Genomic DNA, 44,221 nt, shown 5'->3' with positions numbered 1-44,221 from the left:
AACGTCTCCAGCTCGTCGTCCTGCAGGTGCGGCTGGGGCTGGTGGAGGCGCTTGACCGCCACCGCACGGCCCAGCAGCTCGTCCTCGGCCCGCCAGACCGTGCCCATGCCGCCACGGCCTATCCGCTCGGCCAGCCGGTATCTCCCGGCCACCAGGCGTCCGAGCTCGGACATCGCGCGCCCCTTCCTGCAACCTACGAGAAGGAACGATATCCGGCCGGGCCACGGGAACCGCCAAAGCCGTGGCCCACGCCTCGCGCGGCGTACCGGCGGCGGCTACAGCGGGACGATGTCCGGGGCGCCCAGCCGGGCGGCGTCCGCGGTCTGGTCGTCGGGCTGGCGCTGAGACTCCCGCTCGGCCTCGACCCGCTTCTCGTAGTGCTCGACCTCCTTCTCCACCTGCTCCTTGTCCCAGCCCAGGACGGGGGCCATCAGCTCGGCGGCCTCACGGGCGCTGAGCGTGCCGCGGTCGAAGGTCTCGATGGAGATGCGGGTGCGCCGGGTGAGCACGTCGTCCAGGTGCCGCGCCCCCTCGTGCGAGGCGGCGTAGACGACCTCGGCACGCAGGTAGTCGTCGGCCGCGCCCAGCGGGCGGCCCAGCGACGGGTCGTCCTCGATCAGCTGCAGCAGTTCCTCGCAGAGCGAGCCGTAGCGGTTGAGCAGGTGCTCGATCCGCGCCACGTGCAGGCCGGTGCGCGCCGCGATCCGGGCCCGCGCGTTCCACAGGGCGTGGTAGCCCTCCGCGCCGGCCAGCGGGACCTCCTCGGTGACGCACTCGGCGACCCGGTGCGCCAGACCGTGCACGGCCGCGTCCACCGCGTCCTTGGCCATCACCCGGTACGTCGTGTACTTGCCGCCCGCGACCACCACCAGGCCCGGCACCGGGTGCGCCACGGTGTGCTCGCGCGACAGCTGGCTGGTGGCCTCCGACTCCCCGGCCAGCAGCGGCCGCAGGCCCGCGTACACGCCCTCCACGTCGTCCCGCGTCAGCGGCACGGCGAGCACGGAGTTGACGTGTTCCAGCAGGTAGTCGATGTCCGCGCTGGACGCGGCCGGGTGCGACTTGTCCAGGCTCCAGTCGGTGTCCGTGGTCCCGACGATCCAGTGCCGGCCCCACGGGATCACGAAGAGCACGCTCTTCTCGGTCCGCAGGATCAGCCCCGTCGAGGAGTGGATCCGGTCCTTCGGCACGACCAGGTGTATCCCCTTGGACGCCCGCACGTGGAACTGGCCGCGCTCCCCGATCAGCGCCTGCGTGTCGTCCGTCCACACCCCGGTGGCGTTCACGATCTGCCGGGCGCGCACCTCGTAGACGCCCCCGGCCTCCACGTCCTCGACCCGGGCGCCCACCACGCGCTCGCCCTCGCGCAGGAAGCCGATCACCCGGGCCCGGTTCGCGGCCAGCGCGCCGTACGCGGAGGCCGTCCTGACCAGCGTCATCGTGTACCGGGCGTCGTCCATCTGCGCGTCGTAGTACTGCAGCGCCCCGACCAGGGCCTCCTTCCGCAGGCACGGCGCCACCCGCAGCGCGTTCTTCCGGCTCAGGTGGCGGTGGTGCGGCAGACCGCGGCCGTGCCCGGAGGAGAACGCCATCGTGTCGTACAGCGTCACACCGGCGCCCGCGTAGAAGCGCTCCCACACCCGGTGCTGCAGCGGGTACAGGAACGGCACCGGCTTCACCAGGTGCGGCGCCAGGCGCTGGAGCAGCAGACCGCGCTCCTTGAGGGCCTCCCGGACGAGGGCGAAGTCCAGCATCTCCAGGTAGCGCAGCCCGCCGTGGATCAGCTTGCTCGACCGGCTCGACGTCCCGGACGCCCAGTCGCGGGCCTCCACGATGCCGGTCGCCAGCCCGCGCGTCGCGGCGTCCAGCGCCGTCCCGGCGCCCACGACGCCCGCGCCCACCACGAGTACGTCGAGTTCCTGCTCCGCCATCCGGGCGAGCGCGGAGGAACGCTCCGCCGGTCCCAGTGTCGCCGTCAGCATCCTGGCCTCCCGTCGTGACGCGGGGTCGCGCCTCAGCGCATTCCCCGTCCCCACGATCGTTACCCGTGTCGTGGCCCCCGGCTACTTCGGGCTCCGCCGGTCCCCGGTTCGTCCGTGCGGGTTGTTTGCGCCTGCGGCGGGCATCCCCCACCCTCCCGCCCGATTGCCCGGCACGGTCGGTGCGGGCCCGCGCCATGTTGGGGTGTGGTCGGTGCCGCGCCGGCGCACTCCCCCAGCCTTCGGCCGGGGGGGACCTCCATGGGCGCACCCCGCCACACCCCCTCCCGTCGGAGCGACTGACGGCTGGAGGGGGGCAGAAGGGCACCTGTGGCAACGCCGGACCGCAACGGCCATGGCGTTGCGGGTCGGCCGCTCGCCGGAGGCCGGGGGCACCTCCCAGCGGTGGCTGGGGGAGGGCCGGCGCAACCCCACGACGGTGCCGCACCTGCCCGGAGCGCACGGTGCCGCAGGCGTGGCCAAAGCCCCGGCGCGAGGAGAGGTGACCGGGCGAGGCCGGACCGCGTGGCGTGCAGTCATATCAGCTACCTGTCTGGTTAGCCTGATTTCGCGCCATTTGGGTACCAGGACGTACCAGGACGCACCCCGCCGCCGGAGAGGACCCCCATGCCCGCAGACCTCGCAGTCATCGGACTCGGCCACGCCGGGCTGCCCCTCGCGCAGGCGGCCAGCGCCGCTGGGCTGGGGGTGATCGGGTACGACCCGGACGAGCACGTCGTGGAGGCGATCAACGCAGGCAACCGGGTGCCCTGCGGGGCGCTGGCCGCCGCCGACGTGCGGCGGATGCTCGCGGGCGGCTTCCGCGCGACCGCGGACACGGCCGCCCTGGGCCGGGTGCGGGCGGCCGTGCTGTGCGCGCCGACCCCGCTCGGGGAAGGCGGGGAGCCGGACCTGACGGCGCTGGCGGAGGCCGCCCGCGCGCTGGCCGGACAGCTGCGGCCGCACAGCACGGTCGTCCTGGAGTCGCCGGTGTACCCGGGGACGACGGAGGACTTCCTGCGTCCGCTGCTGGAGGAGGGTTCCGGCCTGCGGGCCGGCCACGGCTTCCACCTGGCGTACGCCCCCGCGCGGCACCCCGGCACACCGAAGGTGATCGGCGGGCTCACCCCCGCCTGCACGGAGGCCGCGGCCGTCTTCTACGGCCGGTTCACCGAGCGGATCGTCCGGGCCCGGGGGGTGCGCGAGGCGGAGACCGTGCAGCTGCTGGAGACCAACCACCGGCACGTCAACATCGCCCTGGCGAACGAGATGGCCGTGTTCTGCCACGACATCGGCGTGGACGTCTGGGACGTCATCCGCTGCGCCGAGACCCGCCCCCACGGCTTCCAGGCCTTCCGCCCCGGCCCCGGGGTCGGCGGCCACACCATGCCGCTGGACCCCGGTCACCGGCCGTACCAGGGCCGGGTGGGCGGCCATCCGCTGCGCCTGGTCGAGTACGCGCAGGAGGTCAACGCCCGCATGCCGCGCTACGTGGTGCAGCGCGCCGCCGCCCTGCTGAACGAGCACGGAAAGTCGCTGCGCGGGGCGCGCGTGCTGCTGCTGGGCGTGACGTACAAGCCGGACCTGCCGGACCAGGAGCGCTCGCCGGCCGGCGAGATCGGCGCCCGGCTCGTCGAGCTGGGGGCGCAGCTGAGCTACCACGACCCGTACGCCCCGCAGTGGCGGGTGCTGGACCGCCCGGTCCCCCGCGCCGACTCCCTGTGGGAGGCCGCGGCGCACGCCGACCTGACGGTCCTGCTCCAGCACCACCGCACCTACGACATGCAGGGCCTGGCGGTGAAGGCCCAGCTGATGCTGGACACCCGCGGGGCCACCCCGGCCGGAGCCGCCGCCCGGCTGTGAGCCGCCCGGGGTGGGATCGGGCCGACGCGATCAGCTCGCCAGGACCTTCTTGAAGGTCGGCTCCAGATAGGGGGCCAGGGAGCGGGCGTAGCTGCCCGTCATGTGGCTGTAGTCGAAGTAGACGACCCTTCCGCCGATCACGGCGGGACAGTACCCGTCCGCACAGAGGGCGGGTGTGGAGTCGATGACCTCGGCTCCGTGTTCCTCGGCCACTTCGCGTTCCATGGCACGGATCTCCGGGTGGTCGAGGATCTTCTCGGCCTTCGGGCTGCAGGACGAGATCTTGTCCGAGCTTCCTGCCAGACAGTCAGGGACGCTGAAGCCCGGATACGGGGTGTCCGTCAGGAAGATGAGGTGCGCACCCGTGGCCTTGAGCGCGTCGAACGTCTCCTCGGCGCCGTCGCGTGTGGCGGTCGGCTGGGCGCGGTCCGTGACGACGATGACGTCCGGCTTGATCTTGGCGATGTAGTCCATGGCGGACTTCCGCCAGCTGGTGCATTCGCTGTAGTCGCGTCCGAGATCCTCGCGGGTGATCTTGTAGGCCTCCGGGCTGCAGCCGCCCTTCGCGATGGTCACCATCTTCGCGTGGAGGTTCTTTCCGACCTCCTCGAAGGCGTTGCCCCATTGCCAGGAGTGGGAGTCTCCGAAGACGACGACCGTGGCCTTCCCGTCCGGGTCGCCGATGACGCAGTCGTCACGCATGACGAACGTCGCGACGTCGATGTTGTCGATGCACCCGTGCCCGGTCTGATCCTTCGGTGACTTCAGCAGGTACTCCTCGCTGAGCTCGGGCGTGGCACGCTCGGCCACCGCAGCCTTCACCGAGTCGGTGCCGCTGAAGCCCACGGCCGCCGCGCTGTTCCCGGACAGGGTGATGGACAGATTGAGCGGCACCACACGCACGGCGAGAGTCATGACGACGGCGGCGGTGGCGGTCAGGGACACCCCCATGAGGATGCCGCGCCACGGTATCTGGACCATCCGGACGTTCGCCTTGAAGGGCCGTTCGACGAGGTAGTGCATGCAGACGGCGAGGAGGAAGGAGAGCACCGCCACCCGCCAGCGGTCGGAATAGCCGAACTCCCGGTTGATGATCTCCGGGAACAAGATGAGCAGCGGCCAGTGCAGCAGGTACCAGCTGTAGCTGGCATTGCCGATGAAGTCGAAGACCGGGTTGTCGAGGAGCTTTTCGGCACCGAGGCGGGGCGCGGCGCAACCGCCGGCGATCACCAGTGCGGCGCCCACCACCGGCCCGGCCACCGCGTAGCCGGGCAGCGGGGTGTGCTCGTTGATGAGCAGCGCGGTGCCCACCGCGCCGAGGATGCCGACCCAGGTGAGGAAGCCCGCGAACCACAGGTTCATACGGGAGAGGAGCCTGGCGTTGAGAGCGACGAAGACGCCGAGGGCCAGCTCCCAGACCCGGGTCTGGGTGCCGAAGTAGGCGAGCGGCTGGTCGGACTTGGTCTGGGTGACCGACAGGTAGAGCGAGCCGGCGATGGCCGCGGCGAGGAAGAGTCCTATCAGAAAGCGGCTGCGGGTGAGCACCCGGCTGAGCCAGGCGACGATGACGAGCGCGATCGGCGCGACGACGTAGAACTGCTCCTCGATGCCGAGCGACCAGAAGTGCTGGTAGGGGGACTGGCTTCCGTCGTTGGCGAAGTAGTCGGTGCCGTTCTCGGCGAGCCGCCAGTTGATGAAGCTCAGGGAGGCCGCGAAGCCGTCCTTCATGTAGTCGCGGAAGGAGAACGGACCGGCGAAGAACCAGGCGAAGACCGCGGTGACCACGATGGTGAGCGAGGCGCCGGGCGCGAGCCGGCGGAAGCGCCGGGCCCAGAACTTGCCCAGCGAGACCTTGCCGGTCCGGCTGATCTCACCGAGGAGCTGACTGCCGATGAGGAAGCCGCTCAGCACGAAGCTGATGTCGACGCCGCCGTGGATGTCGACGATGCCGCAGTGCATCGCGACCACCATCATGATGGCGACGGCACGCAGACCCTGGAGGTCCGGGCGGTACTTGCGCAGGCGGTCCGTCTTCTCCGGCTGGGGCTCCGGCCGGTGCCGGTGCGAAGGCTGCGGACTGACGGCCGTTGAGGCGTGGGTGGTCACGATTCTCCAGAAAATGCCCGGTTGGGCCCGCGGGGGCCGACCGGCTGCTTCAGTGGACCGTCGGGCAGGCGACAGCCGTTCCGCTGACGCGCACCCCTTGGGCGGGAATGCGGATGCCGCACGACAGCCGCAGCTGGGCGGGCAGCTCGTTCTGCGCGCCGATGTGGGCGTGGCAGCCCACGACGACCTCGTGAAGGAACGATTCGCTGCCGATCGAGGAGTCGTGGTCGACCACGGACTCGCGGATGCGGGCGCCTTCGGCCACGGTGACGTTCGCACCGAGGATGGAGCGATCGACGACCACGTGCGGACCGATCAGGGCATGCGGGCCGATCGTCGAGCCGCCCGTGACGAGGGCGGTCGGGTCGACGGAGGCCGTGGGATGGATCAGGTTGTCGGCGGGCGTCTCCACGAGGGGGGAGGTCGCCTTGCCGGTGACCAGGTCGGCCGAGCCGTGGACGAAGGCCAGCGGCGTACCGAGGTCGCGCCAGTAGTCATCCGTGGTGTGGCCGAACACGCGCCGTCCCTGCTCGACGAGCTGCGGGAAGGTCTCCTGCTCGACCGAGACCTCGCGGCCGGCGGGGATGGTGTCCAGCACGGACCGGCCGAAGACATAGCAGCCGGCGTTGATCTGGTCGGTGACGCACTCCTCGGCCGTCTTGGGCTTCTCGAGGAAGGACAGCACCCGGCCGTCCTCGTCGGTGGGGACGAGGCCGAAGGCGCGCGGGTCGGCGACCCGGGTGAGGTACAGGGTGACGTCCGCGTCCTTTTCCTCGTGCCGCGCCAGGATGGCGCGCAGGTCCACGCCGGACAGGATGTCGCCGTTGAGGATGAGGACCGGTGCGTCGGCGGGGCCGCCGCGCAGCAGGCGCGCGGCGTTGCGGATGGCCCCGCCGGTGCCGAGCGGGACGTCCTCGACGGCGTAGGAGATCCGCAGATCCCGGGAGAAGTCCTTGAACTCCTCCTCGAAGAGGCTGGCGAGGTACGAGGTGGCGAACACCACGTGCTCGACCCCCGCGTCCATCAGCTTGGCGATCTGGTGCCGGATGAAGGACGAGCCCGCCACATTGAGCAGCGGCTTCGGGGTGTGGTTCGTCAGCGGGCGCAGGCGGGTTCCCTTGCCGCCCACCAGGATGATGGCTTCTTGCATGATTGCCTCCGCTCGGTCAGCTGGTGGGGGTGGTACCGGGTCCCGCGTAGTCAGAGGTGAAGCAGGACTTGATGGCCTTCTCCGAGAGGGGGCGCCCGGCGAAGTCGAGCCGGGAGGCGACCTTGTCGTCGGGCTTGGTGTTCGGGTCGTCGTCGAACCAGAGCGACCACCAGTAGATGCCTTGCATCTTGCGCTCCTGCACGACCTGGCAGACGGCGTCGTACCAATGCGCCTGCACCTGCGGGTTGACGGCCCGCTTGACGTAGAAGTCACCGGGGGCGTGGTAGGCGCCGTCCATGGCGCCGATGCCGGTCTCGGAGACGAGGATGTTCGGCAGCGGACCGGTGGCCTTCTTGTCCAGCCAGTCGTTCCAGCCCTCGACCAGGTCCTGGACCGGAGCGGTGTCCGGAACCTTGATGGGGAAGTAGGCGTCGACGCCGAGGTGGTTGACCGGCATGTTGATCCGGCCGGAGACGTAGTTGTCCCAGTTGGCGTCGTAGGCGACCTCACCGGAGAAGTCCTTCTCGGCGTAGGTGACCAGGCTGTCCCAGCCGGTGTCGCCTTCGAGGGAGTTCAGCTCGGTACCGATCACGAAGGTGTCCGCCTTCGTGTCGTCGGCGACCTTGAGGTACGGGGTGAGGAACTGCTTGTACGAGGCGAACCAGGCGGACCGCGAGTCGGGCTCGATGTTTCCGCGCCAGCCGTTCGACTGCTCCAGGGTGCCTTCGTCCAGGATCGGGCGGATCGTGGTGCGGAACCCGGCGTCCTTGAAGACCTTCAGCACGCGCTCGAGACGTTCCGGGGACGGGGTCTTGGCACCGGCCGAGAGCTTGTTGGACGTGGAGTTCTCGATGAAGAACGGGAACGAGACCGACACCGAGTTCGCGCCCAGGCCGATGAGGTACTTCGCCTGCTTGCCGGCCTGCGCCTCGATGAACGTGTCGGATCGTTTCCGCTTCTCCTCCTCCCAGTAGAGCTGTACGCCCCACTGGGCCATGCCCTTCTTCCAGGGCTTGGCGACCTGGAGGGCTTCGGCGGGGGAAGACGGGGAATCGGACGGCGAGGACGCCGACGGTGTGTCGGTGACGTCGCCCTTCGGGGTGGCGGAGTCCCCGGCGTCGCCAACGACGATCTTGGGTATCGCCGAGCCCGACACCCAGCGGACCGGGTGGTCGCCGAGGACGAAGGGGGTGCCCAGCACGATGCTGAGGACGCTCACCGGAAAGACGGCGAGCAGGGGAAGGCGCGAGCGCATGTCAGTTGTCTTCCGGGCGGTCAGGCGGGCTTGGCGATGACGACGAACTTGTTCTCTTCGCGCCGGACGAACCTCAGGAAGCCCTTGAAGCCGCCGAGTCCCTCCATCACGGAGAAGACGGGGATGAGAGCGACCACGACGATCGGCTCCCACCACTTGCGCCGGCCGCTGGCCGACGCGACCGCGTTCAGCCGCAGACCCTCCCAGTAGGTCCAGACGACGTAGGCGAAGTTGAGGGCCCAGAGAATGACCACGGACTGGGTCACGGGCGAGGTGTTCATGTCGTTGATGAGCCAGCCGAACAGCAGCACGGCGCCGATGTGCTGGAGCGGACCGAGGATCCAGGTCGCCACACAGATGGCGAGAAACCACCGGTAGCGGAGCGGGATCGTCCGGTTGAAGCACAGGGCGACCAGACCCCAGGCCCACCGGTCGCGCTGCTTCACGAAATCCTTGGCGGTGGCGGGAGAAGCGCCGTAGCAACGGCCGTTGAACCAGTCGCTGCGTCCCGGATAACGACGGCAGAACGAGAGGGCGAGTTGTGCGTCCTCGACAATTGCCTTCGGCCCGAAGTCCCAGCCGATCGTCGCCTCGATCGAAGCCCGGAGAACGAGGAGTTCGCCGTGCACGCCGGCCACCGGGGTTCCCATTCCGGTGAGCGCCCGGAATCGCGCGATGTCGTCCGCGGGGCGCACGGCGTCGGCGAGCCAGGTGAACATGTTGACCGCGCTTTCGCGCGGGTAGGTGAGAATCCCCTGGGCCATGTGCTTGGCCTCTTCGGGCGAGGCGCGCCGCTGGCGGTTGATGAACTGCGCGAGCGCCGCCGCGGTGTCGGGGCCGACCCCGGTGTCATCGTCCATGTGCAGCACCCACACGTCGTCGAGCGCCTCGCCCTCGGCGATGCGCAGCTCGTGCGCGTAGTGGTTGGCGCGTGCCTTGAAGCGGGTGCCGTTGGCCGTGGCGTACGCCTTGGGCACCGTGACGACACGGATCAGCGGGTGGACGGTGGCCAGCCGGTCGATGTCCGCCGCGGCCTCGCAGCCTTCCTCGGTGAGGACGTCCACGCGCATGTACGGGAACCATTCCGGCAGGTGCTCGACGTACGAGAGCACGGAGCGCTCAAGCGCCGGATAGGTGTCGTGGCGTCCGATGGTCGGCACCAGCACGATGAGGAAGTCCTGCTCGACAGGGGCCGGCGGCACCATGTTGACGCTGCGCTTGATCCTGCGGCGGATCAGCCACGCGCCCTGGATACCCACCAGCACACCCACGACGGGCAGCGACCAGACGATGCTCAGCGCCCAGCTGAGCGGGGTCCGGCTGGGCGAGTACGACCACAGACCGAAAGCCAGCAGCAGCGTGAAGGGAATCAGGAACGGCAGCATCCCCGGCTTCCAAGCGGCGGTGCGTTGTGCCAACTTGGCGTTGTGCCGCGAGTGCGGCACAACCCCATCGACCTGTGTGACGGCCATGGCGACTGTTGAACTCCCCTGCAGATGACAATGCGTTGAGCCAGCGAGAATCCCTGTCATGGCACGGCTGGGCCTACCACGACAACGTCCTGTCCCGGGCCCCTACCCCTCAACGACTTTCGGACGTTTTGGCCAGTGGCGCTCAGATGCCCCCCAGGCGCCTAAACCACTGACCGAACAGGAGCACGATCCTCGCACGCTTGCGCCATACAAGGGAATCCCATGGAGAACTTGTGTTCAAAAGTTAACCGTACGGTACACGTGTTACTCCAGAGGCGAGGCGCTGACCTGGACCTTTAGATCTCCGGTGATCAACTTCGCCGGGCCGTGAGAACCTTCACACCGCGTCCGTACAACCCTTTTACGGTTGCGGCTGCGCGGCTCGTCGCGCAGGAGCGCGAGTGCGTTCGATCAGCGATCAGGCGGCTTGTGCAGTGATCCCCAGTCGAAACGTCCGCCTTGTGTCGAAGTGCCGCCGGTAAGGACGGCTGGCGCATAGTAGGTCCGCCGCACATCCGATGGCGAGTTGTGGTCCGTCAGTCCGCTTCCCCATACGTTCCAGATCACCCATGGCGCCGCCGTGAGCGTGGCGGGCTGCGCGGCGGAGAGCGGGACGTGGAAGGACTCCGCCATCATGCGCGGCTTGTCGTAGTGCGCCAACCCCCGGTACCAGATCTGAGTCCACGGCTCCCCCCGGAACGGCCGCTCCGGCGTGTCGCTGTAGTCGTCGACACCCACCACGTCGACGTATTCACCGCCCGGGTAGTACGCCCAGGGATCGGTGCCGTGCTTCCCCTCCCACGGGCTGGGCGACCAGACGAAGATCAGGTTGTGCAGGCGTCTGGTGCCGACGAGGTAGCCGTACATCGTCTGCCACAGTTTCCGGTACAACTCCGGGCGCTGGCCGGCCCACCAGAACCCGCCGGAGCAGCCGCTCGCGTTCATCTCGTGGTACGGCCGCAGCAGCACCGGCACATCACGAGCGGCGAGGTAGGCCAGGTGGTCGGCGAGGAAGGAGAGGTCGACCAGCAGATCGTGCTGCTCGGCCGTGCCGGGCGTCACCACCCGGGCGAACCACTTCGGGTCGTGGGCCGCGGGTGAGTTACGGCACAGCGTGTCGGCATAGCCCTTCACCGGGCTGCCCGGATAGGGCTCGTGGAAGGACATGCCGACGATGCCGGCCGGGCGACCGCCGTTGCCCGGCAGCGTCACCGTGCGGCCGCCGGAGCAGTCCCAGTGCGAACCGGCGTTCATCCCCTCCCACACGCCGACGGCCAAGTCCGTGGCGTCGTTGGTGTAGCCCCAGTACGGGCGGCAACTCGGCCACGCGGCGGAGTAGGGGCGCGGCTCACCGACACCCCAGGACGACTGTCCGTATCCGGGACCCAGGTCCACCTCCAGGAAACCCGGGAGGCGCCCGGTGATGTCGGCGGGCTTGCGGTAGTAGTAGCCGGGCTGCTTGCGCCCCGGGTAGTCGCCGTAGGTGCCGTTGTAGCGTTCGTTCTGCAGCTCGTCGTGCTGGCCGATGACGGTGCGGGTGGGCCGGCCGGCGCGGGCGTCGTTCTCCAGCCCGGCGAGCATCGCGTACACCGCACGAGCCGACGAAGACGCCTCGGGGTCCCGGGTTCGCACATCCGTCCCGATGCGCTGCGCGGCCACTGTGCCCATCTGCGCCGAGTCCGGCACGATCAGCGGCAGCAGTACCGCCAGTACCACGCCGAACAGGGCATATCGGATCCACCCTTTACGCATCAGGAGAAGTCCCCCAGGCAGTGCGAGGCCGGCACCGAGGCGCCGGCCCGCTCGTTTTCCGGCCCGCCGCCGCCACTGTTCACGCTGCGGGCAGGTGCCGCGCCGCCAGCGGTGGTGCGTCGGCGACACCGCCACTTCGACGCGCTGGAACTTCTTGAGCTCGAGCACCCGGTCGAGTCGAACACGCAGCCGAGCATCGGAAGCATATATGAGACTCCCACCGACGCCAGATGCCCGAGGGGCACCGACTGTCCGTTATCTGCATCTTGCCTATCAGCAGAAAGAGAAACTTTTGGTTACGGAATGATTGCCTCCGGGGATGGCTCGAACTGATCGGCCCAGGCTGCACGTTCCCGGCGAGGGCGGCCGGACCGGAGAACGGCGTGACGTGTCCGACGTCACGTGAGCCGGTCCGCGGCGTCCGCGGCGTCCGCGCATGACGAAGGGCCGGACCACCAACGGCCGGCGTCGCCGTGTCCCTGGCCGACAGGACGAAGTACGCCTCGCTGCCGTGGCCCCCCTCGCGATCGGCATCGAGGTGTTCGCCGGACACGGAAGTTCCCCTGGGAGCGGTCCCGCTGGCGGCGTGGCATCGCGTTGACCGTCGTCTGGCTGGTGGCGCTCCTGATACCCGCCGCCGGCGCGAAGGCCCGCATCGCCGGCCTGCGCCGCAGGGTCCACGTCGGGGGCCGACGTACTCGTCACCACCCTCGTGATCGGCCCGCTCGGCCACGTCGGGGCGGGTCAGGCCTCGCACATGTACGACGAACGGCCCGGCTCCTCCGATCTCCGGCCCGCCCGCAAGAAGGCCGGGTACCGCGTGCACAAGGTCATCAGGAGCACCCGGACCGGCGACGGTGCTCCTCCCGCGGCTCGCCGTTCCGGGTGAGGAACCGGACCAGGAACGCTCGCGAAGTGGCTTTACGGGACACCACGGTGCTGCTCTAGCATCCGTGATGTGACTGACCCCGTGGAAAACCCGGAAGACGCGGCTGCCGCTCCTGGGCGGAGCCCCTGGAACACCCCGTCCGCTCCCGAGCCGTCCGCTCCCGAGCCGTCCGCGGCACCGGGCGGTTACGGGTACCCGCAGCACCACATACCCGAGCAGCAGCCCGGGTACCGGCAACCCGGCTTCGGGCCGGCCACCGGCTACCAGCAGCCCTCCTACTCGCCCCAGCCCGACTGGCAGGCCCTGGCCGACGCCAACGAGACCAGGCAGCGTCGCCGCCACAGACTCAGGACGGGTCTGATCGTCCTGGTGGCGTGCGTGCTCGGGGTGGGAGCGGGCGTCGTCGCACTCCACTACACGAAGGACACGGACGACGCGGCCGCCCCGTCGCCCTCCCCCAGCGCGTCGGTCTCCTCCACCGCCACGGCCGATTCGCCGACGGTCCCCGGGGAGGACAACGCCCTCGCGGACAAGTCCGGGCAGAACAACCTCATCCTCGGGCCGGACGCCGGGGTGAGCAAGGTGACCAACGGCTTCGTGGTCAGGCTCAGGAGCAACGGCAATTCCTACGCCCAGTCAGCTTCGCAACTGATCGACGTCACCAAGAGCTTCAGCATCTCGGCATGGGTCTACAACGAGGCCCCGGGCGGTTCCCGCTCCGCGATCAGCCAGGGTGACGGGGTCTCGCCCTCGTTCAGCCTGGGCCGGGAGGCCTCGGGCGCCGACCGCACGTGGGTCTTCAAGGTGCAGACCGCCGACGGCGGGGCGGACAGCACGATCCTGCAGGCCGAGGCGGCCGCGAACGTCAACACGGTCGGCCAGTGGGCTCTGCTCACCGGCACGTACGACGCCGGGAAGAAGACGATCGCGCTCTACGTGGACGGGAATCCGGCCGATTCCACGAAGGTCCCCGGGATCTGGGCCGGAAAGGGTCCGCTGCAACTCGGCCGCGTCCGTACGCACGGGGTGTGGGGAGGTTACTGGGCCGGCGTCCTCGGTCACGTCATGGTCTGGGACAAGGCACTGACACCGGACCAGGTGGCGGGCCTCAAGAAGGGTGGGGCGGGCGGGGACGCCAAGCCCATCGCCTCCTGGCTTGTCGGCTGACGAGCGCTTTTGCCCGTTCGCCATCACGAGTTGGTCACACCATCGACAGTGGTTCGCGGTATTCGACTAGAGTCGCATCCGTTCCGCACTTCATTGACTGCCGGGTGAGCGGCGAGCTTCGTTGGCCGGAGTTCCCCGTCATCGCCACCAAGCGTCGGCGATCCTTCCCATGCACCGAGATGCCTTGCGGAGAAACTCATACGGGCTTGCCGCCCCGACGAGCGCCCGGGGGGGATGACACATGAGAAGCCTGTCCGGAGCCATCCCTGCGTACGGTGAGGTGTCCCCCCTGCCCGGTGTCACGGCCCCGGCGGCCGAGGGCCGGGAGACCGCAGAGCGGGGCGGAACGCCATGACCGAGCCGACCGACGAGCCCGACGACCACGCTCCGGAACCGGACCCCGAAGCGGATCAGCCGTCACCCCGCCAGGCACCTGTGGACCAGCAGGACCCTGAGACACGCCGTCCCCCGGCCTCGCCGCGACGCAGGATCGCCGGTGCGGCGGTGGCCGTGGTGGTCGCCGTCGCTCTGGGAGCCGGGCTCTGGTCGGTGCCGTCGGTGCGCACGGTGCTGCTGCAGTCCTTCACCCGGCAGCCGGCCCCGTTCACCGAGATCTACTTCACGGCTGCGCCCCGCTTCGACGGCAGCACGCTGATCGTCCCCGTCGCCGTGAACGCCCACGGCACGGGCCCGGCACCGCTGCGGCTGAAGCTGACGCTGGAATCGGCCAAGGGCAAGGTCGTGGCCACCAGGACGGTCGGGCTGAAACCCAAGGACGGCAAAGCCGTGCCCGTCGTCACGCGCTTCACCAAGACCACGGGCACGACGCTCGTACGGGTGGCCCTCGTCGGCCACGAGCAGACATTGCACTACAACTTCGTGACGCCGAAGGCCGTGACCGGGCCGCTCGGTACGCCGCCCCCTGACGTACGAGACTGAAGCCTGATGCGACGCACCATTCTGCAGATCACCCCGTACTACCCGCCCCATCTGGGCGGGCTCGAACGCGTGGTGGAGCACCTCGCCATCCAGCTCGGGCAGCGCCACGACGTGCGGGTCATCACCACCGCCCTCGGTGCCGACGGCGGACCGCGCCGCTACGGCGCCGGCCGGGTCACCATACGGCGGCACCGCGCGGTCGAGGTCGCGCACACCGCGGTCGCACCGGGCCTGCCCGTCTCGCTGGCGGTGCGCGCGCCGCGCGACGCCGTGCTGCACGTGCACTGTGCGCACGCGTTGATGCCCGAGCTCGTCGCCGTCATCGCCCGCGTGCGCGGACAGCGCTTCATCCTCCACTTCCACCTCGACGTCGAAGCCTCCGGGCGCTTGGGCGGGCTGCTGCCCGCCTACAAGAAGCACGTCTTCGGACGGTCGATGCGTGCCGCCGCCGGGGTGATCGTGCTGACCGAGGAGCAGGGCGCCTTCGTCCGCGAGACGTACGGCGTCCGGGCGGACAGGGTGTTCGTCGTCCCCAACGGAGTGGGGGCCGGCTACTTCATGCCGGTGCGGGAGACGGCGCAACGTCCCTTGCGGTTGCTGTTCGTCGGCCGACTGAGCTCGCAGAAGAACGTGGCGCGGCTGCTGGAGGCGACGGCCCTGCTGCGGGAGCCGGTGCAGCTGCGGATCGTCGGCGACGGCGAGCTGCGGGAGAAGCTGGAGGCGCACGCGGCCGAACTGGGGCTGCGGAACGTCGAGTTCTCGGGCGGGCTCCTCGGCGAGCACCTGGTGCGGGCGTACGCGGACGCCGACGTCTTCGTGCTGCCCTCGGACCGGGAGGGCATGCCGCTGGTCGCGCTGGAGGCGATGGCCGCCGCCCTGCCGGTCGTCGCGACCGACGTCCCCGGCACCGCCGAACTGCTCAAGGGCGTCGGGCTGCTGGCCGCTCCCGAACCGGCGGCGCTCGCCGCCGCCATCGACTCGGTGGCCGCCGACCCTGGTCTGCGCCTGCGGCTCGCCCGCAGGAGTGCCGCGACGGCCCCCGACTACTCCTGGGAGGCCGTGGCAGCCCGGGTCGAGCAGGTCTACGCCCACGTCTACCCAGAGGCCGGCGTATGACGGCCCGTGGCACGGGAAGCAGCGGTCGGCGCACGGCCTCCCGCCCGTCGTGGGCCGTCGAGGCGGACGACGCGGATCTGGAACCGGAGCCGGAGCAGGAGCCGGAGCCGGAGCCGGCCGAGAGCGACGTCTCGTCGGCCGGGTCCGGGCACGAACGGAAGCGGCAGGGCCGGGGCCCGCGCCGCGACGCGGCGTCGGCGGGCGATGCCCAGGCCGCCGGCCTGCGGCTCGCGGACCTCGTACGGGGGCGCCTCGGGGTGCTGCTCGCCATCGCGGTGGCCTGTGTCGTGGAGATGCTGCCCGGCGTGCCCGGGGTGCTGCTGACGGTGGCCGGCCTGTGGCTGCTGTTCGGGGCGCCCGTCGCGGTGTGGCGCGGCGTCGCCTCCCGGGTGGTGTCCACCAGGGACGGCAGCTTCCTGCTCGCCGTCGGCATGGCGGTCGTCACGGATCTCGTGATCGCCCTCGCCGTGAACACGGTGCTGCCACTGGCCGGGGTGGAACGCCCGCTGACCAGGGTGTCCCTGGCCGGGGCCACGGCGCTCACGCTCATCGTGATCGGCGCGTTCGTGCCGGAGGAGGAACGGGCCGACAAGAGCAGGTCCTGGCTCCGCGACGGACTGCCCCCGGGCGCGATCCCCGTGGGTGCGTTCGCCGGCGTCGCCCTGGTGCTGTCGGTCGCAGGGCCCATCAGGCTGAACAACGGCTACGGCGGGGCGGTCAGCACGGCTGCGATGCCGGCCGTCATCGCGCTGCTGGTCCTGCTGATGGTCCGCCGCCGGCGCTACCCGGTCACCGTCCTCGAGACCGGCCTGTTCCTCGGCGCGACCGCGCTGCTCATGCTGAACTCGTTGCGCGGCTGGTCCATCACCGGACACGACATCCAGCGCGAGTACGAGTACTACCGGCTGACGCTCGGCGGATCGCTCTGGGACGTCTCCAAGTACCCCGACGCCTACAACGCCTGCCTGAGCATCACGCTGCTGCCCGTGAGCGTGTTCCGGCTCACCGCGATCCCCGACGTCTACATCTTCAAGATCGTGCTGCCGCTGCTGTTCGCGCTCACTCCGGTGCTCGTCCACCGCTCGGTCCGCAACGTCGCACCGCATCTGGTGTCGCTGTTGTCGGCCGTCTTCTTCATGCTCTTCCCCACCTTCCTGTCCGACATGACCTTCCTGGGCCGCCAGGAGGTCGCGTTCGTCCTGCTCGGTTGCGGCATGGTCGTGCTCACCGACTCCGGGCGGCCCCTGCGCGTGCGGCAGATCGCCTTCGTGGTGCTGTTGGCCGGCATCACGCTCTCGCACTACTCGACGATCTACGTCGTGATCGTCGTCCTCGGGGTCGCCCTCGTCGCCGACGTGATCTGGCGCACGGTGGACCGCTACAGGTCCAGGCGCGCGCGCCAGCGCACATACCGCCCTACCGAGGCCGCGCCCTTCCTGACCTGGTGGATCGTGGCGGGGGCAGCGGTCATGGCACTGGCCTGGGCGGGCCCGGTCACGCACACGAGCGGGCAGCTGCGGAGCACGCTGAGCGCGGTCGTGCAGGAGATCAAGAACCCGGGGCACGCGCGCGTCGGTTCGTCCGACACCTCGTACAGCCTCTTCGGAGGCGGGCCCTCGCTGACGGCCGAGCAGCGACTGGGCGACTACCGCGAGGAGACCGTGCGGGAGACGACCGCCGACCGGGCGAAGGGGACGTACCTGCCCCTCGAGACGGTGGACGCCTACGCGACCCCTGTCGTGCCCAAGCAGAACATGGCCCCCACCGCCGCGGGGCGGGTGCTGGAAGGCATCGGCCTGAAGGCGACCACGGTCAACTCCCTGCTGCGCCAGTTCACCGCCGGCATGATGCAGCTCCTGCTGATCATCGGCCTCATCGTCATCGACGTCGGGCGACGCGGGGCCTTCCGCCCACGGCGCGAGCAGACCACGCTGGCCATCGGCGCCATCGCCCTCCTCGGGGTCCTCACGGTCGTGCCCCAGCTCTCCGTCGACTACGGCGTGCTCCGCGCCTTCCAGCAGGGCCTGTTCTTCTTCGCGCCCTTCATCGCGGCGGGCATGCTCTCCGCCCTGCGCTGGACCGGGCGCCGTCGGACCGTGACGGTGTACGCGCTGGTGGTGGCCCTCTTCCTGGACCTCACCGGCGTGGTGCCCAAGCTGCTGGGCGGCTATCCGCCGCAGTTGCAGCTCAGCAACGCCGGCCAGTACTACGACGTGTACTACCCGAGCGCCGAGGAGCGCATGGCCGCCTACTGGCTGTCGCAGCGCTTCGCGGCCGAGGGCAAACCGTCCCTGGTGCAGACGGACCGCTTCACCTTCAACCGGCAGCAGACCATCCTGACCGGACCCGTCGTGGGCGACGTCTTCCCGACCAAGCTGCGCACCGACTCCTACGTCCTGCTGGGCACTTCGACCGTGCGCACCGGACGCATGACGTTCTCCTACCGGGGCGACCTGGTCACCTTCCGCTACCCCACGGGCCTCCTCGACACGACCAAGAACGAGATCTACAGCAGCGAGGGAGCGAGGATCTACCGATGAGGGTCCTCCTGGTCAGCCACTACTACCCGCCGCACGTCGGCGGCATCGAGAACGTCGTCCGGATGGAGGCCGTGCACCTCGCCGCGCGCGGTGCCGACGTCACGGTGCTCACCAGCGGCACGCGCAGCGCGATCAGCCAGGAGGACGGCGTACGCGTCGTCCGTGTCGCGGCGTGGAACGGCGCGGAGCGGGCCGGCGTGCCCTTCCCCGTCCTGTCGCCCAGGCTGCTGACGGCCGCACTCCGCTGGGCCCGCCGGGCCGATGTGGTCCATGTGCACGACTGCCTGTACCTGACCTCGTGGACGGCCGGACTCGCCTCCGTGCTCACTCGCACCCCGCACCTGGTCACCCAGCACGTCGCCCTGGTCGAGCACCCGTCCGCGCTGGTGCGCGGGGTGCAGCGGGCCGTGTACGCCGTCGCCGGACGCGGCCTGCTGCGGCGGGCCCGTACGGTGATCACCCTCAACGCCTCGGTCGCGGACTTCGTACTCCGCCACGGCGCCCGTCCCGCCCGGGCCCGCCACCTCGCGAACGGCGTGGACACCACCCTCTTCCGGCCGGCCGCCTCGGTCGAGGAGCGGGCGCTGGCCCGCAAGCGCTTCGGGCTGCCCGAAGACCGGCCGCTGGTGCTCTTCGTGGGGCGCCTGGTGCCGAAGAAGGGCTACGACCTGCTGCTGTCCGGCCACGACCCCTCCGCCGGCTACGACCTGGTGTTCGCCGGGGACGGCGACTCCGCCGCCCTGGCGGGCCGGCCGGGCGTGCACCACCTGGGCGGGCTGCCCCCGCAGGAACTGGCCGAGGCGTACCGGGCCTGCGACGTCTTCGCGCTGCCGTCGACCGCGGAGGGCTTCCCCCTCACCGTCCAGGAGGCCATGGCCTCCGGCCTGCCCGTCGTCACCACCGACGACCCCGGCTACGCGCCCTACGGTCTGGACCGGTCGCGCGTCACACTGCTGGACCGGGACGCCGAGGAGATCCGTTCCGCGTTGTCCGCGCTCGCCGGGGACGAGCGGCGGCGCGAGCGCATGGGCCGGTACTCGCGCGAGCTCGCGACGACGGCCTTCGCCTGGGAGGAGCACGTGAGCGCGCTGTCCGAGTGCTACCGCGAGGCGGCGGGAGCGACCACCCATGGCTAGGAACGGCAAGCGCGCCCTGTCGCAGGACCAGGTGTACCGCAGCTCCTTCTTCCTGATGGCGTCCACGGTGACCACGGCCGGACTGGGCTTCGTCTTCTGGGTCGTGGTGGCCCGCTTCTACACCCCCGAACAGGTCGGACTCGCCACATCGCTCATATCGGCGACCTCGCTGATCTCCTATCTGAGCCTGTTCGGACTGAACAGCACGCTGATCCGCTTCCCGGCTCCGGCCGCCTCCCGCAACGGACAGCTCACCCAGTCCCTCGTGCTGGTCGGCGCGGTCTCGTCCGTGATCGCCGCCGTCTACCTGCTCGGCCTGCCGGTCTACGCGCAGAAGCTGGTCTTCGTCCGCGACCACGCGTCGGCGGCCGCCGCGTTCGTGATCTTCTGCATCTGCGCGGCGGTCAGCCAGCTGACCTTCTCGGTCTTCGTCAGCGCCCGCATGGCCCATCAGAACGCGCTGGTCTACGGCCTGCTCCAGGGGCTGGTCAAGCTGGCCCTGCCGGTCGCCTTCGTCGCCTACGGCTCGGTCGGCATCCTCGGTGCCAACGGCGGCGGCTACGTGGCGACGGCGCTGGTCTCGCTGATCCTGATGCGCCGCCGGCTCGGCTTCCGGTTCCACCTGCGCGCCCGCGGCACCCGGATGCTGGAGCAGTTCCGCTTCTCCCTCGCGAGCTACGTCTCCAGCCTGCTCAACCTCGCGCCGCTGCTGGTCCTCCCGTTGATCGTCCTGGAGCAGTTGGGCGCGGCGGCGGCGGGCTACTACTTCATCGCCTTCCAGATCGCCACCCTGCTCAACTCCGTGTCGTTCTCCGTCGGTGAGGCGGTGTTCGCCGAGGTCTCGTACGATCCCTCGCGCTTCTCCGTACTGCTCCGCCGGTCCGCCGGCATCATCGCCGCGGTGCAGGTGCCCTCGGTCCTCGTCGTCGCCTTGGGCAGCGGACTCCTCCTGCGGATGTTCGGAGGTCCCTACGCGGACCGCGCGCAGACGCTGCTCGCCGTACTGGCCTGCGGAGCCCTCGCCGTCGCACTGAACACGTGGGCCAGCTTCGCCCTCAAGCTCGCCCGGAAGATGACGCAACTGGTCCTCAGCAACGTCGTCTACGCCGTGGTCACCATCGGTCTGGCCGCGCTGTGGGCGCCGCGGGGACTGGTGTGGCTCGGCTGGGCCTGGGGCGTGGGCAACCTCGCCAGCGGTCTCTACGCCGCCGTCGCCCTGTTCGGCAAGCGCGCGGCCGTGCCGCAGCTGCGGGCTTCGGAACCGGGCATCCCCCTGGAAGAACCCGCCATGAGCCCAGTCGAGGGGTACCACCGGTGAGAATCGTCGTCATCAACGCGTACGTGCGGGAGAACGCGGGGGACGCCGCGCTGCTGTCGGTCTGCCTCCGCCATGTCAAGGAGGCCTTCCCGGGCGCCACGCTCGCCATCGCGGGCATGGAGGACGCCGATGCCCACCCCTCGTTCGAGGGGGTGGACAACCTCGGCTCGATCCGCCGCCACGTCGCCGACGGCGGGGTGTCCCGGTCCCGGCGCCTGCTGCGCAAGCTGCTGGTGGCTCTTGTGGGCACGGCGGCCCTGCTGCTGCCACGGGCCGTCGCCAACGTGCTGCTGAGGCTGCTCCCCGCGGAAGCGCGCCGGGAAGCCGACGCCGTGTCCGAGGCGGACATGGTGGTGTCCATGGGCGGCGGGTACCTCCTCGCACGGCCCGGGCTGGACGGATACCAGAACGTGTTCTTCGTCCTGCTACCCGCGCTGCTGGCGCAGAAGGCGGGGGTGCCCGTGGTCTTCGCGCCCCAGTCCTTCGGCCCGTTCCCCGGCAAGCCGCAGCGCCTGCTGGTCGGCCGCGTACTGCGCCGCGCGGCGCTGGTGCTCGCCCGCGAGGACGTGAGCGTCGGTCTGCTCGAGGAGTGCGGCGTGTCCGCGCGGCAGGTGCAGCGTGCCATCGACTCCGGCTTCGCCTTCGCGCCCGAGGTCACCTCCAACTGGCGCGGCAGGCTCCAGGTCGGGGCCCAGGAGCCGCTGGTGGGTCTCACCGCGCGTCGTTGGCTCGCTCCGGCCGCCCAGGAGCGCTACGAGCGGGCGCTCGCCCGGACGATCGACGCGCTCCAGTCGGACGGGGCCCGCGTGGTACTCATCCCCCAGGTGACCACGGACTACCTCGGCGACGACGACCGCATCGTCGAACGTCGTGTGGCGGACTACTGCGCGACCGCGCCGCTGCGGATCGAGGAGCGCGTCGACTACCGCGACCTCAAGGGTCTGTACGGCGAGTGCTCCCTGCTCATCGGGACCCGCTTCCACTCGGTGATCTTCTCGCTCACCAGTGGTGTCCCGTGCGTCGCGATCGAGTACGAGCACAAGACACGGGGCATCATGGCCGACCTCGGCCTCGGTGAGTGGGTCGTGCCGATCGCCGAGGTCACCTACCCGGCCCTGTGGGCCCTGGTGGACAAGCTCCGCGCGAACCCCGAGGCGTACCGTGCGGTGCTCCAGCAGCGGCTGCCCGCGTACATCGCCCGGGCGGAGGAGTTCCCCGCCCTGCTCCGCGCCGCCGCGGACACGGGCACCCGTCAGGCAACCGAGCGGGCGGCGAAGGTCGCGTGACGGTACGCACGGACCGGCTCGGGGAGCACGGTCGCCGGACCCGCACGGTGGCGGTGGTCGCACCGTATTACCCGCCCAAGGTCGGCGGCGTGGAGAACTACGCGGCCCGGATCGCCCGCGCGGTCGCCGAGGCCCCCGGGCTGCGTCCGGTCGTCATCACGACACGGCTCTCCGGACTCCGCACCACCGTCGACGTCGAGGAGGGCGTGCAGGTCATCCGGCTCGGCGCCTGGCTGAAGCTGTCCAACACCCCGCTCAGCCCCCTGTGGCCGCTGCAACTGCGCCGCTGGCTGCGCCGGACCGGGGCCGAGGTGGTCAACGCCCACGCCCCGGTCCCCGGATTGGCCGACCTGGCGGTGGCGGTCTCCGGGAAGCGGCCGGCCGTCCTCACCTACCACGCGGGCTCGATGCACAAGGGCGAGCCCGGCAGTGGTGCGGCGGACCGGCTCATCGGCCTGTACGAACGCCGCGTGCTGCCGCGGGTGTTCCGGCGGGCGCGGACGCTGGTGGCGGTGTCGCCGGTCTCGCTGGCCGCCGGGCACCCGCACGCGGTCGAGATCACCCCCGGCGTCGACGTCGAGCGGTTCACCCCCGGGCGGCCCGCCGCGGAACGTCCCCGCACGGTCGTGTACGTCGGCCGCATGGACCGCTCGTCGGCCTGGAAGGGCGTCGACGTCCTGGTGAGGGCGTTCGCCGGGCTGGCGGCCGAGGTGCCCGATGCGCGGCTGCGCCTGGTCGGCGGCGGCGACGCGGTGCCGGACCATCTGCGGCTCGCGGCGGAACTCGGCATCGCGGAACGGGTGGAGGCGGCCGGCGAACTGACCGGGGACGCCCTGGTCGACGCGGTGCGGACGGCCGCCCTCGCGGTACTGCCCTCGCGCACCGAGGCGGAGTCCTTCGGCATGGTGCTGGTCGAGGCGATGGCCTGTGGCACCCCGGTGGTGGGCGCCGCCGTGGGGGGCATCCCGCACGTCGTGACGGACGGCGAGACCGGGCTCCTGGTCCCGTCCGGCGATCCCGGCGCGCTGGCCGCCGCGTGCCGCAGGGTGCTGACCGACGCCGCGCTCGCCGACCGGCTGGGCGCGCGGGGCCGGCAGGAGGCGGAACGACGTTTCGCCTGGGACGGCCTGATGGAGCGCTACATCAGGCTGTTCCAGGCGCTGTAGCGACGGCCGGCCCGCGGGGCCGCTACTTCTTCTTGCGCTCGTAGGCGGCTATCGCGGCCTTGAGCGCCTCGAAGGCCGGCTTCTTCGTGCCGTCGTAGCTGCGCATCCCGTAGTACAGCGACCGTGACTTCTTCTCCTCGGGACGTGCCTGGTCCTGGTCGGTGTACCAGAACATCGCCTCGACGTACGGGTTCGCCACCACGGCCGGGATCGTGTCGGTGGCGATCTCGGCCTGGCGGACCTGCGTGACGTGCGTGGTCCCCGGCGGGACCACCTTGCCGTCCGACACCTCACCGGGCCCGCTGGTCGGTGCTCCCGTCTCGGTGAGCCAGATGGGCATGTCGGGGGTGCCGTACTTGTCCAGGATCCCCACCAGGTTCTCCCGGAAGTTGCTGATCCGCTCGAAGGCGGTGCCGGTGCCGGGTGTCGCGCTGGGCAGGGTGGGATAGTTGAACGGGTGGTAGCCGACCGCGTCCACGTACTTGTTGCCGCCGAGCTTGCAGACGGCGGTCAGGAAGTCCGTCTGGGAGAGCCTGTGGCGCGCGGGCTCGGTCTTGGCCACTGCGAGGCCGCCCATGATGACGTACGCCTTGGGGTCCGCGGCCCGCAGTGCCTGGCTCGTCGCCCGGAGGAGGGTGGTGTAGCCCTTCGGGTCGGCGGCGGGCTTCCAGAAGCCGATGTTCTCCTCGTTCCACACCTCCCAGGTGTGGATCCCCATCGCGGAGTACCGCTCGGCGGCCAGCTTGGCGAAGCTGGCGAAGATCTCGGGGTCGGCCGGTGCGCAGCTCTGGCCGGATGTACAGCCCGCCACACGCGCCCACTTCGGGGTGTAGGCGAGCACAGGGAGCACCTTCAGACCGCGGGCCTCGGCGGCCTTGGCGACCCGGTCGAAGCGGTGCCACGAGTAGGTGTAGGGCGAGTCCGGCTGGATGTTGTTCCACGACAGGTCCATCCGGACCCAGGTGACGCCGACTGCGACCGCGTCGTCCAGACCCCGTGCGAGGTCCGCGTCCGACTTCCACGTCAGGGTGTCGCCGTACGAGATGCCCATCTTCACCTCGCGCACGCCGCCGGCCTCCGCCTCGGAAGGCGACGACGACGGCTTGCCGGTGACGGGCGGCGAGGCCGCTGGGCTCTTCGACGGCATGGACGCGGCGACGATGGTCGCGACCGCGGACACCACGAACGCCACGAGGGCGACGAGCAGGCGCTGCCGTCGACTGGGATCCTTCACCATGCGCACAGCGTAGGCCAATCATTCATCAGGTCCTCCCGCCCCAGGACGTACCCGTCAGGCGGTGTAGTGCTCGCTCGGCACTCGTTCCCACTCCGCGTCGCCCACCTGGGGCGACTGCGCCTGCCGCTGCGCGGACATCAACGGCGCCGGTTCGGGCCGCGTGGAGCGGTCGTACCACTGGGCCCTGGTGTCGGTGCGCAGGGCGTTGTCCCGCAGCCGGTGGCGGAACAACTGCGCCAGGTTGGCCACGCCGTCGGACAGCGCGTTGAGCTTCACCTGGCCACCGCGGGGCCGGTACTCGATGGGCACCTCCATGCAGCGGAAGCCCTCCCGCACGGCGGCGTTCTTGATCTCCTGCGAGAAGCCCATACCGTCGGAAGTGACCTTGAGGGTCTCCCAGATGTAGCGGCGGAACACCCACATGCCGCTCTGGGAGTCACGGATCCCGCTCTTGAAGAGCACGCGGCTGAGGAGGCTGAGGGCGTGGTTCGCGACGGTGTGGGAGGGCTTCATCGCCGCACGGTTCTCCGGGCCGAGCCGGTTGGTGTTGAGGAACTCGACCTGGTGCTCGTCGACGATCCTCAGCAGCCGGGGCAGGTCGTCGAAGGGGTAGGTGCAGTCGGCGTCACCGGTGGCGATCACGTTGCCGTACGCCGCGGCGATCCCTGCCTTGTAGGCGTTGCCGTAGCCGCGCAACGGCTGGTGGACGACCCGGGCTCCGTAGGACGCGGCTATCTCGGCGGTGCCGTCCGTGGAGCCGTTGTCCGCTATGACCACCTCGACGCCCCAGCCCTCCGCGGCGAGTTCTTCGAGCGGGATCGTCCCGAAGACGTGCGGCAGGTTCTCGGCCTCGTTCAAGGCGGGAATGACGATGGACAGAGTGGACACGGCAGGCTCCCCCAGCTGGCAGTGTGCGCAGAGGCCAAGTCAAGACCCGGCTTCCGTGCTCTCCCACCCCCCAGCCGGACCGTCCGATGGCATCGAACACTGTAGACGACGGTTAGCACAGCAGAACCACGGATACACGATCGTAACCGAAAATCACATGCTCATCCACGGCGCTTAACCTTCCGGTTGTCCCCCCTCCCCCGTAAGTCCCTTGCCGACAGTGACATGTGACGGTCCGTCGGCGATCGATCCGGAACCGGCTCGGCCGAACACCCCCTGCTCCGCGCGGCATCCGCCGGCCATCCACGGAACGCACCGGGGCCCGTACCGCCGGGCGGCGGTACGGGCCCCTGGAGCCTGGAACGGCGGTCAGCGGTGGTGCGTCGGCGACACGGTGACCTCGACCCGCTGGAACTCCTTCAGTTCGGAGTAGCCGGTCGTGGCCATCGCGCGGCGCAGCGCGCCGAAGAAGTTCATGGAGCCGTCGGGCGCGTGCGAGGGGCCGAGCAGGATCTGCTCGGTCGTGCCGGCGGTGCCCAGGTTCATGCGCTTGCCGCGCGGCAGTTCCTCGTGCGTGGCCTCCATGCCCCAGTGGAAGCCGCGGCCGGGTGCGTCGGTGGCGCGGGCCAGCGGGGAGCCCATCATCACCGAGTCGGCGCCGCAGGCGATCGCCTTGGGCAGGTCGCCGCTGGAGCCGAAGCCCCCGTCGGCGATGACGTGCACGTAGCGGCCGCCGGACTCGTCCATGTAGTCGCGACGGGCCGCGGCCACGTCGGCGACCGCGGTCGCCATCGGCACCTGGATGCCGAGGACGTTGCGGGTGGTGTGGGCGGCGCCGCCGCCGAAGCCGACGAGGACGCCCGCGGCACCGGTGCGCATCAGGTGCAGCGCCGCGGTGTAGGTGGCGCAGCCGCCGACGATGACCGGGACGTCGAGCTCGTAGATGAACTGCTTCAGGTTGAGCGGCTCGTGGGAGCCCGACACGTGCTCGGCGGAGACCGTCGTGCCGCGGATGACGAAGATGTCCACGCCGGCGTCGACCACGGCCTTGGAGAACTGCGCGGTGCGCTGCGGCGAGAGCGCGGCCGCCGTGACCACACCGGCGTCGCGCACCTCCTTGATGCGCTGGCCGATCAGCTCCTCCTTGATCGGCGCCGCGTAGATCTCCTGCAGGCGCCGGGTGACGGAGGCGTCGTCCAGCTCGGCGATCTCGGCGAGCAGCGGCTCGGGGTCCTCGTAGCGGGTCCACAGACCCTCGAGGTTGAGCACGCCCAGGCCGCCGAGGTTGCCGATGCGGATCGCGGTCTCCGGGGAGACCACGGAGTCCATCGGGGCCGCCAGGAAGGGCAGCTCGAAGCGGTAGGCGTCGATCTGCCACGCGATCGAGACCTCCTTGGGGTCCCGCGTACGGCGGCTCGGGACGACGGCGATGTCGTCGAATGCGTATGCCCTGCGGCCGCGCTTGCCCCGCCCGATCTCGATCTCAGTCACTGTCGCTATGCCTTTCCTTCGTGGCCTGCCCGTCCAGTATCCCAGGCAGGGCAGCCGGAAGCCCGCGGCCGTGCGGCGCCGCGGGCTCCGGGTGATCCGCTCGTACCGGTCAGCGGGTGTGGTAGTTCGGCGCCTCGGTGGTCATCTGGATGTCGTGCGGGTGGCTCTCCTTGAGCCCGGCCGCGGTGATCCGCACGAAGCGGCCCTTCTCCTTGAGCTCGGGGATGGTGTGGGAGCCGACGTAGCCCATGGAGGAGCGCAGGCCGCCGATGAGCTGGTGGGCCACGGCGGAGAGCGGGCCGCGGTAGGGCACCTGGCCCTCGATGCCCTCGGGGACGAGCTTGTCCTCGGAGAGGATGTTGTCCTGGAAGTAGCGGTCCTTGGAGTACGACTTGGCCTGCCCGCGCGACTGCATCGCCCCGAGCGAGCCCATGCCGCGGTAGGACTTGAACTGCTTGCCGTTGATGAAGAGCAGCTCGCCCGGCGACTCCTCGCAGCCCGCGAGGAGGCTGCCCAGCATGACGGTGTCCGCGCCGGCCGCGATGGCCTTGGCGATGTCGCCGGAGTACTGCAGGCCACCGTCGCCGATCAGCGGGACACCGGCCGGGCCGGCCGCGAGGGAGGCCTCGTAGATCGCCGTCACCTGGGGCGCGCCGACACCGGCGACCACCCGGGTGGTGCAGATCGAGCCGGGGCCGACACCGACCTTGATGCCGTCGGCGCCCGCGTCGATCAGCGCCTGGGCGCCGTCGCGGGTGGCGACGTTGCCGGCCACCACGTCGATCTTGATGTTGGCCTTGACCTTGGCGACCATGTCGAGGATGCCGCGGCTGTGGCCGTGCGCGCTGTCGATGACCAGGAAGTCGGCACCGGCCTCGACCAGCCGCTGGGCGCGGAGGAAGGCCTCGTCGCCGACGCCCACCGCGGCGCCGACCAGCAGGCGGCCCTCGGCGTCCTTGGCGGCGTTGGGGTACTTCTCGGCCTTCACGAAGTCCTTGACCGTGATCAGGCCCTTGAGTCGGCCCTCGTCGTCGACGAGCGGCAGCTTCTCGATCTTGTGCTTGCGCAGCAGGTCCATCGCCTCGACCCCGGAGATGCCGACCTTGCCGGTGACCAGCGGCATCGGCGTCATGACCTCGCGGACCTGCCGGGAGCGGTCGCTCTCGAAGGCCATGTCGCGGTTGGTCACGATGCCCAGCAGCTTGCCGGAGGCGTCGGTGACGGGGACGCCGCTGATGCGGAACTTGCCGCACAGCGCGTCGGCCTCGGCGAGGGTGGCGTCGGGGTGGACGGTGATCGGGTCGGTCACCATGCCGGACTCGGACCGCTTCACCAGGTCGACCTGGTTGACCTGGTCCTCGATGGACAGGTTGCGGTGGAGCACGCCCACGCCGCCCTGGCGGGCCATCGCGATGGCCATCCGCGCCTCGGTGACCTTGTCCATCGCCGCCGACAGCAGCGGGATGTTCACGCTGACGTTCCGGGAGACCTTCGAGCGGGTGTCGACCTGGTTCGGCACGACGTCCGACGCACCTGGGAGCAGCAGCACATCGTCGTAGGTGAGTCCGAGCAGCCCGAACTTCTCGGCTACTCCGTCGGCGTTCAGTGTCATGACACCTTCCCCATGGTCTTGCCCGGCGAGATGTTCAATGCTAATGGCTCCCGCGCGAAACCAATTCCGCCCCTGGTGTGGGGGCCGGGGGCGGGGTGCGCTAGGCGCTCAGACCGGGAGCACCCGCGGCGGCTTCCTCCGCCAGCGCCCGCAGCCGGGACAGCGCGCGGTGCTGCGCCACCCGGACGGCGCCCGGCGACATGCCGAGCACCTGACCGGTCTCCTCCGCCGTGAGGCCCACGGCGACGCGGAGCAGCACCAGCTCCCGCTGGTGCTCCGGGAGGTTGGCGAGCAGCTTCTTCGCCCACTCCGCGTCGCTGCTGAGCAGCGCCCGCTCCTCGGGCCCGAGTGAGTCGTCCGGCTGCTCGGGCATCTCGTCGGAGGGCACGGCCGTCGAGCCCGGACCGCGCATGGCGGCCCGCTGGAGGTCGGCGACCTTGTGCGCGGCGATGCCGAAGACGAAGGCCTCGAAGGGCCGGCCCTGGTCCCGGTAGCGGGGCAGGGCGCACAGCACCGCGAGGCAGACCTCTTGCGCGAGGTCGTCCACGAAGTGGCGCGCACCACCCGGCAGCCGCGACAGCCTCGTACGGCAGTAGCGCTCGGCGAGCGGGTGCACATGGGCGAGCAGATCGTGCGTCGCCTGCTCGTCGCCGTCCACGGCTCGACGTACGAGTGCCCCTATGGCTGTCTCATTGCCGGTGGCCTCGTCGCGCATCCGTCCATAGTGCATCGCCGCGGGCCGCTCCGTGGGCTCACACCCGTGGTTGTGCTCCGAAGCGTTATGCGGCGCGCCGTGCGGAGCGTTCCGAGGGACCGCACCGGCCGTAGTCATGTCATGCACCCGCCGCCCCGCCCGACCGTGTCCCCGAGAGTCCATGCCTCAAGCATGCGCCCTCGGCGCGGAAACCGGTACGAGCGGGGCAGCCGCACAGCTGCCCCACAGCTCATCGGCCCCTCCAGCCCTCGAAGCCGCTGCCTCAGCGCACCAGGCCCCAGCGGAAGCCGAGCGCCACCGCATGGGCCCGGTCCGAGGCGCCGAGCTTCTTGAACAGGCGTCGTGCGTGCGTCTTGACGGTGTCCTCGGAGAGGAAGAGCTCGCGGCCGATCTCGGCGTTGGAGCGGCCGTGGCTCATGCCCTCCAGCACCTGGATCTCGCGGGCGGTCAGGGTCGGGGCGGCGCCCATCTCGGCCGAGCGCAGCCGGCGCGGGGCGAGCCGCCAGGTCGGGTCGGCCAGTGCCTGCGTGACCGTGGCCCGCAACTCGGCGCGCGAGGCGTCCTTGTGCAGGTACCCGCGGGCACCTGCGGCGACCGCGAGGGCCACCCCGTCCAGGTCCTCGGCGACCGTGAGCATGATGATGCGGGCGCCGGGGTCGGCGGACAGCAGCCGCCGTACGGTCTCGACACCGCCGAGGCCGGGCATCCGGACGTCCATGAGAATGAGGTCCGAGCGGTCGGCGCCCCAGCGGCGGAGGACTTCCTCGCCGTTGGCCGCGGTCGTCACACGCTCCACGCCGGGCACGGTCGCTACCGCGCGGCGCAGGGCCTCTCGGGCAAGCGGGGAGTCGTCGCAGACGAGAACGGAAGTCATGACCGTCCTCCGCAGCTGATCCGCGTCACGTTGAGCCTCCAGGCTGTACGAATCGTTCACCGGTGGGGATGACGGCCTCGGGCGCCTGCCCGATTAGTTCGACCGCCAACCACTTCCGCACCTTCAACGACCCTCACTCGAAAGAGTTACGGAGTTTGGCGGCCGACTCCCGCACTCTCCGTGCGCGGACCGACACGGATCAGCAACGTCGCAGGTCGCGGCTGTTCGCCGGGCCCCAAAAACCCGCACAACGGGCGCCCGCTTGCAGCACACATCAGCCGCCGACCGGGGGGCAATGTCAGATTTTGCCTGTTTGGAGGCTTTTTACCCGCATGGCGGGAGTTCGTTGGCGATTTTGTGATGAATCATATTTACATCTACTTCGACAGTAGATGTAACGTCGACAGCACCCTCCCAGAGCTTCGCGCCTGGACGGTGTCCCTGCAGCCCACCTCTCGAGGAGATGAGCAATGGCAGACTTCTCCCGCCTCCCGGGCCCGAACGCCGACCTCTGGGACTGGCAGCTCGTCGCCGCCTGCCGCGGTGTCGACAGCTCCCTGTTCTTCCACCCCGAGGGAGAGCGCGGCGCTGCCCGGAGCGCGCGTGAGGCGGCGGCGAAGGAGGTGTGCATGCGCTGCCCCGTCCGCGCCGAATGCGCGACGCACGCTCTGACGGTCCGCGAACCCTACGGGGTCTGGGGCGGACTCACCGAGGACGAGCGCGAGGAGATGATGGGCCGGTCCCGCAACCGGGTCATGAGCTCGCACGCCACCGGCAGTCACTGACCCACCGGACATCAGCCACAGAGGAAACGTTTCACCACAACGACGGAGGTCCGCCTGCGCGCGGACTCAGACCGAAGGGCGGTCGCGCAGAGCCGCGAGACGCAGCCGCCCCAACATCATGTCGACGGCCGGCACCCGGGCCAGGTCGGGCAGGGTCACCGCGGCCACATCACGGCGCACGGCCGGCCGGAGTTCGCGCACGGCCACTGCGCGCAGCCGTACCGCCTCCAGCGCGAGGCCCGGCTGCGCCGAGACGCCCATGCCCGAGGCCACCAGGCCGACGGCCGCCGGGTAGTCGTCCCTGGCGAAGTCGACGCGCGGCTCGGAACCCTCCCGCCCGCACAGCTCGACCATGTGCCGGCGGCAGTGCGGGCAGCCCGCGATCCACGGTTCGTCCGCGAGGTCGGACAACCGCACCGGACCACCCCCGCGCGCCAGCGGGTGCCCGGCGGGGAGCACCGCGAAGAGCCGGTCGGACAGCAGTGGCCGCACCAGCAGCCCCTCCCACGCGGCCGCCCGATCGCCGCCGCCCTCGCCCTCGTCCTCGTAGCGGTAGGCCAGCGCCAGTTCGCACTCACCGGCACGCAGCATCTCCACCGCCCGCGGCGGCTGCGCCTCGGCCGGCGTGATCCGTACGTCCGGGTGCGCGGCGCGCATCGCGGCCGGCGCGGTGGGGACCAGGGACGGCCCCGCGCTCGGGAACGACACCAGCCGCACCCGCCCGGCGCGCAGGCCCCCGATGGCCGCGACCTCCTCCTCCGCGGCGGCCGGGATGCCGCTCGCGTGCCGGGCCGGCGCCTCGCCCGCCTCGGTCAGCCGGGTGGTCCGCCCGCCGCGGACCAGCAGCGGGGTGCCCGCGGCGAGCTCCAGCGCCTTCATCTGCTGGCTGACCGCCGGCTGGGCGCAGCCCAGTTCCCGCGCGGCGCCCGACAGCGAGCCGGTACGGGCCACGGCGCACAGCACACGGAGGTGGCGGGCCTCGAACACGCCCCGAGCACAAGCGTTCCTTGGGGGTGGCGTTCAGTGATCGATGATGGACTTTGGGCAGGCCGGGGCGCAGGCTGAGGAACCATGGACATCGCCGGGGAATTCGCGCTGGACGCCGGGATCACCTACCTCAACACCGCCTCCTCGGGCATCGGCCCGCTCCGCTCCGTCGAGGCGCTGCGCACCGCCGTGGCCGCCTGGTCCGACGGCACCGACGACTGGGTGCGCGACGAGCGCGTCCTGGGCGCCGCCCGCGCCGCCTACGCCCGCCTCACCGGGGTCGCCGCCGACCGCGTCGCGGTCGGCTCCTCGGTCACCACGCACGTCGGCATGATCGCCGCGGCCCTCCCCGCCGGGGCCGAAGTCGTACTGGCCGACGGCGACTTCAGCTCGCTGGTCAACCCCTTCGCCTCCCGCGCCGACGTCGTGATGCGCACCGTGCCCCTGGAGGCGCTCGCCGACGCCGTACGTCCCACCACCGGCCTCGTCGCGGTCAGCGCGGTGCAGTCCGCGGACGGCCGGGTCGCCGACCTCGCGGCGGTCCGCGAGGCCGCGTCGCGGCACGGGGCGCGCGTGCTCGTCGACGCCACCCAGGCGGTCGGCTGGCTCCCGCTGCGCGCGGACGGCCTCGACTACGTCGTGTGCGGCGGCTACAAGTGGCTGCTCGCCCCGCGCGGGGTGTCCTTCCTGACCGTGCGGGAGGGCGCCGAGGACGGGCTGTCGCCGCACTTCGCCGGCTGGTACGCGGCCGAGGACCCCTGGGGCGACTGCTACGGGCCGGTCGCGCACCTCGCGCGTTCCGCCCGGCGGTTCGACGTGATGCCGCCGCTGCTGCCGTACCTGGCCGGGGCGGCCTCGCTGGGGCTCGTCGAGGAGCTGGGCGTCGAGGCCATCGGCGCCCACGACGTCGCGCTGGCCGAGCGCTTCCGGGCGGGCCTGCTGCGGCTCGGCCACAAGCCGGTGCCCTCCGGCGCGCAGGCCTCGGCGATCGTGGCCGTCCCGGGCCTGGGCGACGCGGCGGAGCGGCTGGCCGCCGCGGGCATCCGCGTCTCGGCCCGCGCGGGGAACCTGCGGGCGGCCTTCCACCTGTACAACACCGAGGCGGACGTCGACCGGCTGCTCCGGGTGCTCGCAGGCTAGGGCGCTATTTCTCAGACCCGCCCTAGTCCCCGGCGTCCGGCGCCGGTCGCCGGAAAAGACCTCGCCGGGTGCAGGGCGGGAGCCGTACGGTCACGGGATGAAGCTGCTCTCGGTGAACGTGGGCCGGCCCCGTCCGAACCCGTGGAAGACCAGCGGGACGACCGGCATCGACAAGCTCCCGGTGCCGGGCCCGGTGGCGGTGACCGCACCGGGCCCCAAGGGCACCGGCGCGGTCGGCCTCGCCGGCGACCGGGTGTACGACGTGGCGCACCACGGCGGTACCGACCAGGCGGTCTACGCCTACGCACGCGAGGACCTCGACACCTGGGAACGCGAACTCGACCTGCCACTGCGCAACGGCATGTTCGGGGAGAACCTGACCACCTCGGGGCTGGACGTCAACCAGGCCCTGATCGGGGAACGCTGGCGGATCGGCGGACCGGGCGGCGCCGTCCTGGAGGTGTCCTGCCCCCGGATCCCCTGCGCCACGTTCCAGGGCTGGCTGGAACAGGGCGGCTGGATCAAGACGTTCACCCGCGCCGCGCTGCCCGGTGCCTACCTCCGGGTCGCCGAACCCGGGGAGGTCCGGGCGGGCGACCGGGTCGAGGTCGTCCACCGCCCGGACCACGAGGTCACCGTCGCGCTGACCTTCCGCGCGGTCACCCTGGAGCCCGCGCTGCTCCCCCGGTTGCTGGCGGCGGACGCGCTCCCGCAGGACGTGCGCGCCGCGGCCCACGGACGTACGGGGGCTCACTAGCCTGCGGGGCATGACGACTTCACTGATCACGGGAGCCACCGCGGGGATCGGCGCGGCGTTCGCGCGCCGGCTGGCGGGGGACGGTCACGCCCTCGTCCTGGTCGCCCGCGACGAGCAGCGGCTGGAGGAGTGCGCGCAGGACCTGCGGCGCGCGTACGGGGTGACCGTCGAGGTGCTGCCCGCCGACCTGTCGGCGGACAAGGGCATCGAGACGGTCGAGGCACGGCTCCGCGACCGCGAACGCCCGGTCGACGTGCTGGTCAACAACGCGGGCTTCGGCAACCGGGGCGGCTTCGGCGACGTGCCGATGGCCGACGAGCTGACCATGCTCAAGGTGCACTGCGAGGCCGTGCTGCGGTTGACCGGCGCCGCGACCGGTGCCATGCGGGAGCGCGGGCGCGGCTTCGTGATCAACGTGGCCTCGGTGGCGGCCTTCGTGCCGCGCGGCACGTACGGGGCCAGCAAGGCGTGGGTCGTCAGCTTCACCCAGGGCGTTGCCCGCGACCTGGCGGGTACCGGGGTGCGGCTGCTGGCGCTGTGCCCGGGCTTCGTCCGCACCGAGTTCCACCAGCGGGCCGGGATGGACACCGGCGGCATCCCCTCCTGGGCGTGGCTGGACGCCGACAAGGTGGTCGCCGCGGCCCTGCGCGACCTGGCCCGCGGCCGCTCCCTCAGCGTGCCCGACCCCCGCTACAAGGTCGCGGTGGCGGCGGTCAGGCTGGCGCCGAGCGGGGCGCTCGGCCGCGTCTCGTCGAAGGCGGGGAGGCGCTTCGGTCCGGCCTACCCCCGCGACTGAGACCGGCCGTCGAGGCGGCGTGGGCCGTCCCTGGCCGTCCCTGGCCGTCACAGCCCGAAGGCCCCCGTTCCCGGCCGGGAACGGGGGCCTTCGCGGTCCAGCTCAGTGGGAGTGGCCGTGGCCGTGACCGTGACCGGCCTCGGCGGGCTCCTCCTCCTTCTTCTCCACCACGAGGGTCTCGGTGGTGAGGAGCAGGGAGGCGATGGAGGCGGCGTTCTCCAGGGCGGAGCGGGTGACCTTGACCGGGTCGATGACGCCGGACTTCACCAGGTCGCCGTACTCGCCGGTTGCGGCGTTGAAGCCGTGGCCCTTCTCCAGCTCGGCGACCTTGGAGGTGATGACGTAGCCCTCCAGGCCGGCGTTCTCGGCGATCCAGCGCAGCGGCTCGACCGCGGCGCGGCGGACGACCGCCACACCGGTGGCCTCGTCGCCGGTCTTGCCGAGGTTGTCGTCCAGCACCTTGACCGCGTGGACGAGCGCGGAGCCACCACCGGAGACGATGCCCTCCTCGACCGCGGCGCGGGTCGCGGAGATGGCGTCCTCCAGACGGTGCTTCTTCTCCTTGAGCTCGACCTCGGTGGCCGCGCCGACGCGGATGACGCACACGCCGCCGGCCAGCTTGGCGAGGCGCTCCTGGAGCTTCTCGCGGTCCCAGTCGGAGTCGGTCGAGGCGATCTCGGCCTTGATCTGGTTGATCCGGCCGGTGATCTCCGAGGACTCGCCGGCGCCGTCGACGACGGTGGTGTCGTCCTTGGTGACGGTCACGCGGCGGGCGGTGCCGAGCACGTCCAGGCCGACCTGGTCGAGCTTGAGGCCGACCTCCTCGGCGACGACGGTGCCGCCGGTGAGGGTGGCGATGTCGCCGAGCATGGCCTTGCGGCGGTCACCGAAGCCGGGGGCCTTGACCGCGACCGCGTTGAAGGTGCCGCGGATCTTGTTGACCACCAGGGTCGACAGGGCCTCGCCCTCGACGTCCTCGGCGATGATCAGCAGCGGCTTGGAGGCACCGGCCTGCAGGATCTTCTCCAGCAGCGGGAGCAGGTCCTGGATGGAGGAGATCTTGCCCTGGGTGATGAGGATGTACGGGTCCTCCAGGACGGCCTCCTGGCGCTCCTGGTCCGTCACGAAGTACGGCGACAGGTAGCCCTTGTCGAAGGCCATGCCCTCGGTGAAGTCCAGCTCCAAGCCGAAGGTGTTGGACTCCTCGACGGTGATGACACCGTCCTTGCCGACCTTGTCGATCGCCTCGGCGATCAGCTCGCCGACCTGCTTGTCCTGGGCGGACAGCGCGGCGACGGCGGCGACGTCGTCCTTGCCCTCGATGGGGCGGGCGGTCGCGAGCAGCTCGTCCGAGACGGCCTTGACGGCGGCGTCGATGCCCTTCTTCAGGGCGGCCGGGGAGGCGCCGGCGGCGACGTTGCGCAGACCCTCGCGGACCAGCGCCTGGGCGAGCACGGTGGCGGTGGTGGTGCCGTCACCCGCGATGTCGTTGGTCTTGGTCGCCACCTCCTTCACCAGCTGCGCGCCGAGGTTCTCGTACGGGTCGTCGATCTCGACCTCACGCGCGATGGTCACACCGTCGTTGGTGATGGTCGGGGCGCCGAACTTCTTGTCGATGACGACGTTGCGGCCCTTGGGGCCGATCGTCACCTTCACGGTGTCGGCGAGCTTGTTGACGCCACGCTCGAGGGCGCGACGGGCGTCCTCGTCGAACTTCAGGATCTTGGCCATACCGGCGGAATTCCTCGTCTTTGGGTTCTCGTCAAAGACCGCGCCCCGGGTCCCCGGTCCGTGCGAGGACTCGGTGTGCCCGGGGCGTGGTCACGGCATTTCTCGGTTACGAGCGGCGCCGGATTTACTTCTCGACGATCGCGAGGACGTCGCGAGCCGAGAGGACGAGGTACTCCTCGCCGCTGTACTTGACCTCGGTGCCGCCGTACTTGCTGTACAGCACGATGTCGCCGACCTTGACGTCGAGCGGGATGCGGTTGCCGTCCTCGAAGCGACCCGGGCCGACGGCCAGGACGACGCCCTCCTGGGGCTTCTCCTTGGCGGTGTCCGGGATGACCAGGCCGGAGGCGGTGGTCTGCTCGGCATCCAGCGGCTGGACCACGATGCGGTCCTCGAGCGGCTTGATGGCAACCTTGGTGCTGGTGGTCGTCACGATCCGACCTCCCCCTTCAAAGGGCTCACGGGAGTGTCTGTCTGGGGTGGCGACCTGGTAGGCCCGTCGTCGCGGGTGCCGGACCTGCCCGTCGCGTTTGTTCTGGCACTCGGCATGGCTGAGTGCCAGGTCCGAGATTAGGACGCGCTTAGCACTCGGTCAAGCGGAGTGCCAACGCCGCGCCGCACGATCCGCGCTCCCCCGGGGGGAACGGGGTGCCCGGACGCGCGGTTCCGGGCCCGGAACGCCCGTGCCGCTCACCGGCGGACGGCGCTCCACGCGCCGAGCGCGGCAAGGGTGAACCCGTCGCGCAGCTCGCCCGAGCGGACCGCCCCCGCGATGTCGTCCGGGCCCCACCAGCGCGCCTCGGCGACCTCGCCGTCCGCGACGGCACCGGGCCCGGCCACGGCGTCCCCGGCGACGGCGACCTCGACGACGGCCACCTGGCTCTCCAGCAGCCCGGAGTCGACGTCCAGGACCGCCACCACCGTCGCCGCCGAGCCCACCAGCCCGGTCTCCTCGGCGAGCTCGCGCAGCGCATCGGCGGCGGGGTCGGCCTCGCCGAAGCCGCGCGGCAGCTCCCAGGCCCAGCGTCCCACCGCAGGCCGCCACTGACGGACCATCAGCACGTCCTCACCCCGCCGGGCGAGGACCACGACACCTGTGCGACCGCCGCCGACCCGGACCCGGTGCAGCTCGACCTCCGCCCCGGACGGCAGCCGGTAGGTGTCGAGGTGGACCTCGCACCACCGCCCGCCCTCGGCGTCGCCGTACGCCTTGCGGCTCCCGGTACGGGCCGCCTCGCCGTCCATCAGACCGCCCCCCGCGGGGTCGCCGGGAACTCCATCACGTCGTACCGGCCCCGGTAGTCCCGCAGGCGCGGCAGCCCCGCGGTCACGGCGGCGACGAGCACGGGCGTCAGGGCCCCGGCCGCGCCGGCCGCGAACGAACCGAGCGCCCCCTGGCCGAGCACCCCCGCGGCGGCGCTCAGCCCGCCCGCCGCCAGGGACTCGGCGCCGAGCCCGCGGACCGCCCGCGCGACGCGCCGCACGCGGGTCACCGGCACCTCGTCCCCGCGGCCTTCCGGGGGCTCCTTGGTCCGTCCGCCGAGCAGGTCGCCGACCTCCTGGAGCGCGGCGAGGTCCTGCCGCTCCCACCACGCCGCGAGGGCGTCCGCGGCGTCGTCGGTGAAGCGCTGCCACTGCGCCGCGGTCAGCAGCCCGAGCCGCAGCTCGAAGCGGGTCGGCCAGGCCACCACCTGGGTCCGCTCCCCCAGCGCCTCGGCCTCCGCCCGCGGTACGCCGTGCCGGGTGGCGCTCACCCCGAGCGCGCACCCCTCACCGGCGGCGATCGCCCGGTAGTACGTCTCGTCGAAGGCCTCGCGCAGCGTCCGCCCGTCGGCCCGCACGTCCGGGTCGGGGTCGTGCAGCAAGGCGTCCAGCCGCTCGTGCACGCGGCTGCGGTGGGGCATGCCGTCCACGTCGAGCTCCCCGCCGGTCCACGCGGCCAGCACGGCCCGTCCCGCGTCACCGGCGAGCGCCCCGGGCGAGGGCGGGGGCTGCACGGCGTACGCGGCCCCGTAGTCGGCCGGCCGCAGCGGGCTGACCTCCAGCTGGCCGCGTCCTGCCGCCTGCAGCCAGTCGTCCCAGCGGGTGACCATGCGCCGCCGCAACGGGGTGCCGAGGACCCCGGTCGCAGCGAGCAGCCGGTCCGCCGCGGCGGCCGGACCCTCCGTCGCGAGCCTCGCGGCGGCGGCGGCCGGGTCGGCGCGGACGGCGAGCTCGTGCTGCAGGCGCAGGCACCGGTCGTCGGGGAGCGGCAGGGAGGAGAAGAGGAAGCCGCGGGAGAGGAGTGCGACGAGCTGCCCCGCCAGGTCCGCGTCGCGGGCGTTGACCCGGATCGGCATCATCGCCCCGCCGCCGACGGCGCGCAGCGCGAGCTCGTCGAGGAGTTCGGCGGGCCGCAGCACGGCGAAGGCGGCGCCGTCGAGCAGTTGGGAGTAGGCCAGGAAGAGGCCGCCGCCCTGGAGGACCTCCCAGCGCAGCCGCCCGAGCAGTTCCGCCCGGGTCCGCGCGTCCACACGCTCCACCGGGGCGGCGCCGCCGGGTGCTCCGGCGCTCAGCGTGGCCCGCTGCCGTAAGGAGTCCCATTCCGTGCTGAGCACGGCCGTCATCCGTCCCCCCTCGTCCTCCACGTACCGGGCAAGTCCAGCACGCACCGGTGCCGCGGGACAATGGACGGCGTGGATCTTGACGCGTTCTCGGCTCTCCTGACCGACGAGGGGCAGTCGCTGCTGACCTCCCTGCGGGACTACGACCCCGCCGCCGAACTGGCGACCGCGACACGGCTGCGGCGGGAGCACGACGCCGGGCTGGTGGCGGCGGCGCTGACGCAGGCCCGGCTGCGGCAGCGGGCGGCGGCGAAGTTCGGGGAGGACGCGTACCGGATGTACTTCACGCCCGACGGGGTCGAGCAGTCGACACGCGCCTCCGTCGCCCGGCACCGGGCGGAGCGGTTCGCCGCGCTCGGGGTGCGGCGGCTGGCGGACCTGTGCTGCGGGATCGGCGGGGACGCCGTCCCGCTGGCCCGCGCCGGGGTGGAGGTGCTGGCGGTCGACCGCTCCCCGCTGACCTGCGCGGTGGTGCGGGCGAACGCCGAGGCGCTGGGGCTGGCCGACCTGATCGAGGTGCGCTGCGCCGATGTGACGCAGACCCCCACGGACGGCTTCGACGCGGTGTTCGCCGACCCCGCCCGGCGTGGCGGACGGGGCAGGATCTTCGACCCCGAGGCGTACTCCCCGCCGCTGTCGTGGGCGGTGGCGGCGGCGCGGAGGGCGCCGCTGGCCGCCGTGAAGGTGGCGCCGGGGATCCCGCACGAGGCCGTGCCGGAGGACGCCGAGGCGGAATGGGTCTCCGACCACGGCGACGTGAAGGAGGCCGTGCTGTGGTTCGGCACCGCGCCGGGCGCCCGCCGCGCGACCCTCCTGCCGTCGGGCGCCACGCTGCCCGCCGCCGGGCTGCCCGACCCCCAGGTGCGCCCCGTGGGGCGCTGGCTGTACGAGCCGGACGGCGCGGTCATCCGGGCCCACATGGTGGCCGACGTGGCGGCGCAGGTCGGCGGCGGGCTGATCGACGGGACCATCGCGTACGTCACCTCGGACGAGCCGCACACGACGCCGTACGCGACCGCCTACGAGATCACCGACGTGCTGCCCTTCAACCTCAAGCGGCTCAAGGCCCTGCTGCGCGAACGCGAGGTCGGCGTGCTGACCGTCAAGAAGCGCGGCTCGGCCGTCGAGCCGGAGGAGGTGCGCCGCCGCGTCAAGCCCCAGGGCCCCCACGCGGCCACGGTCTTCCTCACCCGTGTCGCGGGCGCCCCGAGCATGCTGGTGGGCGGCCCGGTCCGCGGCTGAGGCGCTACGTCCGCCGCAGCAGGCGCTGCGCGGCGCCCGGCACGTCGGTGAGGGCGCCGGCGAGGACGGTGGGGCCGCAACTGCCCAGCGCGGGGCCGGTGTACCCCCAGACCGCGCCGATCGACGGGATCCCGGCGGACGCCGCGGCGGCGACGTCGGAAGGGCTGTCGCCCACGAAGCAGGCACGGCCGGGCGGCACCCCGAGACGGTCGAGCGCGAGCAGGATCCCCTCCCCGGAGGGCTTGGGCGCCGCGTCGCCCCATCCGACCACCACGCCGAAGTGCGCGGACAGCTCCGCAGGGACGAGCCGCGTCACCCGGCTCGCGGGCTGCATGGTCACCACCCCGATCGCCGTACCGGAGGCCGCGAGGTCGCGCAGCACGCCGACGGCGCCCGGGAACGGCGACGCACCCCACGTGGCGAGGGTGAGCGCGTCCTCCCAGGAGGCTCCGAACACGGTCTCCTCGTCGGTCACGCCGAGACGCGCCAGGAGTTCGTGATGGGGAAGGTGGTCGAGTCCGGCCGGCAGACGGCTCTCGTCTACGGGCTCGCCCAAGGCGGCGCGGGCGACGTCGAGGATCGCCTGTCGCATCGCCCGCCGGCTGTCGAGGAGGACGCCGTCGAGATCGAAGAGGACGGCACAGCCGGAATCGGTCACGCGTACTTCGCCACCTGCGAGAACGCCTCCCGGACACCGGTCGTCCGGCAGGACGCCTGCTCGGGGGCGGCGCCGAGCAGAAGCCCGGTTGCGATCGACGCCGGACTCATCATACGACCGGCCCTCCCGCGCCCCGGGGCTAGGCCGTGTCCCCCACCGACTCGAAGCGCCAGCGGTGGACGGCCCGCCGGGCCAGGCCGTCGCCGGGCTCGGGCAGCTCGGGCAGCTCCGCGTCGTACGGGGCGTCCCACCAGGTGATGACCAGGACCCGGTCCTGGGGGGCGGAGAAGGTCTCGCGGCGCAGCGGGGCCGGGGACAGCGTCCGTTCGCGGGCCCACGCCAGCAGCTCGGGCCCGCGCCCTTCGACGGCGCGGGCCTCCCACATCAGGGCGACGGTCACGAGTAGAGGTTGTCCTTGCTGAGCTCGTGGAGATGGTCGTGATCGTGGTCGTGCGTGTGGCCGGGCACGGACACGTCCGTCACCTGCAGCGAGGAGTCCGCCGGCAGGTCCCACGTGGAGGACGGCCGGCCGCGGGCCACCATCTCCGCGCCCAGGGCCGCGACCATGGCGCCGTTGTCGGTGCACAGCTTGGGGCGCGGCACGCGCAGGACGATGCCCGCGTCCTCGCAGCGCTCCTGCGCCAGCGAGCGCAGCCGGCTGTTGGCCGCGACGCCGCCGCCGATCATCAGGTGGTCGACGCCGTTGTCCTTGCAGGCCCGGATCGCCTTGCGGGTGAGGACGTCGACGACGGCCTCCTGGAAGGACGCGGACACGTCCGCGACCGGCACCTCCACGCCCTCCCGGCGCTTGGACTCGATCCACCGGGCCACGGCCGTCTTCAGGCCGGAGAAGGAGAAGTCGTAGAGCGGGTCGCGGGAGCCGGTCAGGCCGCGGGGGAAGCGGATCGCGTCCGGGTCGCCCTCGCGGGCCGCGCGGTCGATGGCCGGGCCGCCGGGGAAGCCGAGGCCCAGCACGCGGGCGACCTTGTCGAAGGCCTCGCCCGCCGCGTCGTCGATGGTGGAGCCCAGCGGGCGCACGTCGCCGGTGATGTCGGGGGCCAGCAGCAGCGACGAGTGGCCGCCGGACACCAGCAGCGCCATCGTCGGCTCGGGCAGCGGCCCGTGCTCCAGCTGGTCCACGCAGATGTGGGAGGCCAGGTGGTTGACCCCGTACAGCGGCTTGCCGAGCGCGTAGGCGTACGCCTTGGCCGCGGACACGCCGACCAGCAACGCGCCCGCGAGCCCGGGGCCGGCGGTGACGGCGATCCCGTCGAGGTCGGAGGCGGCGACGCCGGCCTCCTTCAGCGCGCGCTGGATCGTGGGGACCATCGCCTCCAGGTGCGCGCGGCTGGCGACCTCGGGGACGACGCCGCCGAAACGGGCGTGCTCGTCCACGCTGGACGCGATCGCGTCGGCCAGCAGGGTGTGCCCGCGCACGATGCCGACACCGGTCTCGTCGCAGGACGTCTCGATGCCGAGGACAAGGGGCTCGTCAGCCATGGGTGGTCTCTGTTCCTTGTAGTCCCGGTACGTCAGGGGATGCCGGCAGCTCGCCGAGCCTCATCACGAGCGCGTCGACGTTGCCCGGCTGGTAGTAGCCGCGGCGGAAGCCGATCGGCTCGAAGCCGAAGCGCGCGTACAGCCGCTGGGCGCGGACGTTGTCGACCCGCACCTCCAGCAGCACCTCGTGGCACTCGAAGGCGGTGGCCTGGCGCAGCAGTTCCCCGAGCAGCAGCGCGCCGAGGCCGGTGCCCCACTGCTCGGGGGCGACGCCGATGGTCTGCACGTCCCCGGTGCCGCCGACGGCGGCCAGGCCCCCGTAGCCGATGATCCGCCCGGCCTCGTCCTCGGCCACGACGTAGTGCCGGGTCGCCGACGGGTGCCGCGCGTCGGCCAGTTCGGACCAGAACATGCCGCGCGACCACGCGTCGTCCGGGAAGAGCCGGTGCTCCAGCTCCATCACCGGGTCCAGGTCCCACCAGCGCATCTCGCGCATCAGCGCGGTCACTTCGGCAGGACCGCCTTGTAACCGGCCGGCACCTGGGCGTCCGGGCGGCGCAGGTAGAGCGGCAGCGCGGGGAGGAAGTCCTCGCCGTCCGCCAGCTTCACGGCGGCGAGCGCGGCCAGCGCGGCGGCGGACTGGTCGGCGGGCGGGCGGACGTCGGTGAAGGCCTCGGGGTAGAGGGCGGCGCCCGCGCCGACCGCGGGCACCCCGGCGACCTCGCCGGCGATGTCGCCGGGCCGGTCCACGGCCGGGTCGGTCACCCGGGCCCGCGGGCCCTCGTACCGGGCCCAGTAGACCTCCTTGCGGCGCGCGTCCGTCGCCACGACGAACGGCCCCTCGATCCCGGCGGCGTAGGCCAGCCCGTCGAGGGTGCAGATCCCGTGGACGGGGACGCCGAGCACGTCGGAGAAGGAGACCGCGGTCACCAGCCCGACGCGCAGCCCCGTGTACGGGCCGGGGCCGACCCCGACCACGATCCCGGTCACGTCGCCCAGTCCGGTCCCCGCCTCCCGCAGCACACGGTCCACGGCGGGCATCAGCAGCTCCCCGTGCCGTCTCGCGTCGATCTCCGTCGACTCGGCGAGCACGCGCCGGCCGTCGTGCAGGGCGACCGTCACGGCGGGGGTTGCGGTATCGAAGGCAAGCAGCAGCACGCGTTCAGCCTACGGCGTTCACCGGGGTGGCCCTGCCAGGACGGGGGCACCGCCGCGGCCCGGGACGGCGCTCCCGTCGGCGTGCGGCCCGGCTGCTAACGTCAACCCAGCGTGACGCCCACCTCCGGAGGAAAGCCGTGGCAAGGATCGGTTCAGGGACGATCGTGACCGGACTGACCGCAGCCGCACTGGCCGCCGTCGGCGTGCTCGCCGTCCAGGCCTCCAGCTCCGCCAGTGAGATGGCCAAGGGCGTCCGTCCCACGGACACCGGCGGCCGCGACACCTCCCTGGCGGCCTCCGCCTCGCCCTCGCCGAAGCGGACGGACGAGCTCCCCGCGGCCTCCGGCACCGGCAGCAGGGTCGTGTACTCGCTGCGCTCGGACCGCGTGTGGCTGGTCGGCGGCGACGGAAAGGTGCGCACCACGTACGGGGTCGTCCCCGGCACCGTGGACCCCGCCCCCGGCACCTACTCCGTGACCTCCCGCAGCGCCGCCAGCGTCGGCGGCGACGGCGTGGCCGTCGAGAACGTGGTGCGGTTCACGACCGTGGACAGCGTGGTGATCGGCTTCAGCGCGGCGAAGGACGGCTCCCTGCCCGACGCCCCGCCCCCGGGTCAGCAGACCGGCGGCATCCGCGAGAAGCGGAAGGACGGGGCGGCGCTGTGGAAGTTCGCGACCGTGAACACCAAGATCGTCGTCGTGCGCTGATTTCCCCCGGACGAGTGAACGCCTCCCGGGTTCACCCGGCGGGCGGCGGGCACCTCGTGTCCCGCTGCCCGGCCGGACCGGTCCGGCCGGCCTCCGCCTGGGCGGCGTCCGCCTAGGTGCTGTTTCTCGGATCTCCTGACGTGATCATGCGTGTGGATTGACGCTGTTCAGCATGGTTGGCCGTGGAGACCTGACGAATGCGGAGT

The 44,221-nt window shown here is 71.7% G+C and carries 37 protein-coding genes and 1 pseudogene; 15 read left to right on the top strand and 23 right to left on the bottom strand.

The window, feature by feature from the left end; translation table 11 throughout:
* Together ACFYYN_RS42110 and ACFYYN_RS42105 are read right to left on the bottom strand one after the other, a co-directional pair.
* Window positions 1-173 (bottom strand): annotated as a pseudogene (locus ACFYYN_RS42110) (serine/threonine protein kinase); the annotation flags it as partial.
* A 102-nt stretch (window positions 174-275) separates the two neighbouring features.
* Window positions 276-1,982: a glycerol-3-phosphate dehydrogenase/oxidase gene (locus ACFYYN_RS42105; protein ID WP_500328077.1), complete on the bottom strand. Its 1,707-nt coding sequence runs from the start codon at window positions 1,980-1,982 to the stop codon at window positions 276-278.
* Window positions 1,983-2,606: 624 nt separating this feature from the next.
* Here ACFYYN_RS42105 and ACFYYN_RS42100 point away from each other — a divergent pair.
* Window positions 2,607-3,842, top strand: a complete 1,236-nt coding sequence (locus tag ACFYYN_RS42100; protein ID WP_500550008.1) for a nucleotide sugar dehydrogenase — start codon at window positions 2,607-2,609, stop codon at window positions 3,840-3,842.
* Window positions 3,843-3,872: 30 nt separating this feature from the next.
* On the opposite strand, the gene ACFYYN_RS42095 is transcribed toward ACFYYN_RS42100, so the two are convergent.
* The 5 genes from ACFYYN_RS42095 to ACFYYN_RS42075 all read right to left on the bottom strand — a co-directional run bounded on the left by ACFYYN_RS42095 (window position 3,873) and on the right by ACFYYN_RS42075 (window position 11,745).
* Window positions 3,873-5,948 carry an acyltransferase family protein gene (locus tag ACFYYN_RS42095; protein WP_500550007.1) on the bottom strand — a complete coding sequence of 692 codons (2,076 nt, stop codon included), beginning with the start codon at window positions 5,946-5,948 and terminating at the stop codon, window positions 3,873-3,875.
* 49 nt (window positions 5,949-5,997) lie between these two features.
* On the bottom strand, window positions 5,998-7,098 hold the full coding sequence (gene manB, locus ACFYYN_RS42090; RefSeq protein WP_500550006.1) for a mannose-1-phosphate guanylyltransferase: 1,101 nt from the start codon (window positions 7,096-7,098) through the stop codon (window positions 5,998-6,000).
* Window positions 7,099-7,114: 16 nt separating this feature from the next.
* Window positions 7,115-8,317 (bottom strand): glycoside hydrolase family 113, encoded by a 1,203-nt coding sequence (locus ACFYYN_RS42085; RefSeq protein WP_500550005.1) that lies wholly within the window; start codon window positions 8,315-8,317, stop codon window positions 7,115-7,117.
* Between the two features lie 56 nt (window positions 8,318-8,373).
* A complete protein-coding gene (locus ACFYYN_RS42080) occupies window positions 8,374-9,738 on the bottom strand; it encodes a glycosyltransferase family 2 protein (protein ID WP_500550004.1) in 1,365 nt (454 codons plus the stop codon).
* A 498-nt stretch (window positions 9,739-10,236) separates the two neighbouring features.
* Entirely contained in the window at window positions 10,237-11,745 is a 1,509-nt protein-coding gene (locus tag ACFYYN_RS42075) for a glycoside hydrolase family 26 protein (protein ID WP_500550003.1), read from the bottom strand.
* A 790-nt stretch (window positions 11,746-12,535) separates the two neighbouring features.
* Between ACFYYN_RS42075 and ACFYYN_RS42070 the strand changes: the two genes are divergently transcribed.
* The 8 genes from ACFYYN_RS42070 to ACFYYN_RS42035 all read left to right on the top strand — a co-directional run bounded on the left by ACFYYN_RS42070 (window position 12,536) and on the right by ACFYYN_RS42035 (window position 23,134).
* A complete protein-coding gene (locus tag ACFYYN_RS42070) occupies window positions 12,536-13,633 on the top strand; it encodes a LamG domain-containing protein (protein WP_500357460.1) in 1,098 nt (365 codons plus the stop codon).
* Between the two features lie 351 nt (window positions 13,634-13,984).
* Window positions 13,985-14,572 carry a hypothetical protein gene (locus tag ACFYYN_RS42065; protein WP_500550002.1) on the top strand — a complete coding sequence of 196 codons (588 nt, stop codon included), beginning with the start codon at window positions 13,985-13,987 and terminating at the stop codon, window positions 14,570-14,572.
* A gap of 6 nt (window positions 14,573-14,578) precedes the next feature.
* On the top strand, window positions 14,579-15,688 hold the full coding sequence (locus ACFYYN_RS42060; protein WP_500550001.1) for a glycosyltransferase family 4 protein: 1,110 nt from the start codon (window positions 14,579-14,581) through the stop codon (window positions 15,686-15,688).
* Entirely contained in the window at window positions 15,685-18,228 is a 2,544-nt protein-coding gene (locus tag ACFYYN_RS42055; RefSeq protein WP_500550000.1) for a DUF2206 domain-containing protein, read from the top strand. The genes ACFYYN_RS42060 and ACFYYN_RS42055 overlap by 4 nt, the downstream gene beginning before the upstream one ends.
* Window positions 18,225-19,364, top strand: coding sequence for a glycosyltransferase family 4 protein (locus ACFYYN_RS42050; RefSeq protein ID WP_500549999.1), 1,140 nt, complete (start codon window positions 18,225-18,227; stop codon window positions 19,362-19,364). The genes ACFYYN_RS42055 and ACFYYN_RS42050 overlap by 4 nt, the downstream gene beginning before the upstream one ends.
* Window positions 19,357-20,682, top strand: a complete 1,326-nt coding sequence (locus ACFYYN_RS42045; protein WP_500549998.1) for a lipopolysaccharide biosynthesis protein — start codon at window positions 19,357-19,359, stop codon at window positions 20,680-20,682. Before ACFYYN_RS42050 ends, ACFYYN_RS42045 begins: the two co-directional genes overlap by 8 nt.
* Entirely contained in the window at window positions 20,679-21,968 is a 1,290-nt protein-coding gene (locus tag ACFYYN_RS42040; protein ID WP_500549997.1) for a polysaccharide pyruvyl transferase family protein, read from the top strand. Before ACFYYN_RS42045 ends, ACFYYN_RS42040 begins: the two co-directional genes overlap by 4 nt.
* Complete coding sequence (locus ACFYYN_RS42035) at window positions 21,965-23,134, top strand: glycosyltransferase family 4 protein (RefSeq protein WP_500549996.1); 1,170 nt, start codon at window positions 21,965-21,967, stop codon at window positions 23,132-23,134. The genes ACFYYN_RS42040 and ACFYYN_RS42035 overlap by 4 nt, the downstream gene beginning before the upstream one ends.
* Before the next feature lie 22 nt (window positions 23,135-23,156).
* Here the strand turns inward: ACFYYN_RS42035 and ACFYYN_RS42030 are convergent, their stop codons facing one another.
* From ACFYYN_RS42030 to ACFYYN_RS42005, 6 genes are all read right to left on the bottom strand, one after another.
* Window positions 23,157-24,371 (bottom strand): cellulase family glycosylhydrolase, encoded by a 1,215-nt coding sequence (locus tag ACFYYN_RS42030; RefSeq protein WP_500549995.1) that lies wholly within the window; start codon window positions 24,369-24,371, stop codon window positions 23,157-23,159.
* A 54-nt stretch (window positions 24,372-24,425) separates the two neighbouring features.
* Entirely contained in the window at window positions 24,426-25,259 is an 834-nt protein-coding gene (locus ACFYYN_RS42025) for a glycosyltransferase family 2 protein (protein ID WP_500328100.1), read from the bottom strand.
* A gap of 369 nt (window positions 25,260-25,628) precedes the next feature.
* Window positions 25,629-26,750, bottom strand: a complete 1,122-nt coding sequence (locus tag ACFYYN_RS42020; RefSeq protein WP_499513468.1) for a GuaB3 family IMP dehydrogenase-related protein — start codon at window positions 26,748-26,750, stop codon at window positions 25,629-25,631.
* 109 nt (window positions 26,751-26,859) lie between these two features.
* Window positions 26,860-28,362 (bottom strand): IMP dehydrogenase, encoded by a 1,503-nt coding sequence (gene guaB / locus ACFYYN_RS42015; protein ID WP_500328102.1) that lies wholly within the window; start codon window positions 28,360-28,362, stop codon window positions 26,860-26,862.
* A 100-nt stretch (window positions 28,363-28,462) separates the two neighbouring features.
* Complete coding sequence (locus ACFYYN_RS42010) at window positions 28,463-29,077, bottom strand: sigma-70 family RNA polymerase sigma factor (protein ID WP_499513466.1); 615 nt, start codon at window positions 29,075-29,077, stop codon at window positions 28,463-28,465.
* 262 nt (window positions 29,078-29,339) lie between these two features.
* Window positions 29,340-29,951: a response regulator transcription factor gene (locus ACFYYN_RS42005; protein WP_003948568.1), complete on the bottom strand. Its 612-nt coding sequence runs from the start codon at window positions 29,949-29,951 to the stop codon at window positions 29,340-29,342.
* 470 nt (window positions 29,952-30,421) lie between these two features.
* Between ACFYYN_RS42005 and ACFYYN_RS42000 the strand changes: the two genes are divergently transcribed.
* Window positions 30,422-30,736 carry a WhiB family transcriptional regulator gene (locus ACFYYN_RS42000; RefSeq protein WP_319138961.1) on the top strand — a complete coding sequence of 105 codons (315 nt, stop codon included), beginning with the start codon at window positions 30,422-30,424 and terminating at the stop codon, window positions 30,734-30,736.
* A 66-nt stretch (window positions 30,737-30,802) separates the two neighbouring features.
* Here the strand turns inward: ACFYYN_RS42000 and ACFYYN_RS41995 are convergent, their stop codons facing one another.
* Complete coding sequence (locus tag ACFYYN_RS41995; protein ID WP_500549994.1) at window positions 30,803-31,723, bottom strand: LysR family transcriptional regulator; 921 nt, start codon at window positions 31,721-31,723, stop codon at window positions 30,803-30,805.
* Window positions 31,724-31,807: 84 nt separating this feature from the next.
* Between ACFYYN_RS41995 and ACFYYN_RS41990 the strand changes: the two genes are divergently transcribed.
* From ACFYYN_RS41990 to ACFYYN_RS41980, 3 genes are all read left to right on the top strand, one after another.
* On the top strand, window positions 31,808-32,863 hold the full coding sequence (locus ACFYYN_RS41990) for an aminotransferase class V-fold PLP-dependent enzyme (protein ID WP_500549993.1): 1,056 nt from the start codon (window positions 31,808-31,810) through the stop codon (window positions 32,861-32,863).
* Window positions 32,864-32,960: 97 nt separating this feature from the next.
* Complete coding sequence (locus ACFYYN_RS41985; protein ID WP_500549992.1) at window positions 32,961-33,620, top strand: MOSC domain-containing protein; 660 nt, start codon at window positions 32,961-32,963, stop codon at window positions 33,618-33,620.
* 10 nt (window positions 33,621-33,630) lie between these two features.
* Complete coding sequence (locus ACFYYN_RS41980) at window positions 33,631-34,416, top strand: SDR family NAD(P)-dependent oxidoreductase (RefSeq protein ID WP_500549991.1); 786 nt, start codon at window positions 33,631-33,633, stop codon at window positions 34,414-34,416.
* A 102-nt stretch (window positions 34,417-34,518) separates the two neighbouring features.
* Here ACFYYN_RS41980 and groL read toward each other — a convergent pair whose 3' ends face one another.
* The 4 genes from groL to ACFYYN_RS41960 form a co-directional block, all read right to left on the bottom strand.
* Entirely contained in the window at window positions 34,519-36,147 is a 1,629-nt protein-coding gene (groL, locus tag ACFYYN_RS41975; protein ID WP_500328108.1) for a chaperonin GroEL, read from the bottom strand.
* A 124-nt stretch (window positions 36,148-36,271) separates the two neighbouring features.
* Window positions 36,272-36,580, bottom strand: a complete 309-nt coding sequence (groES, locus tag ACFYYN_RS41970; RefSeq protein ID WP_319158003.1) for a co-chaperone GroES — start codon at window positions 36,578-36,580, stop codon at window positions 36,272-36,274.
* A gap of 257 nt (window positions 36,581-36,837) precedes the next feature.
* Window positions 36,838-37,392 carry an NUDIX domain-containing protein gene (locus ACFYYN_RS41965; protein WP_500549990.1) on the bottom strand — a complete coding sequence of 185 codons (555 nt, stop codon included), beginning with the start codon at window positions 37,390-37,392 and terminating at the stop codon, window positions 36,838-36,840.
* Window positions 37,392-38,753: a hypothetical protein gene (locus tag ACFYYN_RS41960; RefSeq protein WP_500549989.1), complete on the bottom strand. Its 1,362-nt coding sequence runs from the start codon at window positions 38,751-38,753 to the stop codon at window positions 37,392-37,394. The genes ACFYYN_RS41965 and ACFYYN_RS41960 overlap by 1 nt, the downstream gene beginning before the upstream one ends.
* Before the next feature lie 60 nt (window positions 38,754-38,813).
* Here ACFYYN_RS41960 and ACFYYN_RS41955 point away from each other — a divergent pair, with 60 nt between their 5' ends.
* Window positions 38,814-39,992: a THUMP-like domain-containing protein gene (locus ACFYYN_RS41955; RefSeq protein ID WP_500549988.1), complete on the top strand. Its 1,179-nt coding sequence runs from the start codon at window positions 38,814-38,816 to the stop codon at window positions 39,990-39,992.
* 4 nt (window positions 39,993-39,996) lie between these two features.
* Here the strand turns inward: ACFYYN_RS41955 and ACFYYN_RS41950 are convergent, their stop codons facing one another.
* From ACFYYN_RS41950 to tsaB, 5 genes are all read right to left on the bottom strand, one after another.
* Complete coding sequence (locus tag ACFYYN_RS41950) at window positions 39,997-40,650, bottom strand: HAD family hydrolase (protein WP_500549987.1); 654 nt, start codon at window positions 40,648-40,650, stop codon at window positions 39,997-39,999.
* A gap of 139 nt (window positions 40,651-40,789) precedes the next feature.
* A complete protein-coding gene (locus tag ACFYYN_RS41945) occupies window positions 40,790-41,050 on the bottom strand; it encodes a hypothetical protein (RefSeq protein WP_500549986.1) in 261 nt (86 codons plus the stop codon).
* Window positions 41,047-42,150, bottom strand: a complete 1,104-nt coding sequence (tsaD, locus tag ACFYYN_RS41940) for a tRNA (adenosine(37)-N6)-threonylcarbamoyltransferase complex transferase subunit TsaD (RefSeq protein WP_500549985.1) — start codon at window positions 42,148-42,150, stop codon at window positions 41,047-41,049. Before tsaD ends, ACFYYN_RS41945 begins: the two co-directional genes overlap by 4 nt.
* A complete protein-coding gene (gene rimI, locus ACFYYN_RS41935) occupies window positions 42,143-42,646 on the bottom strand; it encodes a ribosomal protein S18-alanine N-acetyltransferase (RefSeq protein ID WP_500328203.1) in 504 nt (167 codons plus the stop codon). Before rimI ends, tsaD begins: the two co-directional genes overlap by 8 nt.
* Before the next feature lie 8 nt (window positions 42,647-42,654).
* Window positions 42,655-43,308 carry a tRNA threonylcarbamoyladenosine biosynthesis protein TsaB gene (gene tsaB / locus ACFYYN_RS41930; RefSeq protein WP_499513455.1) on the bottom strand — a complete coding sequence of 218 codons (654 nt, stop codon included), beginning with the start codon at window positions 43,306-43,308 and terminating at the stop codon, window positions 42,655-42,657.
* A 164-nt stretch (window positions 43,309-43,472) separates the two neighbouring features.
* Here tsaB and ACFYYN_RS41925 point away from each other — a divergent pair, with 164 nt between their 5' ends.
* Window positions 43,473-44,015 (top strand): hypothetical protein, encoded by a 543-nt coding sequence (locus tag ACFYYN_RS41925; protein ID WP_500549984.1) that lies wholly within the window; start codon window positions 43,473-43,475, stop codon window positions 44,013-44,015.
* Window positions 44,016-44,221 lie beyond the last annotated feature (206 nt).

Origin of the sequence: Streptomyces sp. NPDC001902 (genome assembly GCF_042891295.1) — a bacterium.
Lineage (GTDB): Bacteria > Actinomycetota > Actinomycetes > Streptomycetales > Streptomycetaceae > Actinacidiphila.
The sequence above is the reverse complement of the archived record's forward strand: the minus strand, read 5'-3'. Positions and strand labels throughout refer to the sequence as shown.

Coding starts and splice junctions, on each gene's coding strand:
- ACFYYN_RS42105 (WP_500328077.1), bottom strand. CDS start 1,982: ATGCTGACGGCGACACTGGGACCGGCGGAGCGTTCCTCCGCGCTCGCC.
- ACFYYN_RS42100 (WP_500550008.1), top strand. CDS start 2,607: ATGCCCGCAGACCTCGCAGTCATCGGACTCGGCCACGCCGGGCTGCCC.
- manB (WP_500550006.1), bottom strand. CDS start 7,098: ATGCAAGAAGCCATCATCCTGGTGGGCGGCAAGGGAACCCGCCTGCGC.
- ACFYYN_RS42080 (WP_500550004.1), bottom strand. CDS start 9,738: ATGCTGCCGTTCCTGATTCCCTTCACGCTGCTGCTGGCTTTCGGTCTG.
- ACFYYN_RS42065 (WP_500550002.1), top strand. CDS start 13,985: ATGACCGAGCCGACCGACGAGCCCGACGACCACGCTCCGGAACCGGAC.
- ACFYYN_RS42060 (WP_500550001.1), top strand. CDS start 14,579: ATGCGACGCACCATTCTGCAGATCACCCCGTACTACCCGCCCCATCTG.
- ACFYYN_RS42055 (WP_500550000.1), top strand. CDS start 15,685: ATGACGGCCCGTGGCACGGGAAGCAGCGGTCGGCGCACGGCCTCCCGC.
- ACFYYN_RS42050 (WP_500549999.1), top strand. CDS start 18,225: ATGAGGGTCCTCCTGGTCAGCCACTACTACCCGCCGCACGTCGGCGGC.
- ACFYYN_RS42045 (WP_500549998.1), top strand. CDS start 19,357: ATGGCTAGGAACGGCAAGCGCGCCCTGTCGCAGGACCAGGTGTACCGC.
- ACFYYN_RS42030 (WP_500549995.1), bottom strand. CDS start 24,371: ATGGTGAAGGATCCCAGTCGACGGCAGCGCCTGCTCGTCGCCCTCGTG.
- guaB (WP_500328102.1), bottom strand. CDS start 28,362: ATGACACTGAACGCCGACGGAGTAGCCGAGAAGTTCGGGCTGCTCGGA.
- ACFYYN_RS42010 (WP_499513466.1), bottom strand. CDS start 29,077: ATGCGCGACGAGGCCACCGGCAATGAGACAGCCATAGGGGCACTCGTA.
- ACFYYN_RS42005 (WP_003948568.1), bottom strand. CDS start 29,951: ATGACTTCCGTTCTCGTCTGCGACGACTCCCCGCTTGCCCGAGAGGCC.
- ACFYYN_RS42000 (WP_319138961.1), top strand. CDS start 30,422: ATGGCAGACTTCTCCCGCCTCCCGGGCCCGAACGCCGACCTCTGGGAC.
- ACFYYN_RS41990 (WP_500549993.1), top strand. CDS start 31,808: ATGGACATCGCCGGGGAATTCGCGCTGGACGCCGGGATCACCTACCTC.
- ACFYYN_RS41985 (WP_500549992.1), top strand. CDS start 32,961: ATGAAGCTGCTCTCGGTGAACGTGGGCCGGCCCCGTCCGAACCCGTGG.
- ACFYYN_RS41980 (WP_500549991.1), top strand. CDS start 33,631: ATGACGACTTCACTGATCACGGGAGCCACCGCGGGGATCGGCGCGGCG.
- groL (WP_500328108.1), bottom strand. CDS start 36,147: ATGGCCAAGATCCTGAAGTTCGACGAGGACGCCCGTCGCGCCCTCGAG.
- ACFYYN_RS41965 (WP_500549990.1), bottom strand. CDS start 37,392: ATGGACGGCGAGGCGGCCCGTACCGGGAGCCGCAAGGCGTACGGCGAC.
- ACFYYN_RS41960 (WP_500549989.1), bottom strand. CDS start 38,753: ATGACGGCCGTGCTCAGCACGGAATGGGACTCCTTACGGCAGCGGGCC.
- ACFYYN_RS41955 (WP_500549988.1), top strand. CDS start 38,814: ATGGACGGCGTGGATCTTGACGCGTTCTCGGCTCTCCTGACCGACGAG.
- tsaD (WP_500549985.1), bottom strand. CDS start 42,150: ATGGCTGACGAGCCCCTTGTCCTCGGCATCGAGACGTCCTGCGACGAG.
- rimI (WP_500328203.1), bottom strand. CDS start 42,646: ATGCGCGAGATGCGCTGGTGGGACCTGGACCCGGTGATGGAGCTGGAG.